Annotated in this window: 49 protein-coding genes and 1 pseudogene; 23 read left to right on the top strand and 27 right to left on the bottom strand. The window is 59.7% G+C overall.

Translation table 11 applies throughout. The annotated features are described in order from the left end of the window. Positions 1-84: 84 nt before the first annotated feature. The 8 genes from pcaG to AC3WP4_RS25185 form a co-directional block, all read right to left on the bottom strand. Positions 85-651 carry a protocatechuate 3,4-dioxygenase subunit alpha gene (pcaG, locus tag AC3WP4_RS25220; protein WP_102616307.1) on the bottom strand — a complete coding sequence of 189 codons (567 nt, stop codon included), beginning with the start codon at positions 649-651 and terminating at the stop codon, positions 85-87. 1 nt (position 652) lies between these two features. Beyond that, positions 653-1357, bottom strand: coding sequence for a protocatechuate 3,4-dioxygenase subunit beta (pcaH, locus tag AC3WP4_RS25215; protein WP_074874186.1), 705 nt, complete (start codon positions 1355-1357; stop codon positions 653-655). 36 nt (positions 1358-1393) lie between these two features. Then, the gene (gene pcaF / locus AC3WP4_RS25210) at positions 1394-2599 is read right to left on the bottom strand and encodes a 3-oxoadipyl-CoA thiolase (RefSeq protein ID WP_173860494.1); all 1206 of its coding nucleotides are present in this window, start codon (positions 2597-2599) and stop codon (positions 1394-1396) included. Continuing rightward, positions 2596-3375: a CoA-transferase subunit beta gene (locus AC3WP4_RS25205; RefSeq protein WP_102616305.1), complete on the bottom strand. Its 780-nt coding sequence runs from the start codon at positions 3373-3375 to the stop codon at positions 2596-2598. Before AC3WP4_RS25205 ends, pcaF begins: the two co-directional genes overlap by 4 nt. Beyond that, the gene (locus AC3WP4_RS25200; protein ID WP_074874180.1) at positions 3375-4232 is read right to left on the bottom strand and encodes a CoA transferase subunit A; all 858 of its coding nucleotides are present in this window, start codon (positions 4230-4232) and stop codon (positions 3375-3377) included. Before AC3WP4_RS25200 ends, AC3WP4_RS25205 begins: the two co-directional genes overlap by 1 nt. Positions 4233-4515: 283 nt before the next feature. Then, on the bottom strand, positions 4516-5862 hold the full coding sequence (pcaK, locus tag AC3WP4_RS25195) for a 4-hydroxybenzoate transporter PcaK (RefSeq protein ID WP_074874177.1): 1347 nt from the start codon (positions 5860-5862) through the stop codon (positions 4516-4518). Between the two features lie 128 nt (positions 5863-5990). After that, on the bottom strand, positions 5991-6833 hold the full coding sequence (gene pcaR, locus AC3WP4_RS25190; protein WP_074874175.1) for a pca regulon transcriptional regulator PcaR: 843 nt from the start codon (positions 6831-6833) through the stop codon (positions 5991-5993). 296 nt (positions 6834-7129) lie between these two features. After that, positions 7130-7276, bottom strand: coding sequence for a hypothetical protein (locus AC3WP4_RS25185; protein WP_156886730.1), 147 nt, complete (start codon positions 7274-7276; stop codon positions 7130-7132). Between the two features lie 228 nt (positions 7277-7504). On the opposite strand from AC3WP4_RS25185, the gene AC3WP4_RS25180 reads away from it, so the two are divergent. Both AC3WP4_RS25180 and AC3WP4_RS25175 read left to right on the top strand, forming a co-directional pair. Then, positions 7505-7705, top strand: coding sequence for a hypothetical protein (locus AC3WP4_RS25180; protein ID WP_007935837.1), 201 nt, complete (start codon positions 7505-7507; stop codon positions 7703-7705). 376 nt (positions 7706-8081) lie between these two features. After that, positions 8082-9557 carry an inorganic phosphate transporter gene (locus AC3WP4_RS25175; protein ID WP_074874173.1) on the top strand — a complete coding sequence of 492 codons (1476 nt, stop codon included), beginning with the start codon at positions 8082-8084 and terminating at the stop codon, positions 9555-9557. Positions 9558-9822: 265 nt separating this feature from the next. Here the strand turns inward: AC3WP4_RS25175 and ccoM are convergent, their stop codons facing one another. From ccoM to AC3WP4_RS25160, 3 genes are all read right to left on the bottom strand, one after another. Next, entirely contained in the window at positions 9823-9936 is a 114-nt protein-coding gene (ccoM, locus tag AC3WP4_RS25170) for a cytochrome c oxidase subunit CcoM (protein ID WP_010462558.1), read from the bottom strand. Between the two features lie 144 nt (positions 9937-10080). Next, positions 10081-10242, bottom strand: coding sequence for a hypothetical protein (locus AC3WP4_RS25165; RefSeq protein WP_095128014.1), 162 nt, complete (start codon positions 10240-10242; stop codon positions 10081-10083). 100 nt (positions 10243-10342) lie between these two features. Further along, positions 10343-10684 (bottom strand): aspartate-semialdehyde dehydrogenase, encoded by a 342-nt coding sequence (locus AC3WP4_RS25160; RefSeq protein ID WP_074874171.1) that lies wholly within the window; start codon positions 10682-10684, stop codon positions 10343-10345. Between the two features lie 218 nt (positions 10685-10902). Here AC3WP4_RS25160 and rapA point away from each other — a divergent pair, with 218 nt between their 5' ends. After that, on the top strand, positions 10903-13749 hold the full coding sequence (gene rapA, locus AC3WP4_RS25155) for an RNA polymerase-associated protein RapA (protein ID WP_102616304.1): 2847 nt from the start codon (positions 10903-10905) through the stop codon (positions 13747-13749). A 181-nt stretch (positions 13750-13930) separates the two neighbouring features. Here rapA and AC3WP4_RS25150 read toward each other — a convergent pair whose 3' ends face one another. After that, positions 13931-15280 (bottom strand): spinster family MFS transporter, encoded by a 1350-nt coding sequence (locus AC3WP4_RS25150; RefSeq protein ID WP_074874166.1) that lies wholly within the window; start codon positions 15278-15280, stop codon positions 13931-13933. A gap of 288 nt (positions 15281-15568) precedes the next feature. On the opposite strand from AC3WP4_RS25150, the gene AC3WP4_RS25145 reads away from it, so the two are divergent. Next, complete coding sequence (locus AC3WP4_RS25145) at positions 15569-17851, top strand: putative bifunctional diguanylate cyclase/phosphodiesterase (RefSeq protein ID WP_102616303.1); 2283 nt, start codon at positions 15569-15571, stop codon at positions 17849-17851. Here AC3WP4_RS25145 and AC3WP4_RS25140 read toward each other — a convergent pair. Then, positions 17742-18638 carry an NAD(P)-dependent oxidoreductase gene (locus AC3WP4_RS25140; protein WP_102616302.1) on the bottom strand — a complete coding sequence of 299 codons (897 nt, stop codon included), beginning with the start codon at positions 18636-18638 and terminating at the stop codon, positions 17742-17744. The two genes, AC3WP4_RS25145 and AC3WP4_RS25140, sit on opposite strands and share 110 nt — an antisense overlap. A 195-nt stretch (positions 18639-18833) precedes the next feature. Between AC3WP4_RS25140 and AC3WP4_RS25135 the strand changes: the two genes are divergently transcribed. Beyond that, positions 18834-21029 (top strand): hypothetical protein, encoded by a 2196-nt coding sequence (locus AC3WP4_RS25135; RefSeq protein WP_074874160.1) that lies wholly within the window; start codon positions 18834-18836, stop codon positions 21027-21029. Between the two features lie 291 nt (positions 21030-21320). Here AC3WP4_RS25135 and AC3WP4_RS25130 read toward each other — a convergent pair whose 3' ends face one another. After that, the gene (locus tag AC3WP4_RS25130) at positions 21321-21626 is read right to left on the bottom strand and encodes a DUF2288 domain-containing protein (protein ID WP_102616301.1); all 306 of its coding nucleotides are present in this window, start codon (positions 21624-21626) and stop codon (positions 21321-21323) included. 338 nt (positions 21627-21964) lie between these two features. Here AC3WP4_RS25130 and AC3WP4_RS25125 point away from each other — a divergent pair, with 338 nt between their 5' ends. The 5 genes from AC3WP4_RS25125 to AC3WP4_RS25105 all read left to right on the top strand — a co-directional run bounded on the left by AC3WP4_RS25125 (position 21965) and on the right by AC3WP4_RS25105 (position 26967). Further along, positions 21965-23092 carry a branched-chain amino acid ABC transporter substrate-binding protein gene (locus AC3WP4_RS25125; protein WP_074874154.1) on the top strand — a complete coding sequence of 376 codons (1128 nt, stop codon included), beginning with the start codon at positions 21965-21967 and terminating at the stop codon, positions 23090-23092. Between the two features lie 232 nt (positions 23093-23324). Then, complete coding sequence (livH, locus tag AC3WP4_RS25120) at positions 23325-24248, top strand: high-affinity branched-chain amino acid ABC transporter permease LivH (RefSeq protein WP_074874152.1); 924 nt, start codon at positions 23325-23327, stop codon at positions 24246-24248. Next, positions 24245-25501, top strand: coding sequence for a high-affinity branched-chain amino acid ABC transporter permease LivM (locus AC3WP4_RS25115; protein ID WP_074874150.1), 1257 nt, complete (start codon positions 24245-24247; stop codon positions 25499-25501). The genes livH and AC3WP4_RS25115 overlap by 4 nt, the downstream gene beginning before the upstream one ends. Continuing rightward, positions 25498-26265, top strand: a complete 768-nt coding sequence (gene livG / locus AC3WP4_RS25110) for a high-affinity branched-chain amino acid ABC transporter ATP-binding protein LivG (protein ID WP_046046222.1) — start codon at positions 25498-25500, stop codon at positions 26263-26265. Before AC3WP4_RS25115 ends, livG begins: the two co-directional genes overlap by 4 nt. After that, positions 26266-26967 (top strand): ABC transporter ATP-binding protein, encoded by a 702-nt coding sequence (locus AC3WP4_RS25105; RefSeq protein WP_074874148.1) that lies wholly within the window; start codon positions 26266-26268, stop codon positions 26965-26967. 176 nt (positions 26968-27143) lie between these two features. On the opposite strand, the pseudogene AC3WP4_RS25100 reads toward AC3WP4_RS25105, so the two are convergent. Then, positions 27144-28054 (bottom strand): annotated as a pseudogene (locus tag AC3WP4_RS25100) (LysR family transcriptional regulator). 104 nt (positions 28055-28158) lie between these two features. Here AC3WP4_RS25100 and AC3WP4_RS25095 point away from each other — a divergent pair. The 3 genes from AC3WP4_RS25095 (at position 28159) to AC3WP4_RS25085 (ending at position 31233) form a co-directional block, all read left to right on the top strand. Beyond that, positions 28159-28758 carry a short chain dehydrogenase gene (locus tag AC3WP4_RS25095; RefSeq protein WP_102616300.1) on the top strand — a complete coding sequence of 200 codons (600 nt, stop codon included), beginning with the start codon at positions 28159-28161 and terminating at the stop codon, positions 28756-28758. 112 nt (positions 28759-28870) lie between these two features. Further along, the gene (locus AC3WP4_RS25090; RefSeq protein WP_102616299.1) at positions 28871-29524 is read left to right on the top strand and encodes a COG3650 family protein; all 654 of its coding nucleotides are present in this window, start codon (positions 28871-28873) and stop codon (positions 29522-29524) included. 95 nt (positions 29525-29619) lie between these two features. Next, on the top strand, positions 29620-31233 hold the full coding sequence (locus AC3WP4_RS25085; protein ID WP_074874140.1) for an NAD(P)/FAD-dependent oxidoreductase: 1614 nt from the start codon (positions 29620-29622) through the stop codon (positions 31231-31233). A gap of 115 nt (positions 31234-31348) precedes the next feature. Here the strand turns inward: AC3WP4_RS25085 and AC3WP4_RS25080 are convergent, their stop codons facing one another. After that, complete coding sequence (locus AC3WP4_RS25080; protein ID WP_074874138.1) at positions 31349-32443, bottom strand: PLP-dependent cysteine synthase family protein; 1095 nt, start codon at positions 32441-32443, stop codon at positions 31349-31351. Between the two features lie 239 nt (positions 32444-32682). Here AC3WP4_RS25080 and nhaA point away from each other — a divergent pair, with 239 nt between their 5' ends. From nhaA to AC3WP4_RS25065, 3 genes are all read left to right on the top strand, one after another. Further along, on the top strand, positions 32683-33870 hold the full coding sequence (nhaA, locus tag AC3WP4_RS25075) for a Na+/H+ antiporter NhaA (protein ID WP_102616298.1): 1188 nt from the start codon (positions 32683-32685) through the stop codon (positions 33868-33870). A 121-nt stretch (positions 33871-33991) separates the two neighbouring features. Next, a complete protein-coding gene (locus AC3WP4_RS25070) occupies positions 33992-35164 on the top strand; it encodes an S-type pyocin domain-containing protein (RefSeq protein WP_102616297.1) in 1173 nt (390 codons plus the stop codon). 17 nt (positions 35165-35181) lie between these two features. Then, the gene (locus AC3WP4_RS25065; protein WP_074874133.1) at positions 35182-35427 is read left to right on the top strand and encodes a pyocin S6 family toxin immunity protein; all 246 of its coding nucleotides are present in this window, start codon (positions 35182-35184) and stop codon (positions 35425-35427) included. Between the two features lie 89 nt (positions 35428-35516). Here the strand turns inward: AC3WP4_RS25065 and AC3WP4_RS25060 are convergent, their stop codons facing one another. Next, the gene (locus AC3WP4_RS25060; protein WP_074874131.1) at positions 35517-35981 is read right to left on the bottom strand and encodes an outer membrane lipoprotein; all 465 of its coding nucleotides are present in this window, start codon (positions 35979-35981) and stop codon (positions 35517-35519) included. A 168-nt stretch (positions 35982-36149) separates the two neighbouring features. Here AC3WP4_RS25060 and AC3WP4_RS25055 point away from each other — a divergent pair, with 168 nt between their 5' ends. Next, positions 36150-36386: a hypothetical protein gene (locus AC3WP4_RS25055; protein ID WP_102616296.1), complete on the top strand. Its 237-nt coding sequence runs from the start codon at positions 36150-36152 to the stop codon at positions 36384-36386. A gap of 5 nt (positions 36387-36391) precedes the next feature. Here AC3WP4_RS25055 and pdxH read toward each other — a convergent pair whose 3' ends face one another. From pdxH to dinG, 5 genes are all read right to left on the bottom strand, one after another. After that, the gene (gene pdxH, locus AC3WP4_RS25050) at positions 36392-37039 is read right to left on the bottom strand and encodes a pyridoxamine 5'-phosphate oxidase (protein WP_102616295.1); all 648 of its coding nucleotides are present in this window, start codon (positions 37037-37039) and stop codon (positions 36392-36394) included. Positions 37040-37063: 24 nt separating this feature from the next. Beyond that, positions 37064-38182 carry an OmpA family protein gene (locus AC3WP4_RS25045; protein ID WP_074874127.1) on the bottom strand — a complete coding sequence of 373 codons (1119 nt, stop codon included), beginning with the start codon at positions 38180-38182 and terminating at the stop codon, positions 37064-37066. A gap of 113 nt (positions 38183-38295) precedes the next feature. Continuing rightward, positions 38296-39441 (bottom strand): serine hydrolase domain-containing protein, encoded by a 1146-nt coding sequence (locus tag AC3WP4_RS25040; RefSeq protein ID WP_102616294.1) that lies wholly within the window; start codon positions 39439-39441, stop codon positions 38296-38298. A 227-nt stretch (positions 39442-39668) separates the two neighbouring features. Continuing rightward, complete coding sequence (locus AC3WP4_RS25035; protein WP_102616293.1) at positions 39669-42191, bottom strand: beta-galactosidase; 2523 nt, start codon at positions 42189-42191, stop codon at positions 39669-39671. 95 nt (positions 42192-42286) lie between these two features. Further along, positions 42287-44431: an ATP-dependent DNA helicase DinG gene (gene dinG / locus AC3WP4_RS25030; protein WP_074874121.1), complete on the bottom strand. Its 2145-nt coding sequence runs from the start codon at positions 44429-44431 to the stop codon at positions 42287-42289. A 99-nt stretch (positions 44432-44530) separates the two neighbouring features. On the opposite strand from dinG, the gene AC3WP4_RS25025 reads away from it, so the two are divergent. Further along, positions 44531-44989, top strand: a complete 459-nt coding sequence (locus AC3WP4_RS25025) for a CopD family protein (protein WP_076029974.1) — start codon at positions 44531-44533, stop codon at positions 44987-44989. Between the two features lie 115 nt (positions 44990-45104). Here AC3WP4_RS25025 and AC3WP4_RS25020 read toward each other — a convergent pair whose 3' ends face one another. From AC3WP4_RS25020 to AC3WP4_RS25005, 4 genes are all read right to left on the bottom strand, one after another. Beyond that, positions 45105-45863 carry a collagen-like triple helix repeat-containing protein gene (locus AC3WP4_RS25020; RefSeq protein ID WP_076029973.1) on the bottom strand — a complete coding sequence of 253 codons (759 nt, stop codon included), beginning with the start codon at positions 45861-45863 and terminating at the stop codon, positions 45105-45107. Then, positions 45856-46134 carry a DUF1145 domain-containing protein gene (locus AC3WP4_RS25015; RefSeq protein WP_074874116.1) on the bottom strand — a complete coding sequence of 93 codons (279 nt, stop codon included), beginning with the start codon at positions 46132-46134 and terminating at the stop codon, positions 45856-45858. The genes AC3WP4_RS25020 and AC3WP4_RS25015 overlap by 8 nt, the downstream gene beginning before the upstream one ends. Positions 46135-46281: 147 nt before the next feature. Then, entirely contained in the window at positions 46282-46998 is a 717-nt protein-coding gene (locus tag AC3WP4_RS25010; RefSeq protein ID WP_102616292.1) for a PA1041 family peptidoglycan-binding anchor lipoprotein, read from the bottom strand. A gap of 90 nt (positions 46999-47088) precedes the next feature. Further along, positions 47089-47784, bottom strand: coding sequence for a PA1041 family peptidoglycan-binding anchor lipoprotein (locus AC3WP4_RS25005; RefSeq protein ID WP_074874112.1), 696 nt, complete (start codon positions 47782-47784; stop codon positions 47089-47091). A 191-nt stretch (positions 47785-47975) separates the two neighbouring features. On the opposite strand from AC3WP4_RS25005, the gene AC3WP4_RS25000 reads away from it, so the two are divergent. Genes AC3WP4_RS25000 through AC3WP4_RS24985 form a run of 4 tightly spaced genes read left to right on the top strand, consistent with a single transcriptional unit; the run spans position 47976 to position 49706 of the window. After that, positions 47976-48473: a DUF6231 family protein gene (locus AC3WP4_RS25000; RefSeq protein WP_074874110.1), complete on the top strand. Its 498-nt coding sequence runs from the start codon at positions 47976-47978 to the stop codon at positions 48471-48473. 4 nt (positions 48474-48477) lie between these two features. Further along, a complete protein-coding gene (locus tag AC3WP4_RS24995) occupies positions 48478-48954 on the top strand; it encodes a YchJ family protein (protein ID WP_074874108.1) in 477 nt (158 codons plus the stop codon). A 51-nt stretch (positions 48955-49005) separates the two neighbouring features. Beyond that, entirely contained in the window at positions 49006-49500 is a 495-nt protein-coding gene (locus AC3WP4_RS24990; protein WP_102616291.1) for an LEA/WHy family protein, read from the top strand. Then, complete coding sequence (locus AC3WP4_RS24985; protein ID WP_007906737.1) at positions 49497-49706, top strand: SEC-C metal-binding domain-containing protein; 210 nt, start codon at positions 49497-49499, stop codon at positions 49704-49706. Before AC3WP4_RS24990 ends, AC3WP4_RS24985 begins: the two co-directional genes overlap by 4 nt. 183 nt (positions 49707-49889) lie before the next feature. Here the strand turns inward: AC3WP4_RS24985 and AC3WP4_RS24980 are convergent, their stop codons facing one another. Further along, entirely contained in the window at positions 49890-50447 is a 558-nt protein-coding gene (locus AC3WP4_RS24980; RefSeq protein WP_074874105.1) for a cysteine hydrolase family protein, read from the bottom strand. A gap of 146 nt (positions 50448-50593) precedes the next feature. Here AC3WP4_RS24980 and AC3WP4_RS24975 point away from each other — a divergent pair, with 146 nt between their 5' ends. Beyond that, the gene (locus tag AC3WP4_RS24975; RefSeq protein WP_074874103.1) at positions 50594-51238 is read left to right on the top strand and encodes a glutathione S-transferase N-terminal domain-containing protein; all 645 of its coding nucleotides are present in this window, start codon (positions 50594-50596) and stop codon (positions 51236-51238) included. The last annotated feature ends 88 nt before the right edge of the window (positions 51239-51326 follow it).

Here is a 51326-nt window from a genome sequence, read left to right as displayed (position 1 = left end):
CGCCATGGACGCTCTGCGTCCACTGTGACGCGGAGCGTCACGGGATGCATTCCCACGCAGAGCGTGGGAACGATCAGGTTGGAATCAATAATCGAAGAACACCGTCTCAGCGTCGGTGCCCTGCAGGATCACATTCCACTGGTACACACCGGACGCATCCTGCTTCGCCAGCAAGGTGCTGCGACGTTCAGCCGGCACACATTCCAGCAGCGGATCCGCCACGTTGGCCGGTTCGCCGTCAAAGTAAATCCGCGTCAGCAAGTGCTTCACCAGCCCGCGAGCAAACACCAGCACCACCAGATGCGGCGCCTGAGTCGTGCCTTTCAGGCCTTCCACCTTGCCCGGCTTGATCGTGGTGAAACGGAAGCGCCCTTCGGCATCCACCGGCACCCGGCCAAACCCTTCGAAGTGCGGGTCCAGGGGTTTGTCCTGATCGTCTTCGGGATGGTCATACTTGCCGGCGGCGTTGGCCTGCCAGACTTCCAGCATTGCGTCGTTGACGATGTCGCCGTTGCCATCAATCACTTGCCCGGTGATCGCCACGCGCTCGCCGAGGGTTTGCTCGACGGTCAGGTCTTCGCGGTTCAGCCAGGTCAAACCGATGTGGTAATACGGTCCGACGGTGTGGGATGTGGTCGCGTTCAGCGTCATCTTATTTCTCCATCGGCGTGGCTTCGCGGCCGCGCAAGACGATGTCCCAGCGATAACCGAGGGCATAGGAAGGGATGGTTTTTTCCAGGTCGAAACTGGCGATCAAACGCTCTTTGGCGCTGGTATCCGGTACGCAGTTGTAGATCGGGTCATACGCCAGCAGTGGGTCGCCCGGGAAATACATCTGCGTGACCAGCCGCGTCAGAATGCTCGGCCCGAACAGTGAGAAATGGATGTGTGCCGGGCGCCATGCGTTGTGGTGGTTGCCCCACGGATAGGCGCCGGGCTTGATGGTCTGGAATTGATACCAGCCATCGGCGTCGGTCACGGTGCGGCCAGTGCCGGTGAAATTCGGGTCCAGCGGTGCGTCGTGCAGATCGCGATCATGGTTGTAGCGACCGGCGGCGTTGGCCTGCCAGATTTCCACCAGAATCCCCGGCACCGGCAAACCATCTTCATCCAGCACGCGGCCATGAATGATGATGCGCTCGCCCAGTGGCTCGCCCTTGTGCTGGGCGGTCAGGTCGTTGTCCTGCGCTTGAATGCGCTCGGCACCGATGGTCGGACCGGTAATTTCCGACAGCGAATGGGGCAAAAACACCAACGGCTTGGACGGCGAGCGACGGTTGGTGGATTGATAGGCCGGGTGCAGGTACTCCGGCTGGGTGCCCTCTTGCGGGCGGCGGTAACCAGGCTTGTCAGTCATGAAGCACTCCTCAGTTCTTATTAGTCACGCTACGCGTCAGACCCGTTCGATCGCCAAGGCCAGACCCTGGCCGACGCCGACGCACATGGTCGCCAGACCTTTCTTGCCACCGGTCTTTTCCAGCTGATGCAGCGCGGTCAATACCAGGCGCGCGCCGCTCATGCCCAACGGATGGCCCAAGGCAATGGCGCCACCGTTGGGGTTGACCTGGGCCGCATCGTCCGCCAGCCCCAGTTCGCGCAGCACCGCCAACCCCTGGCTGGCGAAGGCTTCGTTGAGTTCGATCACGTCGAAATCGCTGACGGCCAGGCCGAGACGCTCGGTCAATTTGCGCACCGCCGGCACCGGGCCGATGCCCATCACCCGGGGTGCGACACCGGCACTCGACATGCCCAGCACTTTGGCGCGGGCAGTCAGGCCGTGCTTTTTCACGGCGTCGGCCGAGGCCAGGATCAACGCCGCTGCACCGTCGTTCACCCCGGAAGCATTGCCGGCGGTGACGGTTTTGTCAGGACCGTTGACCGGTTTGAGTTTGGCCAGGGTTTCCAAGGTGGTGTCGGCGCGCGGATGCTCATCCTGGCTGACGACACTTTCCCCTTTCTTGTGGGCAATCCGCACTTCAACGATTTCTTCGGCGAAAAATCCTGCGGCTTGCGCGGCGGCTGTCCGCTGCTGACTGCGCAGTGCGAAAGCGTCCTGATCCTCGCGGGAAATTTCGTAATCGTCAGCCACGTTGTCGGCGGTCTGCGGCATCGCATCCACGCCGTATTGGGCTTTCATCAACGGGTTGATGAAACGCCAACCGATGGTGGTGTCTTCCAGCTTCATGTTGCGCGAGAACGCCGCATCGGCCTTGCCCATCACGAACGGTGCGCGGGACATCGACTCGACGCCGCCAGCAATTGCCAGCTCCATCTCGCCACTGGCGATGGCGCGGAACGCCGTGCCGATGGCATCCATACCCGAGGCGCAGAGGCGATTGAGGGTCACGCCCGGAATGGTTTCCGGCAGGCCCGCCAGCAACAACGCCATGCGCGCTACGTTGCGGTTGTCTTCGCCGGCCTGGTTGGCGCAACCGAGGAACACCTCGTCCACTGCGCTCCAGTCCACCGACGGGTTGCGCTCCATCAGCGCCTTGATCGGCACGGCGGCCAGATCGTCGGCACGAACCGCCGACAAGCCACCGCCGAAACGGCCGATGGGGGTGCGAATCGCATCGCAGATATAAACGTCACGCATCAGGCTTCTCCCGGTGCTTGGCCGTGGGCGGCGGCGGTGCGGGCTTCCAGATCACGCAGCGCCTTCAGTTCGACTTCGGTCGGCTCGGCAGTGTTTTCAACATTTTCTGCAAAACGAACAGCCCAACCGGTTGCGGCGGTCACTTGCTCGCGGGTCACGCCCGGGTGCAGCGCAGTGACCACGAATTCATGGGTGCCGACTTCCGGTTCCATGATGCACAGGTCGGTAATGATGCCGACCGGACCGGCGCCCGGCAGGCCGAGACGCTTGCGCGAATCTCCGCCCTCGCCATGGCCGACCGAAGTAATGAAATCGAGTTTGTCGACAAAGGAACGCGCCGACTGCTTGAGGATGATCAACACGCTTTTCGCCGAACCAGCGATCTCTGGCGCACCGCCGGCACCCGGCAGGCGGACTTTTGGTTGATGGTAATCGCCGACCACGGTGGTGTTGATGTTGCCGAAGCGGTCGACTTGCGCGGCGCCGAGGAAACCGACGTCGATACGCCCGCCCTGCAACCAATAGCGAAAAATCTCACCGGTCGGGACGACAGTGTCAGCGGTTTCCGCCAACTCGCCGTCACCGATCGACAGCGGCAGTACGCTTGGCTTGGCACCAATCGGACCCGATTCATAGATAAGGACTACATCCGGCGAGGAAGTCAGACGCGCCAGGTTGGCGGCTTTCGACGGCAGGCCGATGCCGACGAAACACACCGAACCGTTTTTCAAACGACGGGCAGCAGCGACGGTCATCATTTCATTGGTGGTGTAAGTCATTACTTGGCCTCCGAAGCAGCGGCCAGCTTGGCCTGGAACTCGCTGAAGTCAGCGCAGCCGTGGATGTACTCGTTGATCCACGCAGTGAAGGTTTCACGGTCGCGGGCAATCGGGTCCCAAGCCTGGTAGAAACGGTTATCGCGCTCGTTGTAGCCGTGAGCGTAGGACGGATGCGCGCCGCCAGGGACGTGGCAGACCGCGCTCAACGCCCAGGTCGGCAGAACGCAGGCGTTCATCGGTGCATTAAGGTCGTCAACGATTTCTTCGACGGTAACGATGCAGCGCTTGGCGGCCAGTGCGGCTTCTTTCTGCACACCGAGAATGCCCCACAGCAGCACGTTGCCTTTGCGGTCGGCTTTCTGCGCGTGAATCACAGTGATGTCCGGGCGCACCGAAGGCACGGCCGCCAATACCTCACCGGTGAATGGGCACGTGACAGTTTTGATCAGCGGGTTGACCTTCGGCAGGTCGGAGCCGGCGTAGGCACGCAGCACCGCGAACGGTAGGCCGGAAGCGCCAGCGACGTAGGCGTTTGCCAGGTCAGCATGGCTGTGCTCTTCGATTTCCAGCGCGTGCGGCCACTGTTTCTCGACGGCGTCACGCAGTCGATGCAGCGAACCGACGCCCGGGTTGCCCCCCCAGGAGAAAATCAGCTTGCGAGCACAACCGGCGCCGATCAACTGGTCGTAGATCAGGTCAGGCGTCATCCGCACCAGGGTCAGGTCTTTCTTGCCCTGGCGAATGATTTCGTGACCCGCCGCCGTAGGGATCAGGTGAGTGAAGCCTTCGAGCGCGACGGTATCGCCGTCGTTGACGAATTGCTTCACCGCGTCGTGCAGCGAAAGGATTTCAGCCATGGGGCAGGCTCCCGTTTTGTTATGAACCGACAGTGGAAGAAAAAGGGCGCGATGCGCAGCGCCGGAGTGACTGAAGAGTAAGCCCCTGAAAAACGCCAAACAATCCGATAATCGACTGAGTGTTCGTTTATCGAACACATTGTTGTCTGCCTACCGATCTCCACACTGATCGATCAAAAGCATCGCGAGCAGGCTCACTCCCACAATTGACCGCGTTCTCCTGTGGGAGCGAGCCTGCTCGCGATGAGGGCCGCAGGCTCAACGAAAAATCAGACGCCTCTCCTCAAGTCGCATCCGCATGGCTGACCATGCCCTTGATCACCACCGCCGTGGTCGCCAATGCCGCTGGAATCACCAACGCCGTGAGTACTTGCTCGAAGTTCCAGCCCAGCCCCAGCAGCGTTGCGCCCATCCACGCACCGAGAATCGCGCCGAAACGGCCAATCCCGAGCATCCACGACACCCCGGTCGCCCGCCCCTGCGTCGGATAAAACCGCGCCGCCAGTGAAGGCATCGCCGATTGCGCGCCGTTGACGCACATCCCGGCCACGAGCACCAACGTCGCCAACAGCGTGATGTTGCCCAGGCTCTGCCCTACCGCGTAGGCAAACACCCCGGCGAACAGGTAGAAAATGCCGATAACCTTGTGCGGATTGAACCGGTCCATCGCCCAGCCCACGCCCACCGCGCTCAATACCCCGCCAAACTGGAACAACGCACCGATGAATGCCGACTGCTCCATGCTCGCGCCACTGTCACGCATCAGCGTCGGCAGCCAACTGGTCAGCAGATAAACGATCACCAGCCCCATGAAGTAGGTCAGCCACAGCAACAAGGTGCCCGTGCTGTAGGTGCCGGAGAAGATCACCGCGAACACGTTGCGAGCCTTCACGGTCTTCTGTTCCGGCACGCTGAAGCTGGAAGCCTGGGCGACGACGATTGGATCGATGGGCGCCAGGGTCTTGCGCACTTTGTCAGTGCCGCGATTGCGGACGACGAGGTAGCGCGCCGATTCCGGCAGCCAGAACAGCAATACGACGGCGAGGATCAGCGGCAAGATCCCGCCGATCAACAGCAGGCTGTGCCAGCCAAAGGCCGGAATCAGTTTCGCGGAAATGAAACCGCCGCCCGCCATGCCCAGGTTGAAGCCGCAGAACATGCTGGTCACCAGCAGGGATTTCTTGCGCTCCGGGGTGTATTCGGACAGTAGCGTCGTGGCGTTCGGCATGCCGGCACCCAGGCCCAGGCCTGTGAGGAAGCGCAGCACCAGCAACTGATCGACGTTGGTGCTGTAAGCCGAAGCCAGGCTGAATGCGCCGAACAACAGCACCGCGCCCACCAGTACGATTTTTCGCCCGAAACGGTCAGCCAATGGGCCAGAACCCAGTGCGCCGAAGACCATGCCGATCAGCGCCGCGCTCATCACCGGGCCGAGACTGGCGCGGTCGATGCCCCAATCCTGAGACAGGGCTGGGGCGATGAAACCCATGGCCGCCGTGTCGAGGCCATCGAGGAAAACAATCAGGAAACACAGGATCACCACTCGCCATTGGTAGCGCGAAATGGGTTGAGCATTGATGAAGGACTGCACGTCGAGGCAGTTTCCTACAGCAGACTGGGGCTGGTTCATTATTTTTATTCCACGCAAAGAACGCAGTCGGATAGGAGCCAGCCAAGGCTGGCGCTGCCGCGACATTAGTGATCTTGGGGAAAGAGCGTCAATTCGATAAACACGACTCTGTGCGTTTATCGAACAGCTTAGGCGAAGAGTTGCGCGCTGAGGTCGCGGCTCGCGCTCAGAAGGCCGGGCAGGAAACGTTGTTCCAGCTCATTGCGGCTGACTCGGCCGGCGTGAGTACTGACATTGAGCGCCGCGACCACTTGGCCGGAAGCGTCGTACACCGGAACGGCAATCGAGCGCAAACCTTGTTCCAGTTCCTGATCGACGATGCACCAACCTTGCTGCCGCACCTCTTGCAGGCATTCGAGCAACGCCTCGGGGGTGTGCAAGGTTCGGCTGGTCTTGGCTTGCAGCTCGGCATGGTCGAGGTACTCGCCCAGTGAAGTATCATCCAGCGCCGCGAGTAGAATCCGCCCCATCGAAGTGCAATAGGCGGGCAGACGTCCACCGACCGACAGATCGACGGAAATCAGTCGCTGGGTGGTAGCCGAACGAGCAATGTACAAGATGTCATCGCCTTCCAGAGTGGCCATGTTGCAGGCTTCATGAAGTTGCTCGCTCATCCGATCCAGGTAGGGCTGGGCAGAAACCGCCAAGGGCGTCGAGGACACGTAGGCATGGCCAAGGGTCAGCACTTTAGGCAGCAGCGAATAGGTTCGACCGTCGGTGGTGGCGTAGCCGAGTTTGATCAGCGTGTGCAGGCAACGTCGCACAGCGGCGCGGGGAATTTCCGTACGGTGGCTGATCTGGGCGATGGTGAGGTGACGTTTACGCTCCTGGAACGCTTGCACCACGGCCAGGCCTCGAGCCAGGGATGTCATGAAATCCGGGTCGCCGGTCATTGCCTGGATCCGCTTGGCGGGCGAGGCAACGATCGGCGGCGCCACTGAAGCGAAGGAATTGCGCATTTGATCGTTCATATAAGGTCCTTTTCCCACACGGTTCAGCGGCTATTACAAGCGGCAGCCGGTCCCTCACACAACCCCGGACAGGCAAGACTGTTCGATTATCGAACCGTCGACCGATAATCGCAATCGGATCAGCCCGAATAGTGAACGGGCTTGCACCTGTTTTTACACTGGCTGTGACGCTGACTAGAAGGCTCGATGTAATTGTCCTAACTTGTTCGACTTCATGGCGCCAGAAAAGACATCACTGTAACGCCGGGCGGCAGAGCCACCTAGTTAGCCGCATAAAGTTGTGAGTAACAAAACAATCACACATCAAGACCTACTTTTAACTCCTTGGCGATAGTGTTCTTCAGATCGACCGCTATAATGAAATTCAGTGGTAACCGGTTTTTACTTGCCGATTCCGCCACCCGGTAGCGCGATGTTCCATCGCCGTTGCCCTCAGCAACCACCTGATACTCATTTCAAATGCGTCGCCAGGTGTTCGCTGAAACAGGAAACTGATGCTACGTCAGCTGTTTATCTCTGGTGCCGTGGCCGCCTGCAACATGGAAGTAATTGATCGCAACGCCGTAAAAAAATGATGCCTTCACGGGCCTTGTTCCATTCGACGAGCGTGGTCAACTACATTTGATGCAGTCGTTTCACCAGAATTTATCTCAACTCAATCAGGTAGCACTGTGACGAAAGACGAACTGCGCGCGGAACTTGAGCGCCAGGAACAACGTTACAAGGAAGTTTACGGCGGGGAAGTCACCACCTACGCCGCTCAGCCCGAACCGGAACGCAAACCCTGGCGTAAACGCGCCACCGTTCAGGATCAGGCTTTCACTCAAGAATTGCAGAAAATGGAAAAGGAACTCAAAGCCGAGGAGCCATGAGCCCTCGGCCTGAATCCTTTCAAGGGTCTGCATCTGCACCCGTTAAAAGCGGGATGTATCGATGACGCCTTTCGCGCCCGCTACCAGCGGGCAGCGGCCACCTCACCCACCGGATGAGGTAAATGGCGCATGTCTGGCCCTCTTTTCAGAAATTTCACACAAGCGTTAAAACCTCGTGCTCTTACGAGAGAACGCCGTGTGGCTGCGGTCTTTTCAAAGAAATTCAATGACTTGCAAAACCCAGTAAAAACCTGGGGCTTGGGCTGTTGCCGCAAATTAATTCGTTGAAGAATGTTACCGATGAGCACCTAGTGCATCGATTAGCAGTCTTTTCTGGCATAATCGCGCCCCCTTACGACCGGGTCAGAAAACCTTCATGATCGATTTATTCAGCGGACTAGATGCTTGGGTGCTTGTGAGCCTCTTGCTCGCCCTGGCCTTTGTCCTCGCCTTCGAGTTCATCAACGGCTTTCATGACACCGCTAACGCGGTGGCCACTGTTATCTACACCAAAGCCATGCCGCCCCATCTGGCGGTGTTCTTTTCCGGTGTGTTCAACTTTCTCGGCGTGCTGCTGGGCGGTGTCGGCGTGGCGTATGCCATCGTCCACCTGCTACCGGTAGAACTGCTGATCAATGTGAACACCGGTCACGGGCTGGCCATGGTGTTCTCGCTGCTCGCCGCCGCTATCACCTGGAACCTGGGCACCTGGTACTTCGGTATCCCGGCTTCCAGCTCCCATACGCTGATCGGGTCGATCCTCGGTGTCGGCCTTGCCAACGCCTTGATCAACGAGATTCCGTTGGCTGATGGCGTGAACTGGCAGAAGGCAATTGATATCGGAGCGTCCCTGGTATTCTCGCCAATGGCGGGCTTCCTGGTCGCAGCTCTGATATTGATCGGCCTTAAATGGTGGCGTCCGCTGTCGAAGATGCACAAGACACCGGAGCAGCGCCGCAAGATCGATGACAAGAAGCACCCGCCGTTCTGGAACCGCCTGGTACTGGTTATCTCGGCCATGGCCGTGAGCTTCGTGCACGGTTCCAATGATGGCCAGAAAGGTATCGGCCTGATCATGCTGGTGCTGATCGGTATCGTGCCGGCGCAGTTCGTACTCGACCTGGGTAGCACGACTTACCAGATCGAGCGGACTCGCGACGCGACCCTGCACCTGAGCCAGTTCTACAAGCGCAATGCCGATACGCTGGGTGAGTTCCTGGCCCTGGGCAAAAGCGTGGAAGGCGATCTGCCGGAGAAATTCCGTTGCAACCCGCAACAGACCGAACCGACCATCACCGCCCTGCTCGGCACCCTTAAAGGTGTAGCGGACTACCACTCGCTGCCGTCGGAAAGCCGCATCGAAGTGCGTCGCTACCTGCTCTGCCTGGACGACACGGCGAAGAAAGTCAGCAAGTTGCCTGGTCTCGCTGCCCGTGAAAAGGCCGACCTGGACAAGCTGCGCAAAGACCTGACCACTACCACCGAATACGCCCCGTTCTGGGTGATCCTGGCGGTCGCCCTGGCCCTCGGCCTGGGTACCATGGTGGGCTGGAAGCGCGTGGTTCTGACCATCGGCGAGAAGATCGGCAAGCAGGGCATGACTTACTCCCAAGGCATGTCGGCACAGATCACTACGGCGAGCCTGATCGGCATGGCGAACATCTTCAGCCTGCCGGTTTCCACCACCCACGTGCTGTCCTCGGGCGTGGCCGGCACCATGGTCGCCAATAAAAGCGGCCTGCAAGGTGGCACCGTCAAAACCATCCTGCTGGCCTGGGTCCTGACCCTGCCAGCCACAGTGGCGCTGTCGGCCGGCCTGTTCTGGATGGCGTCGAAGGCACTGGGCAGCTGATACATCGCTGCAACGAAAAAGGCGCGTTCCGTGAGGTTCGCGCCTTTTTATTGCCCACCGAAAACTCAAAACACCACATCGATCGTTCCCACGCTCTGCGTGGAAAAGCCTCAAGGGACGCTCCGCGTTCCAGCTCTCGAAAGGGACGCGGAGCGTCCCGGGCTGCATTCCTACGCTGAGCGTGGGAATCAATAAATCGCAGACAAAAAAAAGGGCAACCGAAGTTGCCCAAAATGCCTTGCGTGCTCATTGCTTCCAGAAAGACCTACGGCTTGCGCTTATGCGAATCCTTCCAGATAAAAAATCCAAACCCTGCAAAAAACAGAACCATGAGGCCGACTGTCAGCACTCCGGCGATCACCACGTTGTCGAAAAACATGACTGGCCTCCTGCAATTGCCTTGTTGCGATGGGGCTAAGTTAACCAATCAGGCAGGAGAAGAAATTGACCGGGATCAATGTCGCCCGAGACTGGGCGTAAAGGAGGGGAAATAACTGACCTGCATCAATCAATGCAGGGTGTTTCAACGCTTTTTCGGTTTGTTCTTCGGCTTTTTCTTCGCTTTACCCAACGGCATGGCGTGCTCGAAGGCCTGGCGCACTTCGTTCAGGCGCTTTTCATTAAGGTCATGAACCCGCTTGGCGCGTTCGGCGTTGAGGTCGATCAGCTTGTCGTCTTGGCTCATGGTGTTCAGTGCATCGCCTGGAATGAAATTCAGTTGCCGTATGTGCAGGCATGGATGTGCCAATAATGCGGTCTGATGGCAGCGCTGACCAGCCGTGAGCTCAAATCTGGATATCGACCCACAACCCCTGCCGTGGCTGATCTTCCATCAATGGCGCCACCGGCACGGTGTTGTCGGCGTTGAGTTCATCACCGGGAATCGCCAGGTGTTCTTCAGGATCTTCATCGGCTTCACGGCGACGCCTTTGTTGTTCCTGCTTGCGGCGCTGTTCCTCGCGCAGCTGAAACGCCGCCTCCTGCGGATCGCGCTGTTGCAGGTCGATGGTGCTTTCGTTGGAGCTTTCCTGCACCGGCACCACGGGTGGAATATCCGGCCGCTGGCGAATCGGATCCTGCTGTGAGGTGATTGGCACGGCACTCAAGGGGAGTATCGGTGGCAGCATAATTATTAGTCTCCTGTCAGCAGGCTGTCGGCTGCGGGGATGGCGACTTGAGCCATCGGTCGCAAACTGTGACCCGTTTGGCACGAATAGGTGCCCCGACCTGCAAGCGTTGCATCGTTGGACTAACGTAAGACTGCGAGTTTTTATGAGAGTCCTTTGGCCCTGAAGCCCTCATTCCGTTAAGATAGCCCGCTTTTTCAAGGTGGGAGTCAGGCAGCATGGCGCAGCAGTATCAACCGGGGCAACGCTGGATCAGTGACAGCGAAGCCGAGCTGGGTTTAGGCACCGTTCTGGCACAGGACGGCCGCTTGTTGACCGTGCTCTACCCGGCCACTGGCGAGACTCGCCAGTACGCGCTACGGAATGCGCCCCTCACCCGCGTGCGGTTTTCGCCGGGTGACTCGATCACTCACTTCGAAGGCTGGAAACTGACCGTACAAGAAGTCGACGACGTCGACGGCCTGCTGGTTTACCACGGCCTCAACGGGCACAACGAAGTGGTTACCCTGCCGGAAACCCAACTGTCGAACTTCATTCAGTTCCGTCTGGCCAGCGATCGTTTGTTCGCCGGGCAGATTGACCCGCTGGCCTGGTTTTCCCTGCGATACAACACCCTGGAACACACCAGCCGCCAATTGCAATCCGCACTTTGGGGCCTCGGTGGCGTGCGTGCGCAACCGATCGCGCACCAGCTGCACATCGCCCGTGAAGTCGCCGACCGCATTGCACCGCGGGTTTTGCTGGCAGACGAAGTGGGCCTGGGTAAAACCATCGAAGCCGGTCTGGTGATCCATCGCCAACTGCTCTCGGGCCGCGCCAACCGCGTGCTGATCCTGGTTCCGGAGAACTTGCAGCACCAGTGGCTGGTCGAGATGCGCCGCCGCTTCAACCTGCAAGTTGCGCTGTTCGACGAAGAACGCTTTATCGAAAGCGATGCCGCCAACCCGTTCGAAGACACCCAGCTCGCGCTGGTTGCACTCGAATGGCTGGTGGAAGACGAGAAGGCCCAGGACGCGCTGTTCGCCGCCGGTTGGGACCTGATGGTCGTCGACGAAGCGCACCACCTGGTATGGCACGAAGACAAGGCCAGCCCTGAATACTCGCTGGTCGAGCAATTGGCCGAAGTCATTCCCGGCGTCCTGCTGTTGACCGCGACCCCGGAACAACTGGGTCAGGACAGCCACTTTGCGCGTCTGCGCCTGCTCGATCCGAACCGTTTCCATGACCTGCACGCCTTCCGCGCCGAGAGCGAAAACTATCGCCCGGTGGCCGAAGCCGTCCAGGAGCTGCTGGACAAGGGCCGCCTGTCGCCTGAAGCGCACAAGACCATTCACGGTTTCCTCGGCAACGAAGGCGAAGCGCTGCTGACCGCCGTCAACGATGGCGACATCGAAGCCAGCGCCCGCCTGGTCCGCGAACTGCTCGATCGCCACGGCACCGGCCGCGTGCTGTTCCGCAACACCCGCGCCGCCGTGCAGGGATTCCCGGAGCGCAAGCTGCATCCGTATCCGCTGCCTTGCCCTGACGAATACCTCGAACTGCCGCTGGGCGATCACGCCGAGCTGTACCCGGAAGTCAGTTTCCAGGCCCAGCCGGACGCCAATGAAGAAGAACGCTGGTGGAAATTCGACCCGCGCGTCGAATGGCTGATCGACACACTGAAGATGCTCAAGCGCACCAAAGTGCTGGTGATCTGCGCCCACGCCGAAACCGCCATGGACCTGGAAGACGCCCTGCGCGTGCGCTCCGGCATCCCGGCCACGGTCTTCCACGAAGGCATGAACATCCTCGAGCGTGACCGCGCCGCCGCCTACTTCGCCGACGAAGAATTTGGCGCGCAAGTGCTGATCTGCTCGGAAATCGGCAGTGAAGGTCGTAACTTCCAGTTCTCGCACCACTTGGTGCTGTTCGACCTGCCGTCGCACCCGGACCTGCTGGAGCAGCGTATCGGTCGTCTGGACCGGATCGGCCAGAAGCACATCATCGAACTGCACGTGCCGTACCTGGAAACCAGCCCGCAACAGCGCCTGTTCCAGTGGTACCACGAGGCGCTGAACGCGTTCCTCAATACCTGCCCGACTGGCAACGCCCTGCAGCATCAGTTCGGCCCGCGCCTGCTGCCGCTGCTGGAAAATGCCGACGACGGCGAGTGGCAAGCGCTGATCGACGAAGCCCGCGCCGAGCGCGAGCGCCTGGAAGCCGAGCTGCACACCGGCCGTGACCGCTTGCTGGAACTCAACTCCGGCGGCGCTGGTGAAGGTGATGCACTGGTCGAGGACATCCTTGAGCAAGACGACCAGTTCGCCCTGCCGATCTACATGGAAACCCTGTTCGACGCCTTTGGCATCGACAGCGAAGACCATTCGGAAAACGCGCTGATCCTCAAGCCGAGCGAAAAAATGCTCGACGCCAGCTTCCCGCTGGGCGACGACGAAGGCGTGACCATCACTTACGACCGCAACCAGGCGCTGTCTCGCGAAGACATGCAGTTCATTACCTGGGAACACCCGATGGTTCAGGGCGGCATGGACCTGGTCTTGTCCGGCTCCATGGGTAACACCGCCGTGGCGCTGATCAAGAACAAGGCGCTGAAGCCAGGCACTGTGTTGCTGGAACTGCTCTACGTCAGCGAAGTGGTTGCCCCGCGCTCGCTGCAACTGGGCCGTTACCTGCCGCCGGCCGCCCTGCGTTGCCTGCTCGATGCCAATGGCAACGACCTGTCGGCCCGGGTGTCGTTCGAAACCCTAAACGATCAGCTGGAAAGCGTGCCGCGCGCCAGTGCCAACAAGTTCATCCAGGCCCAGCGCGATCAGCTGACGCCACGGATCAACGCCGGTGAAGAGAAGATCTTCCCGCGTCACGCCGAGCGCGTGGCTGAGGCGCAGCGTCGCCTGGCCGCTGACACCGACGAAGAACTGGCGCGCCTGACCGCGTTGCAAGCAGTCAACCCGACGGTGCGCGACAGCGAACTGGTCGCCTTGCGCAAGCAACGCGAGCAAGGCCTGGCCATGCTCGACAAGGCTGCGCTGCGACTGGAAGCGATTCGGGTGTTGGTGGCGGGCTAAGTCCCCTGCTCAGCCCCGCTAAAACAAAGAAGGCCCGCAGCGATGCGGGCCTTTTTTTGGTTCTTCTGATCGTTCCCACGCTCTGCGTGGGAATGCAGCCCGGGACGCTCTGCGTCCCTTTCGAGAGCTGGAACGCGGAGCGTCCCTTGAGGCATTCCCACGCGGAGCGTGGGAACGATCATTACGCCGTGACCGCAGAACCCGCTGGCTCAACCACCGCCACCAATCCTTCCTTCATCCGCTTGGCATCGCGCACAAAACACCGCGAAGCCAGGAACAGAAACACCATGGTGAAAAACAGTGCTACCGGGATCAAATACATCGCGTCATGCAAGCCGACAGCCTTGAACGCCTCGGTCATCTGCTCAGCACCGGCCGAGAGCATCGCCGTCTGCGCAAAGTGGTCGGACAATGCGCCCACCACCACCGGCCCCAAACCACCACCCAGCAAATACAACCCGGCAAAAAACAGCGCCATGGCCGTAGCCCGCAAGCGCGGCTCGACGACGTCCTGAATGGCGGTGTAAACGCAGGTGTAGAAGTTGTAGGCAAACAACCAGCCCACACTGAACACCGCCACAAACACGCCGATCTCGATTCGCCCGGAATGCAGCGCCCAAGCCGTGCATACCGTCGAGATGATCAAGCTGAACGCGGCAAACAGCAGTCGCCCATTGGCCACCCGCTGGTGAATCTTGTCCGCCACCCAACCACCCAGTGTCAGGCCGAACAACCCGGTCACGCCGACGATCACCCCGGTCGCCACCGCCGCTTCCTGTAACGGCATCAGGAAATAGCGCTGCAGCATCGGCACCAGAAACGAGTTGCAGGCATACGTGGCGAAGTTGAAGCACAGCCCCGCCATTACCAGCCACAGGAAAGTCGGCACCGCCAGCACCCGGCGGATCGGCCGGTCTACGCGCTCCTGCGAGACTTTCACACTCTCTGCGGCGCCGCGTTTCGGTTCTTTGATGTAGAACATGAAGATCGCCAGGATCAACCCCGGCACTGCCGCAATAAAGAACGGCGCGCGCCAGCTGTCGAAGGCCTTGACCATCGCGCCGATGGTGAAGAACGCCAGCAGCAACCCCAGCGGCAAGCCGAGCATGAAAATGCCCATCGCCCGTGCCCGACGGTGGGCCGGGAACAGGTCGCCGATCAAGGAATTGGCGGCCGGTGCATAACTGGCTTCGCCGATGCCGACGCCCATCCGCACGATCAGGAAAGCCCAGAAACTCCCCACCAGTCCGTTGACCGCCGTCAGCCCGCTCCACGCCGCCAGGCCCCAGCCCATCAATTTGCTGCGTGAACCGGTATCGGCCATCCGTCCCAGAGGCAGGCCGGCAATCGCATACACGAGAGTGAATGCCGTGCCGATGATCCCCAGCTGAAAGTCGCTGAGATGCCATTCCATACGGATCGGTTCGATGATGATGGCCGGAATGGTGCGATCGAAGAAGTTGAACAGGTTGGCCAGGAACAGCAGGAACAGAATGCGCCAGGCATTCGCCGCTTGGGTCGAGTTCTGCATGGGTCCGTCTCTTTATTGTTATTGGGGCTTCTGTCAGCGCATCCGAGCCCGGAACCTGCAATCTAGTCAGGCCCGCGAGAGCTGTCTGTCATTATTTGTAAAGCTGATATCCGCCCATGGAAGATGTCGCAGCTGATCCACCATTTATGTCCAAACGCTCTAACGCTCATTCCAAAATGGTTAGGGCCAATTTGCCACTATCGTTTGCACTCTAAACATGCCTTCTATACTCCAAAGCATTCGCCAGCGTTCATGGCGTAAGCCAGGATGACAACGACGGGGCATGCTATGGAGTGGCTTGGCTTGCATTTCATCACCGAGCTGACGGCGAGCGGCCAGGTAATACTCAACGGCACACTTGACCCTATTCTGGTACTGCTGGCCTATCTGGTCGCCTGTGTCGGCAGTTTTGCCACATTAAACATGGCCGAACGGGTCGGTCACGCGGAAAAACCCGCCTCGCAGCGGCTCTGGCGCTGGGTCGGCGCCGGTTGCCTGGCGGGCGGGACCTGGGCCATGCACTTTATCGGCATGCTGGCGTTTCAGGCGCCAATCGACATTCAATATGAATTACCCATCACTCTCCTTTCCCTGTTGATCGCTCTGCTCGCCTCATGGCTGGCGATACACGCTCTCAGTCACCCGCGCCTGAGTTTTTGGCAATACCTCCAGGCTTCGATCTGCATTGGCCTGGGCATCGCCACCATGCATTACGTGGGCATGACTGCCATGCGTTCGAGTGCGATGGCCTATTACCAACCCACGCTGTTCGCCCTCTCCATTGTGTTCGCCATCGGTGCCAGCCTTGCAGCCCTGCTGATATCAAGTCATCTGCGCGACAGCACCGGACTGTTCCATCAACTGCTCAAATACAGCGCCAGCCTGGTGCTCGGCGCAGGCATCATCAGCATGCACGTCACCGCCATGGCCGCCTTCAATCTGGTGCTGCCCGCCGACAGCCTCCAGCCGCTGCCCGGCGCAAACAATCATCTGCAACTGGGTCTGACGGTGGCGGTCATGACGCTGCTGATCATCGGCAGCAGCATCAGCGCGGCACTGGCGGACAAGAAGCTGCAAAACAAGGAGCGCGATCTGCAACGGGTCAACGCCCTGCTCAGTCAACTGGACCAGGCGCGGATGTCGTTACAACAGGTGGCGCACTATGACGCCCTGACCAACCTGATCAACCGCCGTGGTTTCAACCAGATCTTCGCCGAGAAGCTCATGGAGAAAACCAATGAAGGCGGCATGCTGGCGGTCATGTTTCTGGACATCGACCACTTCAAGCGAATCAATGACAGCCTGGGCCATGACGCCGGGGACGAATTGCTCAAAGTCCTGGCGAACCACATAAAGGTTTCAGTGCGCAGCCACGATGATGTAGTCGCGCGCTTCGGAGGCGACGAGTTTTGCATCCTCATCGGCCTGCATGATCGTGAAGAAGCACGGCACATGGCCCAGCGCATCATGGCGAAAATGAAGGAACCCATCGAGCTGTCCGGACGGCGCATGGTCATGACCACCAGTATCGGCATCAGCGTGTTTCCGGAAGATGGCAAGACTTGCGAAGAGTTGCTGAAAAACGCGGACCTGGCGCTGTATCAGTCCAAGGACAGCGGGCGCAATGGCCTGAATTTCTTCAGCGAAAACCTGAAGACCCGCGCGACGCTGGAACTGCAACTGGAAGAAGAGCTGCGCCACGCCCTGCGCGAAAACACCGGCCTGATGCTCTATTACCAACCGATCTACGACCTGAAAAATGCTCAGGTCAGCAAGCTTGAAGCGCTGATCCGCTGGCAACATCCGGTTCACGGACTGCTGACGCCGGACCGGTTCATTGCCATCGCCGAGGCCAACGGCCTGATCGCCGAACTGGACAACTGGGTCCTGCGCAAGGCCTGTGAGGATCTGGGCGAGTTGTCGCTTCAGGGCTGCGAAGCACTCCACATCGCCGTGAATTGCTCGCCCCTGAACCTGGCGCGCGAAGAGTTGGCCAATGAAATCGAGCACGCTCTGCGGGTCTCCGGAGTGGCGCCGCAGCGGCTGGAACTGGAAGTGACGGAAAATGCGCTGATGGGCAACATCGCCAATACGCTCGTATTGCTACGCCAGATTCGTGCCCTCGGCGTGTCGCTGTCGATTGATGACTTCGGCACCGGTTATTCATCACTGGCCTATCTCAAACGGCTGCCACTCAATACGCTGAAGATCGACCGCTCGTTCATCCAGGACATTCCCAAGGCCACCCAGGACATGGAAATCGTGCAAGCGATCCTCGTCATGGCCCACACGCTGCATTTGCAGGTGGTGACCGAAGGCGTCGAAACCCTTGAGCAATACGAGTTCCTGGAACGTAACGGCTGCGATTTCGTGCAGGGCTACCTGCTCAGCCGCCCGGTACCGCTGGCGCAGTTGCGTCACGTACTGAGCGAAATCAACCAGCGCAAGCACTCGCACACGGTCAGCCCTTTGAGTCTGGCTCGCGGTACAACTGCACAAGCGTCGACGGATCTTTTTCCAGGAATCCCTGGCCCCCATGCAGTCGCATCAATTGTGCGGCCAATCCACTGATCGGCGTGGCCGAGCCTTGCTCCCGGGAAAACTTCACCGCGGTATCGAGGTCCTTGAGCAGCGTGCGCACATGCCACTTCACCGGTTCGAAACGGCTTTCGGCCATTTGCGGACCGAGGATTTGCAAGGGCTTTGAATCGGCAAATCCGCCTGCCAGAGCTTCGGCGATCAGACCGGCCCGAACCCCGGAACGTTCGGCCAACGCCACGACTTCAGCAATCACCAGCGCGTTGCAGGCGACGATCATCTGATTGCACGCCTTGGTCACCTGCCCCGCTCCGACGGCGCCCATGTGGGTCACGCGCTGGCCAAGGCTCGACAGCACAGGCCTGACGCGCTCAAGGTCCGCCGTTTCACCGCCCACCATGATCGCCAGGCTGCCGGCCTCGGCACCGACCACTCCGCCGGACACGGGTGCATCCAGCCAGCTCATGCCGGTTTGGCCGACCAGCGCTGTCGCCATTTCCCGCGTCGCGGCAGGTTCCAGGCTGGAAAAATCCACCAGCAATTGACCGCTTTTCGCACCTTGCGCAATCCCTGCCGCGCCAAACACCACCTCACGAACCACCGACGTGTCCGCCAGGCACAACATCACCACGTCGGCGTGCTGACACAGTTCTGCCGGCGTGGCGACCTGTCGTGCACCGGCCTCGACCAGTGGCGCGCACTTGGCTGGATTGCGATTCCACACGGTCAATGGATAACCCGCTGCCAGAAGGCGCTGACACATCGGCAACCCCATCAAGCCGACCCCGGCAAACCCGAGCGAAGGTAACGTTGCCATCATTTGGCCTCCTTTTGATTAAAGATCATCGAATATTGGCCGATTCATCATGACTTAGGAAAGGATTCCCCCGAGCGATGCTCAGGCCAAGGCCCTGATGCTTGGGCCAAATACGCGCTGAAAAAACGCGAGACCCCATCCGTGATGGTTCGACGACAGCTTGTCGCCCAACCAACCAGTCCAGGCACATGGCGCACAATGACTTCTAAAAACAATCCGGCCGCTGCGATATCCGATCTGACGCTGAGCCCGGCGGCAAACAGCCCCGCACCGTCAAAGCCATTGACGCCATCGCGCCCGTTGGCGACTCAGCAATACCTGTACTTCACCGAAACCAATACCGACCGCATCCTCGATAATCTCGATGGTCTGCGCGACATGGTGTTCCCGCGCCCGCCGCATCTGGAAGGCGACAGCGAACATCACAGCGATCAGGAATTCCCGTCGGTGTGCCTGATCGGCCTCGGTCGCTGTGGTTCGAACATCGCGCTGGACGTGGCGGAACTGGTGTACAACGCCCGCAAGTTCTACCTCAACGAATTCAACAACGAAGATCGCCTGTCCCCGGACAAACGCTTCGCCGAAAAAGGCTACAGCCCGGCGCAGTGGATTCGTAACAACCTGCGCCTGGGATCGAACAAGGCCAGCAAACCGGTGTTCCTGGTCGAACCGCTGGTGATGCTCGGCGACCTGGACAAGGACATCGCCGGCCGCATCCGTTTCTCGCGCAAGGGCGAAAAAAGCGGTTTCCTGCGCGACTACAGCAAAATGAAGATCATGGACTTGTCGGAAGTCCACGCCGGTGGCGCCGGTAATGCGCCGATCCTCGGTCAGTACCTGGCCAAGATCATCCTGAACAAGGACACCCAGCGTTTCTCCAGCCCTGACTGGAAGATGATCCACTCGTACCTGATCGACAGCTGCGGGATCAAGGCCAACCAGTCGCGCCTGTACTTCTCGATCTTCAGTGCCGGTGGCGGTACCGGTTCGGGCATGGCCTCGGAGTTCGGCCTGGCCCAGCAGCACTCGTACATGAACAAGACGTTCGACACCAAGCCGATGGACGAGCACGACAGCAAGAGCGGCCACTCCTTCGTCTTCGAGCCGATCTTCACCAGCGGCATTTGCGTACTGCCCAATATTTCCGATCACCGCAGCGAAATGTCCGAGGCGCTGCACATCAACGCCGGTCGCCTGCTGTGCAAATACCTGTCGGAAGAATGGGACTTCTCCTACAACTTCGCCAACGAAGACAGCAGCGAAGCCAGTGTCATGGGCCGTATCCGCCCATGGAACGCGATGATGTTGATCTCCAACGACATCATGCGTTATGCCGAAGAAAGCGATGACGGCAACATTCAGAACATCGACGTCAACGCGATGGAAAAACACGCAAATCAATACATCTCACAGCAGATCTTCAACATTCTGACGGCGCAGGCGGTTACTACCGACTACGACCAGAACTATTTCCGTCGGGCCGGCATCGACATTGGCGAAACCATTCGCCTCGACGCCAACGACCTGTTCATGAGCCTGGCCGGCCCTGTAGCCATTGCCTACGCCGAGTCCGTGGTGCCGGAAACTCCGCCGCCGAGCAACGACAAGTTCAAGGTGTTCGAGAAAGAACCGCAGCGCCTGAACATCGACGACCTGTTCTTCCGCTCCATCGACTTGCCGCACTTCAACAAAGTGACCCAGGCGATCGAAGGCATCAGCTTGTTGCCAATCGAATCCAAGCGCTATCGCGCCTCGCTGGAGCAGTACAAGAATTCGGGCTATGACGCGGCCGCGTTGCACGACCTGCACTTCTTCAAGAACTGCTCTTCGGTGGTCTCGATTGTTTCGCTGCCAAAAGACTACAAGCTGTCCTACATGGACCTGAACCGGTTGAAGACCCACCTCAACAGCCTGTTCCCGAACACCACGCTCAAGCGCTATGCATTGGTCATCGGCGCCTCGGCCAACCTGTCGCTGACCACGTTGATCGCCAAGAGCCCGTGCCTGTCGGACGACTTCCTGACGCTGATCGTGGCCTTCATCAAACGTTGCTTCGCGAAAAACCCGTACCGCTTTGACGAGACGCTGGATAACTCGATCCTCGACTTCATCATTAATGAAGAGTTCGACGAAGACCGGATCGACGAGCTGCTCAATGAGTTCGAGAACCCGGCGAAGATTCTCGACACCAACTGGTACGCGATCAAACCGATGTACGAGAAGAAGTACCGCGAGCTGATCAACGACAAAGACAAGTTCGTCTCGATCAATGACATTCGTCTGTCCCGGGACTGCGTGAAGAAGTCGATCAAGTACTTGCGCGAAATTTATCGTCACCGGATTGGCAAGACCAAGGTTATTTCGCTGAATAACCATACTGGCAAGACGGCTTAACTCACCTACTGTCGATCGTTCCCACGCTCTGCGTGGGAATGCCTCAATGGACGCTCTGCGTCCGCTTTGGAACGCAGAGCGTCCCGGGCTGCATTCCCACGCAGAGCGTGGGAACGATCACATCCAGAAACAATTAAGCAACCAATCGGCTGCTCGATAAACTGTTCCCGTTACGTTTACGTCACCGTGATGCTGGCCCGCCTGTGGCCTTTCTCTACGGCAACATGCCATCACGCTACTCGGCTACACACTTTTGCCCGACAAAGTCGCGCACCAATGGAGTGCAAATCCTCAGTTCGTCGCCCTTTCCTGGATCAGGATCCACGGCGAAACGACCACTGCCCACAGCTCCGGATCACGTTCAAAAAGATCCAGCGCCCGCGTTTCAGACAGCTTGGCGACCTTGTCGGCGGCCAGCCAGGCAGCCACTTTCTGGCCTTCGTCGGTCGCGACTGCCTCCGCTGCAGCAATCAAATCCAGACCGGGGTCGACCCACAATAGGGCACCCCTGGCGAAGAACGGCTCCAGCTCCTTCCAGGTAATAGATGCGGTTTCACCAAGCAGCTTGGCATAGAGGGTGCTAGGTTCTTGAGTCATGGGTCCTGTCCGGAAAAGAAATCGACGTAATCATAACGTTGGTGCTCTGGCAGAAAAACCCGGCTGCAATTGAGTTACCGATTGAAAACAGCAGGAAAGCCAAGGATTGCTGATATTTCAGCTATAACCCCCGCCGCCATTCTGTCTTTTTCTTTCAATAAAGCGACACCCTCTGGTTTTGCCCCCTGGCGCCAGCTTCCCAGGCTAACAATTGGCGCTCTACACTGTACCGGTACAGTTGCCGGGGGCATTTTCCGGAGGATATCGAAGATATCTGACCCGGTTCTGCTGCTACGGCGCCAGGACTATAAAAACTACAACAGTAAGAGTGGAGCACTATGACTAAGGCTACTAAGCAGATTTCCAAACTGTTTGCCGCTATGGTTCTGGCCGGGGTTGCCAGCCATTCGTTCGCAGCTGACACCATCAAGATCGGCATCGCCGGCCCTAAAACCGGCCCTGTAGCCCAATACGGCGACATGCAGTTCAGTGGCGCCAAAATGGCCATCGAACAGATCAACGCCAAAGGCGGCGTAGACGGCAAGAAACTCGAAGCCGTGGAATACGATGACGCCTGTGATCCAAAACAAGCGGTAGCGGTCGCGAACAAAGTCGTCAACGACGGCGTCAAGTTCGTGGTCGGTCACCTGTGCTCCAGCTCCACTCAACCGGCTTCGGACATTTACGAAGACGAAGGCGTGATCATGATTACCCCGGCTGCCACCAGCCCGGACATCACTTCCCGTGGTTACAAAATGGTGTTCCGCACCATCGGTCTGGACAGCGCCCAGGGCCCTGCCGCCGGTAACTACATTGCCGACTTCGTAAAACCGAAAATCGTTGCTGTCCTGCACGACAAACAGCAATACGGTGAAGGCATCGCCACCGCCGTGAAGAAAACCCTGGAAGGCAAAAACGTCAAGGTTGCCGTGTTCGAAGGCATCAACGCCGGCGACAAAGACTTCTCTTCGATGATCTCCAAGCTCAAGCAGGCCAACGTCGACTTCGTCTACTACGGCGGCTACCACCCGGAGCTGGGCCTGATCCTGCGTCAAGCCCAGGAAAAAGGCCTGAAAGCCAAGTTCATGGGTCCGGAAGGCGTGGGTAACGACTCCATTTCGCAGATCGCCAAAGACGCTTCCGAAGGTTTGCTGGTGACCCTGCCGAAATCCTTCGACCAGGATCCGGCCAACATCGCCCTGGCTGACGCGTTCAAAGCCAAGAAAGAAGACCCGAGCGGTCCGTTCGTGTTCCCGTCCTACTCGGCGGTGACCGTGATTGCCGACGGTATCAAGGCAGCCAAGAGCGAAGACACTGCCAAAGTGGCTGAAGCCATCCACGCAGGCACCTTCAAGACGCCGACTGGCGACCTGAGCTTCGACGATAAGGGCGACCTGAAAGACTTCAAATTTGTGGTTTACGAGTGGCACTTCGGCAAACCTAAAACTGAAGCCAAGCCTCAGTAAGGCATTGCCTGACTGACTGCCAACAAAGCCCACGGCGTGCCGTGGGCTTTGTTTTACGAACGTATTGGGCCGCGCTGGCGTGATCCGCCAGTCTCCCCACCTGAAAATCTCAAAACCGTCATCAGCGGTTCGCTGGCAAACCTCGCGTTCGAAGTGGATGCAGATCCACGGGGCTCGAGCGGGAAAATGACTCCACCAGTGAAATGCGTATCAGGTTTTTAGGAGCGCTGTAATGCCTGACATCTATCACTTCTTCCAACAGCTGGTTAATGGTCTGACCATTGGCAGCACGTATGCCCTGATCGCCATCGGCTATACGATGGTTTACGGCATCATTGGAATGATCAACTTCGCCCACGGCGAGGTGTACATGATCGGCTCCTACGTGGCGTTTATCGCCATCGCCGGGCTGGCCATGCTGGGACTCGACAGTGTTCCACTGTTGATGACCGCCGCTTTCCTCGCGACCATTGTCGTGACCAGTGCCTACGGTTACAGCATCGAACGGATCGCCTACCGCCCCCTGCGCGGCAGCAACCGTCTGATCCCGCTGATTTCCGCCATCGGCATGTCGATCTTCCTGCAGAACACGGTTCTGCTGGCGCAAGACTCCAAGGACAAATCCATCCCCAACCTGATCCCCGGCAACTTCTCCATCGGGCCAGGTGGCGCACATGAAGTGCTGATTTCCTACATGCAAATCGTGGTGTTCGTGGTGACCCTGGTCGCCATGCTCGGCCTGACGCTGTTCATCTCCCGCTCTCGCCTGGGTCGCGCCTGCCGCGCCTGTGCCGAAGACATCAAGATGGCCAACCTCTTGGGTATCAACACCAACAACATCATCGCCCTGACCTTCGTCATCGGTGCCGCACTGGCCGCCATCGCGGCGGTGTTGCTGAGCATGCAATATGGCGTGATCAACCCGAACGCCGGTTTCCTCGTTGGCCTCAAGGCCTTCACCGCAGCGGTACTGGGCGGTATCGGCAGCATCCCCGGCGCCATGCTCGGCGGGATCGTGCTGGGGGTGGCGGAAGCCTTTGGTGCCGATATCTTCGGCGACCAGTACAAGGACGTCGTGGCGTTCGGCCTATTGGTTCTGGTGTTGTTGTTCCGGCCAACCGGCCTGTTGGGCCGTCCGGAGGTTGAGAAAGTATGACTAGGAATCTTAAACAGGCGTTGTTCAGCGCCTTGCTGGTGTGGGCGGTTGCCTACCCGGTACTCGGTCTGAAACTGACCATCGTCGGCATCAACCTCGAAGTCCATGGCACCAGCGATGCAATCCTGATCACCATCGCCGTGTGCTCGGTGCTGATGTTCCTGCGGGTGCTCTTCGACCAACAGATCAGCTCGGCCTGGCGGTCTTCGCCAAGCATGCCGCTGATTCCGGCCAAGGCCAGCAACTTCCTGACCCTGCCGACCACCCAGCGCTGGATCATCATTGCGTTGATCGCCGGCGCACTGGTGTGGCCGTTCTTCGGCTCTCGCGGGGCGGTGGATATCGCCACCCTGGTGCTGATCTACGTGATGCTGGGCCTGGGCCTGAACATCGTGGTCGGCCTGGCCGGTCTGCTTGACCTCGGGTATGTCGGCTTCTATGCCGTCGGTGCCTACAGTTATGCGTTGCTGTCGCATTACTACGGCTTGAGCTTCTGGATCTGCCTGCCGATCGCCGGCCTGATGGCGGCCACCTTCGGCTTCCTGCTGGGTTTCCCGGTCCTGCGTTTGCGTGGTGACTACCTGGCGATCGTGACCCTGGGCTTCGGTGAAATCATCCGACTGTTCCTGCGTAACCTGACGGGACTCACCGGTGGCCCGAACGGCATCAGCAACATCGAGAAACCGACGTTCTTCGGCTTGACCTTCGAACGTAAAGCCGCTGAGGGCATGCAGACCTTCCACGAATACTTCGGCCTGGCCTACAACTCGATCAACAAGGTGATTTTCCTTTACCTGGTTGCATTGTTCCTGGCACTGGCTGCGCTGTTCGTCATCAACCGCCTGCTGCGCATGCCGCTGGGCCGCGCGTGGGAAGCGCTGCGTGAAGACGAAATCGCCTGCCGTGCATTGGGTCTCAATCCTACTGTCATCAAGCTGTCGGCCTTCACCCTGGGCGCCAGCTTCGCCGGTTTTGCCGGCAGCTTCTTCGCTGCGCGTCAGGGCCTGGTGACGCCGGAGTCCTTCACCTTCATCGAGTCGGCGATCATTCTCGCCATCGTGGTATTGGGTGGCATGGGCTCGCAACTGGGCGTGATCCTGGCTGCCGTGGTGATGATCCTGTTGCCTGAAATGATGCGTGAGTTCAGTGAGTACCGCATGTTGATGTTCGGCGCCTTGATGGTGCTGATGATGATCTGGCGTCCTCAAGGCCTGCTGCCCATGCAACGTCCTCACATGGAGCTGCGCAAATGAGCCGCGAGATCCTTAAAGTCGAAAATCTGAGCATGCGCTTCGGCGGCTTGCTGGCGGTCAACGGCGTAGCCTTGAGCGTGAAGGAAAAACAGGTGGTGGCACTGATCGGCCCCAACGGCGCCGGCAAGACCACCGTGTTCAACTGCCTGACCGGTTTCTACCAGCCAAGTGGCGGCAGCATCCTGCTGGACGGCGAGCCGATCCAGGGCCTGCCCGGCCACAAGATCGCCCTCAAAGGCGTGGTGCGGACTTTCCAGAACGTGCGGTTGTTCAAGGACATGACCGCGGTCGAGAACCTCTTGATCGCCCAGCACCGTCACCTGAACACCAACTTCCTGGCCGGTCTGTTCAAGACCCCGGCGTTCCGCAAGAGCGAACGCGAGGCCATGGAGTTCGCCGAGTTCTGGCTGGACAAGGTCAACCTCAAGGCATTCGCCAACCGTCCGGCCGGCACCCTGGCCTACGGTCAGCAACGGCGTCTGGAAATCGCTCGCTGCATGATGACCCGCCCGCGGATCCTCATGCTCGACGAACCGGCCGCCGGCCTGAACCCGAAGGAAACCGAAGACCTGAAGGCGCTGATCAGCATGTTGCGTGAAGAGCACAACGTCACCGTGCTGCTGATCGAACACGACATGAAACTGGTCATGAGCATTTCCGACCACATCGTCGTGATCAACCAGGGCACGCCTCTGGCCGACGGCACGCCGGAACAGATCCGCGACAATCCCGAAGTGATCAAAGCCTACCTGGGGGAAGCGTAAATGCTGCAATTCGAAAACGTTTCCACCTTCTACGGCAAGATCCAGGCCCTGCACAGCGTCAACGTCGAAGTCCGCCAGGGCGAGATCGTGACCCTGATCGGCGCCAACGGTGCCGGCAAGTCGACCCTGCTGATGACGCTCTGCGGTTCGCCGCAAGCCCACAGCGGCAGCATCCGCTACATGGGTGAGGAATTGGTCGGTCAGAGTTCCTCGCAGATCATGCGCAAGAGCATCGCTGTCGTGCCGGAAGGTCGCCGGGTGTTTGCCCGTCTGACCGTGGAAGAAAACCTCGCCATGGGCGGGTTCTTCACCGACAAGGGCGACTACCAGGAACAGATGGACAAAGTCCTCGAACTTTTCCCACGCCTGAAAGAACGCTTCGCCCAACGCGGCGGCACCATGTCCGGCGGCGAACAGCAAATGCTCGCCATCGGCCGTGCGCTGATGAGCAAACCCAAGCTGTTGCTGCTCGACGAACCTTCACTGGGCCTGGCGCCGATCATCATCCAGCAGATCTTCGACATCATCGAACAGCTGCGCAAGGATGGCGTGACGGTGTTTTTGGTGGAACAGAACGCCAACCAGGCGCTGAAAATCGCCGACCGTGCGTACGTTCTGGAGAACGGCCGGGTGGTGATGACAGGCACTGGGGAAGCACTACTGACTGATCCGAAAGTGCGCGAAGCGTACCTGGGTGGTTGAGTCTTTGCGGTAAACAAAAAACGGCCTTCGGGCCGTTTTTCGTTTTTACATTCACCGACGATGACCGATCGTTCCCACGCTCTGCGTGGGAATGCCTCACTGGACGCTCTGCGTCCGCTTGGGACGCGGAGCGTCCCGGGCTGCATTCCCACGCAGAGCGTGGGACCGATCATCGACTAGCGCAGTCGATCCAGCGCTTCACCGCTGCGCTTGAACCAGTCAATCAAATAGTCCGCCAACACCTGCGTACGCTTTGGCAAACCGCCCTGATACGGATGCACCAGGTACATCGGCATGCGGCGGGTCTGATAGTCACGAAGGAGCCAGCGCAAACGGCCGTCAGCCAATTCGCTTGCAGCAGGTAGGACGGCAACCGCGCAATGCCGGCGCTGGCCAGTGCGGCTTTTTTCAGCAGGCTGTAATGGTTGCTGGCGAACGGTCCCGACACGCGCACCCGCAACAATTCATGTTGCTGGTGATAAAGCCACTCTTCGCGACCGCTGTAGTGACTGTTGAGCAGACAGCGATGGTCAGCGAGTGCCTGCGGTGTCATCGGTTCGCCGTATTGTTCAAGATAAGCCGGGCTGGCGCAGGTCATTTCGTGCCAGGCCAATAGTGGTCGGGCCACCAGGCGCTCGTCATTACCCACCTCGGAACGAACCGCCAGATCAAACCCGTCGCGAGTCAAATCGCGGTAGTTGTTGCTCAGGTCCAGCTCGATCTGCACCTCGGGGTACTTGCCAGAAAACTCCAGTAACAAGCCATCGAAGAAGGTTTCCCCCAGCGATACCGGAACCGTCATACGTACCGGCCCGGCCATGTCGTCCTTCAGCCGCGCCAATGCCTGACGCGCCCTCTCGACCTGGACGACGAGCGCCTGGGCTTGCGGCAACAGCGCCGCCCCGGCAGCGGTCAGGCTCAAACGGCGGGTGGTGCGTTGCAGCAGCACCACTGAAAACCGCGATTCCAGTTGGCTGATGCGCTTGGACAACTGACCTTTGCTGCACCCCAACTGCTGCGCCGCCAAGGTGAAACTCCCTGCTTCAATCAATATCGCGAACGCCGCCAGATCATCCATTTCGCTCATGGATTGTTTCCATTTGAAAACCAAAGGTTGCCTATTAGCGCGCTTATCGATGGAAAAAACCACTCTAGACTGAAGCCTCTTTCAATCCACTCAGGAACAGCAGCATGAAAATTCTTTTGATAGGCGCAGGCGGCACCATCGGTTCGGCGGTCGACAAGGAGCTGTCCGAGCGTCACAAGATCATCCGCATCGGCCGCAACAGCGGTGATTTCCATGTGGATATCAGCGACAGCGCTTCGATTCGCAAACTGTTCGAGCAAACCGGCAAATTCGATGCTCTGATCTGCGCCGCCGGCAACGTGACCTTCGCCTCCCTCGGTGAAATGACCGAAGAAAGCTTCGCGCTGGGCCTGAAAGACAAGTTGATGGGCCAGGTCAATCTGCTGTTGATTGGCCGCGAGTATGCCAATGACGGTGCCTCGTTCACCTTCACCACCGGCGTGCTCAGCCACGACCCGATTCGCAGCGGCGCCTCGGCAGCGCTGGTCAATGGCGCCCTGGACAGCTTCGTCCGCGCCGCTGCGATCGAACTGCCTCGCGGCCTGCGCGTCAATTCGGTGAGCCCGAACGTACTGGTCGAAGCCATGGGCAAATACGCGCCGTATTTCCGTGGTTACAAACCGGTTCTGGCGGCCGATGTGGCATTGGCCTACGCCAAAAGTGTGGAAGGCCTGCAAACAGGCCAGACCTTTCACGTGGGCTAAACCGCCACAACCGTGCTCCTACAAGTGATGAGCGAATCGAATTCAAAAGTAGCGGGGTTGTGATGAACGGTCAGGCTGAGTAACGTGGCGGCACTTGTCTGGAGACTCAAAGATGCGCGTTGCCCGTTCCTTAGTCCTTGTTGCCCTGCTTCCGTTGTTCGCCGCTTGCCAGTTGCTCGACGGCCCGCGTGAGAGTGCCTCCCACGTGGGCCAGACCCGCATGCAGGGCCAGTTGCTGGCGGCCGACGGCAAGCTGCTGTTCCAGCCGTGCAACGAACAGCGCAGTTATGTGGTCAACGACACCGGCGGCACCAGCGTCCTGCAAGAGGCCGCGACACTGGCCGATGACCAGGGCAAGCTGTTTGCTGACGTACGCGGACAGGTCGTCGATAGTCGCCTCGATCTTGCGCAGCTGTACCGCGTCGAGCGCTCGGGCACCGCGTGCAACGATCCGAATTTCAAATTGCTTATCCTGCGCGCCGCCGGCCATGGGCCTGAGTGGAACGTGAAAGTCAGCGGCAAAGGCATGGTCATCGAGCGCGCCGGTCAGCCGCCATTGGCCGTGCCCTACGTTGAAGAACAATTGGGCGATGGCCGCTTCAACCTCAGTACCGAAGCCAATAACCAGCACATCGAATTGTGGGTCGCGCCGCAACGTTGCGTCGACAGCACCACCGGCAGCGTCCAGCACATGAGCGCCGAACTGCGCGTCGACGGCCAGGTTCAGCGTGGTTGCGGGTATTTCGGCGGATCGCGTAACGACTGATCGTTTTAGCCTCACGGGAATCATTCTTTGAGGCTTATAATCGCGGGCTTCAAACGCCTTGGCGCAGTTGTGCGCCCCGCGAACCGGATCCTGTCATGTTACGAATCACCGAACTCAAGCTGCCGATCGACCATCCCGAAGAAGACCTGCGCCCTGCCATCGTGCAGCGCCTGGGCATCACCAGTGATGACCTGCTCGATTTCACCTTGTTCAAGCGCAGCTACGATGCGCGCAAAAAGTCCTCCGAACTGTGCTTCATCTACACCATCGACCTCAACGTTCGCGATGAGGCAACGGTGCTGCACACGTTCGCCGATGACCGTAACGTCAACGTGGCGCCGGATGTCAGCTACAAAGTGGTCGGCCAGGCGCCGGCTGATCTTGAGCAACGTCCCGTCGTCGTGGGCTTCGGTCCGTGCGGGATTTTCGCCGGGCTGCTGCTGGCGCAAATGGGCTTCAAGCCGATCATCCTCGAGCGCGGCACCGAAGTGCGTCAGCGCACCAAGGACACTTGGGGTCTGTGGCGTAAAAGCGTGCTTAACCCGGAATCCAACGTGCAATTCGGCGAAGGTGGTGCGGGGACGTTCTCTGACGGCAAGCTTTACAGCCAGATCAAGGACCCGAAATTCATCGGTCGCAAGGTCCTGCACGAGTTCGTAAAAGCAGGCGCGCCGGAAGAAATCCTCTACGTCAGCAAACCGCACATTGGTACGTTCCGTCTGACCGGTGTTGTGGAAAACATGCGTGAGCAAATTCGCGCGTTGGGCGGCGAAGTGCGCTTCCAGCAGCGCGTTACCGACGTCTTGATCGAGGACGGCCAACTGGTCGGCGTCGAGCTCAATGGCGGCGAGCAGATCCACTCGAAACACGTGATCCTGGCCCTCGGCCACAGTGCCCGCGATACCTTCCGCATGCTGCATGGCCGTGGCGTGTTCATGGAAGCCAAGCCGTTTTCGGTAGGTTTCCGCATCGAGCATCCGCAATCGCTGATCGACCGCGCCCGCTTGGGCAAATACGCCGGGCACCCGAAACTCGGCGCTGCGGACTACAAACTGGTGCACCACGCCAGCAACGGCCGTTCGGTCTACAGCTTCTGCATGTGCCCGGGCGGCACCGTGGTGGCGGCGACGTCCGAGCCGGGCCGCGTGGTCACCAACGGCATGAGCCAATACTCGCGTAACGAGCGCAACGCCAACTCCGGGATCGTCGTCGGGATCACCCCGGAAGTCGATTACCCGGGCGGCCCGCTGGCGGGTATCGAGTTGCAGGAACGCCTGGAATCCCACGCCTTTGTGCTGGGCGGCAGCAACTACGAAGCGCCGGCGCAACTGGTCGGCGACTTCATTGCCGGCAAGCCTTCCACCGAACTGGGCAGCGTTGAACCGTCCTACAAACCAGGCGTTGCCTTGGGTGATCTGGCGTTGGCCTTGCCGGCGTTCGCCATCGAAGCCATTCGCGAAGCCTTGCCGGCGTTCGAGAAGCAGATTCGCGGTTACTCGCTGCACGACGCGGTGTTGACCGGGATCGAGACCCGTACGTCGTCGCCGCTGCGGATTACCCGTGACGAGTCGATGCAGAGCCTGAACGTGAAAGGCTTGTTCCCGGCGGGTGAAGGCGCGGGTTATGCGGGCGGGATTCTGTCGGCGGGCGTCGACGGGATTCGGATTGCAGAAGCCGTGGCCCGCGACATCCTCGGCCTCGAGGCCTGACCCAAATCCTCTGAGGGAGCGAGCCTGCTCGCGATGGCGGCATAACATTCAATAGAGATGTTGACTGATCTACCGCTATCGCGAGCAGGCTTGCTCCCACATTGGTTTCAGCCTGTCAGATATTGGCGCGCAGCACGCTGGCCGGCAGCGGCTCGCCGCGCTCAACACTCCCCGCCACCGCATCCATCAAACCGCTCAACTCATACCCCTGGGCCTTGAGCCAGGCCTGATCGTAATAAGTGGTGGCATAGCGCTCGCCGCCATCACACAAAATCGCCACGATCGACCCCGACTCCCCCGCCGCCGCCATCTGCTGGGCTGCCATCAACGCGCCGATCAAATTGGTCCCGCTCGACCCGCCGACTCGACGTCCCAAACGCTGCGCCAGGTAATGCATGGCCGCCAGGGACAACGCGTCCGGCACCTTGACCATCGCATCAATTACCTTGGGCAGGAACGACGCTTCTACCCGAGGCCGGCCAATGCCTTCAATCCGCGAACCACAATCCAGGCGCAGACTGGCGTCGCCGGTCTGGTAGTAATCGAAGAACACCGAACGTTCGGCATCGGCGCAGAGCACGCGAGTGCAATGCTGGCGGTAACGCACGTACCGGCCCAGCGTCGCGGTGGTGCCGCCGGTGCCGGGGCTGGAGATCAGCCAGCTCGGCTCGGGGTGCAGTTCGAAGCGCATTTGCTGGAAGATCGACTCGGCGATGTTGTTGTTCGCCCGCCAGTCAGTAGCGCGCTCGGCATAGGTGAACTGGTCGATGAAATGCCCATCATGTTCGCGGGCCAGGCGTTCGGATTCGGCATAGATCTGCGTCGGGTCGTCGACCAAATGACTCTTGCCACCGTAGAAAGCGATCTGCGCAATCTTCTCTTTGGAGGTGCTCGCCGGCATCACCGCAATAAATGGCAAGCCCAGCAAACTGGCGAAGTACGCCTCGGAAATCGCCGTCGAACCGCTGGACGCTTCAATCACCGGTGCTCCGGGTTTGAGCCAGCCATTACACAGCGCATACAGAAACAGCGAGCGCGCCAACCGGTGCTTCAGGCTGCCGGTGGGATGGCTGGACTCATCCTTGAAATACAACTCGATGCCCGGAAAACCCGGCAGCGGCAAGGGGATCAGGTGAGTGTCGGCGCTACGCTGGAAGTCGGCCTCGATGATCCGGATGGCTTCGCGGGCCCACTGTCGATTGTCGCTCATGGTGGTTTTCTCGTTGAGTCGGCCTTGTTGCAAGGCTCAGCTAACAAGCTTAGGAAAAAACCTACAGCGCGCACAGGTACAGCTGACGTTCAATACGCCCGGCAACTGCTAGGCTCAGGTCCCTGCTGATCGTTCACGTTGTAACGGCATATAACAAAAAAGAATATAACTTTTGTTTTAACAACTAACGGTACGGGTTAGGGTGTGCCACCTTTTGAATTCATCGATGGAGAGCGACCTTGCCTCTGCGTAGCACTTTCACGCGTTTCTTCCAGTTGGAAGCTGCCAGCGGACTGTTATTGATCGCCGCTGCGGCCCTGGCCTTGATCATCAACAATTCCCCGCTGTCGTGGCTTTACAGCAGTTTTCTCGACACTCCGGTCGTGGCGCAAATAGGCGCGTTGCAAATCGCCAAACCGGCGCTGTTGTGGATCAACGACGGCCTGATGGCCCTGTTCTTCCTGCTGATCGGCCTGGAAGTGAAGCGCGAAGTCCTTGACGGTCAACTGTCGAAACCGTCGCAAATCGTCCTGCCCGGCGCAGCGGCGATTGGCGGCATGGTGGTGCCGGCGCTGCTCTACTGGTTTCTGAACCGAGATGACCCGACAGCCCTTGGTGGCTGGGCCATCCCGATGGCCACCGATATTGCCTTCGCCCTCGGTGTACTGGCCCTGCTGGGTAAGCGGGTACCGGTGTCGCTTAAGCTTTTCCTGATGACGTTGGCGATCATTGACGACCTCGGCGCAATCATCGTCATTGCGATCTTCTACTCGGGCACGCTCTCGACCCTTTCGCTGTCTCTGGCCGCGACGTGCATCGTGGCACTGATCGCAATGAACCGGCTCGGAGTGGTCAAGCTCGGGCCGTACATGATCATCGGCCTGATCCTTTGGGTTTGCGTACTCAAGAGCGGTGTCCACGCGACACTGGCCGGTGTGACCCTGGCTTTCTGCATCCCCCTGCGCACGAAAAACGCCGAACCTTCTCCGCTGCTGACCCTCGAACACGCCCTCCATCCATGGGTGGCCTACGGCATCCTGCCGCTGTTCGCCTTCGCCAACGCCGGCCTGTCCCTGAGTGGCGTGACCGTCGAAAGCTTCACCCACCAGGTGCCGATGGGCATCGCGGTCGGTTTGCTGCTGGGCAAGACCCTCGGCGTCTTCGGCCTGACCTGGCTGGCGGTGAAAATCGGCATCGCCGCCCTGCCCCAAGGCGCTAACTGGGGCCAGGTATTGGGTGTGGCAATCCTCTGCGGCATCGGCTTCACCATGAGCCTGTTTGTCGGCTCCCTGGCGTTTGTGCCGGGTGCCAGTGAATACGCAGGGATGGACCGGATGGGGATTTTGACCGGTTCGATACTGGCGGCATTGATTGGTTATGCGGTGACGGCAGCGGCAAGTCGCAAGAGCGCCGCGCTGCAATCCTGATAAACAGAGACAACTCCTAGAGTCATTCGAGACTCGTCCTACAGCCACGATCAGCCTCGTTCGTTAACGTCGCACAGCCCCTTTTTTGGGGGTTGTCGACGTACGAACGCAAGGACGATCAGTGGCTGGTAACAAGGACATTCCCCGGGTCAAGAACCCTCCGTCAGGCGACGGTCATCACATCACTTACCGCTTTATGACGGCTACCGAACTGGCCGCGCGGGAGGCCCGACAAAACGCTTACGACGCCATGCTCGCGAGACAAGACGCCTTCGAACGGAGTCGTGAGGTCGTGGCGAAAAAGCAGGAAACCGTTCGTGCGGGGTGTGTCTTCGCCAAGTCCTGCAATCTGCCGGACGCCATCATCGACTACTCGAATCCTTCGGGAATGGTGCCCACCGACAGCCTCAAGGACTACGGAGAAGTCGCCTGGCTCGGGGCTCGCGAGGCAGACGATGCCGGGCTGCTCAATCTTCAAACCATCAGCGGCAGTACCGTCTCGCTTGGTATCGGCCGCATGGCTCTTCGCGCCCCGGCTATCGCTGCTCCCACCGCAGCACTCGGTACTGCTGGAACCACCCTATTGGCCGGCCTGGTCGCGTTCTTCTGGACGCCGAGCCTCGGCGACAGCGCGCTCTATACCGAAGGTCAGTTACGCGCCCTGAAACAGGCTCGAACTCGTGTTCGGCTAAGGGTCGAGCAACAGGCTGACGGCAGTCTCAAGGGATACGGTTTCTACACCGGCAAGAACCGTGATTGGGAAATGGTCGATGTCGTGCAGTTCAGCTTGCGCGGGAGTCAGCAGGTGGCGGATCTGGGAGATGGTATCGAGCTGATCTGGACACCGGCTGTAGATGGTTCAGACATCCTCGGTATTCCAGCGCTGGAGGCTGCGCCGCAAGCGCCGCATATTTGGGTTTATCCGCCGACGAAAGCGGCGGATAGCATCATCGTGAACCCGGTTTATCCGCCTGAGTACAAGGATTTCATTCTTGTGTTTCCGGCGAACTCTGGTGTGCAGCCGTTATACGTGGTGGTGGCAAGACCTATCAGTGGTGACCACAGCTATCATCCTCCGCCAAAATTTCTGCCAGCGTTCCCCGATGCCTTCCCTGTTCAGACTAAAGGGAATCGAAAACGCTGGGAAAGTAAGAAGCGCATTTATGAATGGGATTACCAACATGGCGCCGTCGAAGTGTACAACTGGGCGGGAGATCACTTAGGAGAGTTTGATGCAAAAACAGGTGAACAGACCGGAAAAGTAAGGCCTGAAAGACGTACTACAACAAAATAGCGATCGAGAATTCAAGAATGATATTTATAGCTCTCTCTGGATTTTTCCCCGAGCCAAATCCTGACAATTCATTGCAGTATGAAATGGATGTCCCGCAAGCCTTAGAGGCGGCAGTGCTTAATGTCATGGGCTGGAAAACTTTGAAGGATGTGCCCATGGGCGAGCATGTGTTATCTCCCAATCAAGCCAGTGCGATTATGGAACTTGTTGGCAACCCCTTCAGAGCCAACTTGGTGTACTACATGGGGCTCTGCCAAGACTAACGTTTCGGATCAGACAAAACTGAAAGCCACAGACACAAAAAACCCCGACCAGTCACCTGATCGGGGTTTTCTTTTACCCGTATTCCCGCTTAGTGGGAAACGCGGCTAGTCCCATCTACAGTAGCAATCCGCACCCGCTCGCCAACACGGAACACTTCATTTTCCTGAACCTGTTGCACGTAGGCGCGCATGCTGCCGTCGTCTTCGCGAACGGTGATTTCCACGCCTTGGGCGCGAGTCAGGCCTTCTTCTGTGGCCGAGCCGATCAGGCCGCCAGCGACGGCACCGATAACCGCAGCAACGATGCTGCCACGACCGCCACCGATAGCGCTGCCGCCGACACCGCCCACGACGGCACCAGCCGCGCCGCCGATCGGGGTTTTGGTGCCTTCGATTTTGACCGGCCGCAGGGATTCGATGGTGCCCATGCGAACGGTCTGCACGCGACGCGCTTCGTCACGGGAGTAGGAGTCACCGGTCAGGCTCGATTGGCAGCCAGTGAGCAACATCGCCATCGTGGAAAAGGAAGCAACCAGCAGAACAGACTTACGCATAGCATCAACTCCAAAGGACAGGTATTCATTAAACTCCGCAGCTTGACGCCTGTCACGGCCTCGCCCGGATAATTTTGGTTTGATTCAGGCCCGGTACAGGCACTTCCACGAACTCACCACACAGTAGCGGCAAATTCCGGTAGCTGCGCCGCTGCCCCAAGGATTGTCATGGATTACTTCATCATTGTCGTCACTACCGTTGCCGGTTTGTATTTCCACTGGTGGCTATACGTGCGGATCAAACGCTGGATGGACCGCGATCTGGCGTTGGCACTGGCGGGTAAGGACGAGCAGAAAAAGGCGTTCATGCTCCAGCAACTGGCGAACGCTCAAGCGCAGAAGATCAAGCGCCGAGACCTGCCACAGTGGCTTGAAGCCGCTGCGGCAGAGTATCCCGATCGGTAGACGGCTTAAGGTGCCAGACGTTCAAGAATCCAGTCGGCGCCCTGAACGCGGTAGTTGAGGCGATCGTGCAGGCGGCTCGGACGGCCTTGCCAGAACTCGATGCGCTCCGGTAACAAACGGTAACCACCCCAGTGCTCAGGGCAATGAGGTTGCGTGTCGCTGAAACGTTGCTCGGTGTTCTTGAGCAGCGCTTCCAGCTCGGCACGGTCGGCGATCACCCGGCTCTGGGGCGAAGCCCAGGCGCCGAGACGACTGCCCAGCGGCCGAACCTGAAAGTAGGCGTCGGACTCTTCAGGCGTAACCTTCACCACCCGCCCTTCGATGCGCACCTGACGCTCCAGGGCCGGCCAGAAGAAGGTCATGGCCGCGTACGGGTTCGCGGCCAGGTGCTGGCCCTTGGCGCTGTCGTAGTTGGTGAAGAAGGTGAAACCCTGCTCGTCCAGCCCCTTGAGCAGCAGAATGCGGCAATGCGGCCGACCGTCCTGATCGACGGTGGCCAGGGTCATGGCGTTGGCTTCCACCGGCGCCTGTTCGGTTTTCACCGCGTCGGCAAACCACTGATGGAACAGCGCGAATGGCTCGGCCGGGGCTTGCGCCTCGGTCAGGCCATCACGGGTGTAATCGCGACGCATATCAGCCAGGCCCTGGGTCATGGCGCATTCCTTTTGGTTAACGAATCACTTTTTAACAGTATCGGTGGCGTCGGCGACTTTTTTCGTGTCGGCAGCGGCTTTGGCCGGGGCAGTCTTCTTCGCTGGCGTTGCAGTTTTAGCCGGTGCCTTCTTGGCGGCGGCTTTCTTGGCCGGGGCTTTTTTTGCAGCAGGCACAGCGGCTTTCTTCGCGGCTGGCGCAGGGGTGACCGGTTTGACCACTGGCTTGACGTCCTGGGCAGCGACCAGCTTCACTGGCGCCGGGGCCGGCATGTTGTACTTGCTCAGCAACGCGACCATGGTGTTTTGCGGGGTCACCAGCAGTTCGACGCGACGGTTCAAGGCACGACCTTCATTGCTGTCGTTAGCAGCACGCGGGGCTTCGCCACCCATGCCGCGCAGCATCAGGCGATCACGCTGCAGACCGCTGAGGCGGAAAATCGCTGCCACGGACTGGGCACGCTCCTGACTCAGTTTCACGTTGGCCGGTGCGGCGCCCGACGTATCACTGTGGCCGAGTACCAGCACGGCAGTCTTTGGATCGACTTCGAGGATTTTCGCGACGCGAGTGAACGGGCCGAGGGTCACCGGCAGCAGCATGGCCGGACGGTCAGGGTTGAACGAGCCGTCTACCGGCGCGGAGACTACCAGCACGTTTTCACGGCGCTCAAGTTGCAGGTGGCTGCCCTTGATCGCTTCGCGCAGGCGCGGTTCATAGTCGTCGAGCCAGGCCTGGGTGACTTTAGGATCAGGCATCGGCACGACTTTGGCAGTAGTGCTTTGCTCTTTACCACCGAACGGCCACCACCAGTTGCCACCGGCTTCGGCCTCAGCCTTAGTCTTGGCCACCTCGACTGGTTTAACTTCAGGTTTGGCTTCAGCTTTCACCTCTGGCTTCTTGTCGAGAACCTCATCGGAACCGAACGGCCAGTACCAAGGGCTGGAGCTTTCAGCCTTGGCAACCGGAGCGGTCGCGGCAGGTTTCAAAGGTGCCGGGGCTGGGGTCGGAGCCGGGCCTTTAGCCGCGACTTTGTCGGAAGAACCGAACGGCCACCAGCTGCTGCCATCCGAGTCATTTTGTGGAGTTTGTGCGCAACCGGTAATTGCGAAGCACAGGGCCAAAGCGAGAGTTTTATTGGATGACATTGGATATCCACAAAATGAAGTAATGAAAAATCAGGCCGGGTTGACCCGGATAAACAGACGCTTGGAAACCATAAAGGCCTTGGGGTTCCGGCCCTGGAACCCCTGAGCGCGTTTTACAGACAAGTGGCCAGGGCCCGCACGAGCGTTTGCGCGCGCGGATCCATCAAGACGTACGGTCCCAGGGTATTTGTCACAAAGCCGAAGGCCACATCGTGTTCCGGGTCGGCAAAACCGGTGGAACCGCCCGCCCCCGGATGACCGAACGCACGAGGGCCGAGGCCGTAGGTGGCGTTGGGGACGTCCGGTTGATCGAGCATGCAACCCAGGCCGAAACGGGTCCGGGTCAGTAACGTCTTGTCCTCGCCGCGGCTGTGCTCGCGCGTCAGTTCCTCGAGCATTTCGCTTTCCAGCAAACTGCCATCGAGCAGACCGGCATAGAACCCGGCCAGGCTGCGGGCATTGCCGTGGCCATTGGCGGCCGGTTGCTGCATGCGTCGCCACTCGGGTTTGTTGGTGCTGGTCATGATCGACGGCGGGTTAGTGAACGCCCTCGTGGTCATGGCCGTCGGCTCGCGCATGGTCACTTGGAGCAAGCGCTGGGCGGCGGCATCGCCGACATTGCCTTTGCCTCGAGCAATGTGCGCCACGCGGTGGAACTCCTGGTCCGCCAGGCCGACGTGGAAATCCAGGCCCAAAGGCTTTGCAACCCGCGCCACGATGGCCTCACCCGGCCCACGACCGTCGGCACGACGCAGCAACTCACCGACCAGCCAGCCGTAGGTGATCGCGGCGTAACCGTGACCGCTCCCTGGCGTCCACCACGGTTCTTCAGCGGCCAGGGCGTCAACCATGGTCTGCCAGTCGTAAAGGGCTTCCGGGGCCAACAGCTCACGCAGCGCCGGCAGACCGGCCTGATGGCAGAGTAATTGACGCAGGGTCACGGACTCTTTGCCGGCGGCGGCGAACTCGGGCCAGTAGCGGGCAACCGGTGCATCCAGTTGCAGCTTGCCTTCGGCCACCAGTTGCAGGGCGGTGACCGCGGTAAAGGTCTTGGTGCAGGAGAACAGATTGGCGATGGTGTCGCTGTGCCAGGCTTCGGTGCCATCCTTGTCAGCGCTACCGGCCCAAAGGTCGACCACGGTTTCACCGCCGATCTTGATGCACAACGCTGCACCGCGTTCCTGAGAATCGTCGAACAGCGCCGCGAAAGCCTCACGCACCGCTTCGAACTTCAGCTCGTAAAAACCCTGAATCTGCACCCGCAACTCCCCGGATATAAAGCTCTACAAAGTGCCCGCATTGTTCCAGCCCTGGAGGGTTTTGGGAACAGTTGCGGGCCGGGCGGTCGGTTGCCCATGGATTGGATCAGAAATTTATGGTGCCTTGGCGGGCGCCATCGCGAGCAGGCTCACTCCCACAGGGTTCACGCTGGACCATTGTGGGCGTGAGCCTGCTCGCGAAGAACGATAACGCGGTTTAACAGGACTCAGTGGCCATTGCCGGAATGCCCACCCACATGGCCAGCGCCCTGCCCTGCACCTTTGCCAGCATCGCCTTTTCTGCCGCCCTCAGCTTCTTGATCGGCTTTATCCGCCTCAGCCTTGGCCTTCTCGGCTTCTTTACCGAGCTGATCGACGGTCTGCCAATTGCTCTTGCGCACGCTATCGACGAAGCCCTGGAACGGCAGATCGGTAATGCCCACCAGCCCGAAGTGCCCGTTCTCGCCATCCAGCAGACGACCGGTAACCGGTTGATCAAGGTATTGGAACCAGTGCACGCCGACGATCGACGGCTCGCTCATCGCCTGTTTGAGGAAGTTGGCGTAAGCGGGCCCACGGTCTTCTTCCTTGGCCAATTGCGTCACGCCGCCCCAGAACGGGCCGCGATCCGCGGAGCCGAAGTTGAACTCGGTGACCAGCACCGGTTTGTCCAGGCTGCGCAGTATGGCGAAGTCGTAACTGTCCTGCGGTTGCAGGGTGTACATGTTGAAACTCAATACGTCGCAATACTTCGCACAGGACTCAACCGCTTCCGGGGTGCTGTTGGCGAAGCGGCCGCCCAGCAACAGCTGGTTCGGCGCGTGCCACTTGAGCGAATCGGAGAGGGTCTTGAAGTACGTGTCGGCGAAGACCTTCTGGAAGTATTTGAAGTCTGCCTCGATTTCCGGAAATTCGGCGCTTGGCAGCGGCGGCACGAAGCCCGGGTCTTCCATCAATTCCCATGCCGGCAAATCAATGCCCCACGCTTTTGAAAGACCCGCCTGATTGCGGTACTTATCCCGCAATTGCTTGAGGAACGCGCGTTTGGCCGGCACGTCGGTGGTCATCTTCAAGGTGCCGTAGACCAAGGCGTAACGGGCTTTCGGGTCATCGCCGGGACCGGCCCAGGCCAGTTCGTTATCGGCGAAGTAGCCGATCAGCCAAGGATCGTCGCGATGGTCCCGCGCGGCGATGGCCACGGCACGTTCGGTAGCCATGGCGAAACGCGGGTCAAACGGGTCGGGCATGCCGCCCCACCAGTCAGTGCCGGTGCTGATGCTGGCGTAATCGCCGACGATCGACAGCGGCAAGGTGTACGGCAGGCGATCAGCGTTGGCCAGCACCGGGGCGCTCCAGTTGCCGATAGTGTTGAAGCCCCAGGCTTGCAGGCGATCCAGGGTGTGGCTGGCCCAGCGCTGTTCATCAACCACCGCTTTGCAGGGTTCGGCAGGTGTTTGCTCAGCGGCTTTCGCCGCAGTCGCGTCAGCGGCGCCGGTTTTGGCGGCTTCGGCAACACCAGCTTCGGCCGTCGCAGGAACGACCGGTTGCTCGGCAGCCTTCTCTACCGTAGCCGCAACCGCGTCAGCCTTGGCTGCTTCGGCGACACCGGCCTTGGTGTCGCTGGTCACCACACATGGCGAGCCATACAAACGCTGCAAGTTGGCGCCATAGAAGTCGTACCAGCGACCGGCATTGTAGCCACGGCCCTTATCGACGCCGTTGCCACCGCGGTTATCGCCTTCGCCATAGTGGCTGGCCAGCGGCTCGTCGGGTTTGGGCAGCGATTCAAACATCCACTCGCGGCCGGCGACGTAGGTCTGGTTGACATCCGGGGTGACGGTGTTGACGCCGAGCGAATAGAACGGATGGCCTTCCGGGGTCACCAGGTACCAGCGACCGTCGCGTTTTTCGGTACGGAAAAAACCGCTGGCCTTAAATGCCGGGCCTTTGGTCCAGCCGCCAAACTTGTCCAGGGACGACTTCTCGCGCTCGGCCAGCCAGGTTTTCAGTTGCTGCTGTTCCTTGGCGGCGGCGCTTTTCAGTTGCTCGTCGCTGCTGACTTTCTCTGGCCATTTGGCTCGGGTCGACTGGCCGTAAGCGTCTACCAGGCCGCCAAAAGCCGCTTGGGTAACCGCATCGCCGTCCTGCACGCCAAAGCGTTCCAGCAAGATGCTCTGGGCGACTTTCGGCTGATCCATCGACAAGGTCACCGACACCACCTGGCTGCGCTCCAGCTCACCGGCGCTGCTGGCCAGCAATACACGTTGGCCATTGAACATCATCGGCATCGGCGGGCCGGCTTTCAGGCCCAGGCTCAATGGCGTAAAGGGCGTTAGCGGCACCAATAGGGTTTGCGCAGGGCCGGCCGGCAAATCGACGCGGCTGATCAGCGTCTTGCCGTCGTTGCTCTGGATTTTCACATACAGGGTCACAGCCCAATTCATTGCGCTCTGAATCCGCAAACTCATGAAGCCCGACTGCGACCAGTCCCAGGCGCCCGTCTGTGGGGTCAGACGCAAGGTCGGTTGTGCCGCAGGGTTGAACGTCACCCGACGCAGCACTTCGCCTTCGGCCGTTTGCTCGGCGTTGGATTGCGGCAGGCTGGCGTCCTGAGTCGCCACCTGGACCACATCGGCGGGGCGCACAAAGTTGAACAGCGTCTGTTGGCCGGCAGGAGCCGCCAGCAATGGGGCCGCGAACATCAGAGCGAAAACGGCAGGTAACGAATGGCGCAGCGAACGGCGAATCATGAGAACGAAATTCTCCCTAACGACCCAAATGGGCCAGTGGAAAAGCGATGGCAGAGAGATAGACAACGCGGTGGGCACATTTGCCCACCGGTGTATCAGGAAATTTCACGCCGGAAGGGAGGCAACGCATTGAGGATTGCCTTGCCATAACGCTGGGTGACCAAGCGTCGATCGAGCAAGGTGATGGTGCCGCGATCTTCTTCGGTGCGCAGCAAGCGACCGCAGGCCTGGACCAGCTTCAGCGAAGCATCCGGCACGGAGATTTCCATGAACGGATTGCCACCCCGAGCCTCGATCCATTCGGCCAGGGCCGCTTCGACCGGATCATCGGGCACCGAAAATGGAATCTTCGCGATCACCACGTGCTCGCAGTACGCACCGGGCAAATCGACCCCTTCGGCGAAACTCGCCAGGCCGAACAACACACTGGAATCGCCGCCATCGACCCGCGCCTTGTGCTTGTTCAGGGTTTCCTGTTTCGACAGGTTGCCTTGAATGAACACTTGCTTGCGCCAGTCGCGGTCGAGGCCGTCGAACACGTCCTGCATCTGTTTGCGCGAGGAGAACAGCACCAGGGTGCCGCGCGAACCTTCCACCAAGGCCGGCAAGTCGCGGATGATCGCTGCGGTGTGGGCCGGCGCATCACGCGGATCGGCCTTCAGGTCCGGCACCCGCAACACGCCAGCGTCGGCGTGATGAAACGGGCTTGGAACCACTGCGGTCACGGCTTTTTTCGGCAGGCCGGCGCGCATGCGGAAGCGATCGAAGGTGCCGAGCGCGGTCAATGTCGCGGAGGTCACCAGAGCGCCGTAAGCCACGTTCCACAAGTTGCGACGGAGCATTTCCGCCGCGAGGATCGGGCTGGCGTTGACCTCGATGTCGAACAGCGAGCCGCTTTCGGCCAGGGTCAGCCAGCGGGCCATCGGCGGGTTGTCTTCCGGGTCTTCAGCGGTGAACGCGACCCACAACTCCCAGTTGCCCGAAGAACGCGACAACAGGCTGCCGAACAGCGGGTACCACTCCTCTGCCTGGTTGCTGGCGATGCCGATATTGACCTCGCCATCCATGCCTTCCTTGAGCAGTTCGGTGAGACGGGTAAACAGATCGGTCAGACGGGCGAAACCCTTCTTAAGCTCGACGCCCATTTCGCGCATGTGCTCGGGAATCACCCCGCCGACGAAGCGATGACGCGGCCGCTCACGGCCTTCGACGTCTTCGCCCGGTTTGAAATCGGCGACCTGCTCGCAGGCGCTGAACATGAATTGCTGCTGGGTCTTGATCTCCCGCGCGAGTTCCGGCACTTGTTCGATCAACTTGCCCAGGTCGCCCGGCAGCGGATGCTGGGCCAGCAATTTGGTGAGGTTCTTGGCGGTGGTTTCCAACCAGTCGGCGGTGGAACGCAGGCGCGTGTAATGGGCGAAATGGCCGATGGCCTTGTCCGGCAGGTGATGGCCTTCGTCGAACACGTAGATGGTGTCGCGCGGGTCCGGCAACACGGCGCCGCCGCCCAGTGCCAGGTCGGCCAGGACCATGTCGTGGTTGGTGACGATCACATCGACCTTGCCCATGCCTTCGCGGGCCTTGTAGAAGGCGCACTGGCCGAAGTTCGGGCAATGGCGATTGGTGCACTGGCTGTGATCGGTGGTCAGGCGCGCCCAGTCGGCATCTTCCAGGGCGGTGGACCAACTGTCGCGGTCGCCGTCCCACTTATTGCCGGCGAGTTTCTCGATCATGCTGGTGAACAGCTTCTGACTGGCTTCGTCGACCTCGATCTTGAAGCCTTCTTCTTCAAACAGCTGCGCCGTGGCGGTTTGTGCGTGACCTTCCTGGAGCAACATGTCGAGCTTGGACAGGCACATGTAGCGCCCGCGTCCCTTGGCCAGGGCGAAGCTGAAACTCAGCCCGCTGTTGCGCATCAGGTCGGGCAAATCCTTGTAGACGATCTGCTCTTGCAGGGCCACGGTGGCCGTGGCGATCACCAGGCGTTTGCCCGCAGCCTTGGCCGTGGGGATGGCGGCCAGGCTGTAGGCCACGGTTTTGCCGGTGCCGGTGCCGGCTTCCACCGCGACAATCGCAGGGTCGCCACTGCGCCGGCCTTCGTCATCGGTGTCGATGTCACCGAGGACCTTGGCAATTTCGGCGATCATCAGGCGTTGGCCGTAGCGCGGCTTGAGGCTCTTGGCTTCGAGAAAACGCGAGTAGGCGCCCTGGATCGTGGTTTTGAGTTCAGTGCTGATCATGGATTGTCGGGCGCAAAAAACGCTGGATAAATTTTCAGTGGTTCGGTTCGGCGGCTATCATACCGCGCTAATTAATCCCGCGCAGAACGGAGTACCTCAATGACACCTTTTGGCATCGTTTACACCCTGCATGTCCTGTCAGCCCTGGTCTGGGTCGGCGGCATGTTTTTCGCGTGGATGGTCTTGCGGCCCGCGGCGATGAAGGCACTTGAAGGCCCTGCCCGACTGAAGCTGTGGGTAGAAGTGTTTCAAGGCTTTTTCCGCTGGGTCTGGGTTGCGGTGGTGCTTTTGCCGATCAGCGGTGTGGGCATGATTCATTTGCAGTACAGCGGTTTTGAAGCGGCGCCGCGGTATGTGCAGGTGATGATGGGGTTGTACGTGGTGATGACGGCGCTGTTTATCCGGATTCAGGCCTTGTTATTGCCAGAGTTGCGCACGGCAGTGGCGGCGCAGGACTGGCCGACCGGCGCGGCGACGCTTGGGAAAATTCGCAAGTTGGTGGGGATTAATCTGCTTGTCGGGTTGGTGCTGGTGGCGATTGCTGCGGCACGGCCGTGATCGTTCCCACGCTCTGCGTGGGAATGCCTCAAGGGACGCTCCGCGTCCAGTGACGCGGAGCGTCACGGGCTGTATTCCCACGCAGAGCGTGGGAACAATCAAAACTCGGTCGCTTTTACAACCGCTGCACGGTCACCGCCCCCTCCGCTCCGGCAGGCCCCGGCTGACCATCAGCGCCAGGACGACCATTTTTTCCGCCATCGGCCTTGTAAACAAAGCAGCCCTTGGCCTTGCCACCCGCACCCGGCTTACCGCCAGGCCCGGCCACGCCACCGTCACCGCCGGCCACCTGGACCTTGATCAGTTCCGCCGGGTAATCGCGCGGCACTTCCAGGCGAACCAGTGCACCCGGCGCGCCTGGCTGGCCGTCACTCCCGTCACTGCCATCGGCACCACGACCGGCCTGACCCCAGGTACAACCCGGCGCCTGGCCGTTGGCCCCATCGAGACCGACGAAACCCGGCGCGCCCGCGCCGCCGCGAGCGTCTACCAACAGTTGCGGCGCACTCAGTGACTTGATCTGCAAGTTCAGGTTACGCCCGGAGCGGGCGGCCTTGAGGTAAGTCCCCGGCGCGCCGCGAGCCGTGATCTGGCTGCCTTCCGACAACTGCGCTCGACTGACCTTCAGCTCAAGCGGCTGTTCGCCGGGGACGATGGCGATCCGCGCTTCACGCCCCAGACGCAATTCACCGACGGATACCTCGGTCACATTCGAGGGAATCAACAACGTGCCGTAGTCGGCCACTTCCAGGCGTTCCAGTTGCAAGGTGCTGGCGGTGTTGGGCAAACGCATCAGCGAGTTGGTTTCGACGCTCACCACCTGGGCGCAGGCCAACGGGCTGATGAGTGCAGCGAGCAAACAGAGTTTACGCATGGGAAGCCTTAGACGCGGTCGGAGCCGGGATGGTTTGCAGGTGGAAAACGCCGAAAAACAGGATCTTCAGGCGATCTCGCCAAGGATGAGCACGACCTCTGAGGCTACGGAAACAGAACACTGCCTCAAGAAGATGAAGGCAGGCCAGCAGGCCGCCAGCCAGATTGACCAGCAGATGCAGAGGATTGACAAACGGCATGAGCTGATTGGTCAACACCACCAGCCAGAAAAGCAGGGTCAACAACTTCCCCAGCCCCCAAAACACGTTCATACGCTCCCCCGTTGAGAATTATTCTTTGACGCACAGTACCGGCTTCCACGCGGGATAAGCCAGAGGGCAACGGAAAATTCTTCATGAAGGCTGCCGAATGGCCGCCGGAGCGACCTTATTTGTCACCCGACGGCTCTATCACGGGGCTCAGCGATTGACGTGCAGTTCCACCCGACGGTTTTTCGCTCGCCCTTCTTCTGTTTCGTTATCGGCCACCGGCTGACTTTGGCCCTTGCCCTCGCTGGTGAGCTTGTTCGGCGTCAGGCCCTGGCTCAACAGGTAGGCCGCCACGCTACTGGCGCGACGTTCCGACAGCGCCTGGTTATAGGTGTCCGAGCCGACGCTGTCGGTATGTCCGATCACCTTGATGCTCATCACCTCGGCGCTTTGCAGTTTGGGCATCAACGAATCCAGCTTGCTCTGCGCGGCTGGCGTCAGTTCGGATTGGTTGAAAGCAAACAGTACGTCGTCCGCGTCGCTCAGGGTGATGACCTCCGATTGCACAGGTTCGGGTGTCACGCTGACCGGGTACTGCGGCAATGGGCAACCATGATGTTCCACGGGGGTATTGGCCGGCGTATCAGGACAGCGATCGCGTCGATCGAAAACCCCATCGTCGTCTTCGTCGCCGTCCTGGGCGTAACATATCAAGCCACCGGTCAAGATACCAAGCGCCGCCCCACCGGCCGCCCAAGCGCTACTTTGCAGAGCGCCCAGACCGCCACCGGCCAGACCGCCGATAACGCTGCAGATTGGCCAGGTTCGTTGATTGAGGGGGGCGGTGCCATCGCTGTGAGTAGCGCAACCGGTCAACAGGCTGCCCAGCAGCACAACCGGCAAGACGGTCCGTGTAAGAACACTCATGGTGAAAGCTCCTGTGTTACCGGCCAATGCCGGTCACACAGGAGTAAAGACCCGCATCCGCGACTGCACAAGCCGCGGAGCATAAGGGGTTTAGCGGTTGATTTGGATTTCCGTGCGACGGTTCATCGAGCGGCCGTCAGCGGTTTTGTTATCGGCAACCGGCTGGCTTTCCCCGGCACCGGTGACAGAGACGAAGCTGCTGCGTGGCACACCTTGGGTAATCAGGTATTCAACGACCGAGTGCGCGCGACGATCCGACAGTTTCTGGTTATAGGCATCGCTGCCCACGCTGTCGGTGTGACCGGTTACAGTCAGTCGAGCGTCAGGCGCTTCCGCTTTCAAGCGAGTGGCGATTTTATCGAGGACCACTTTGTCGGCAGAGGTCAGTTTGGCCTTGTCAAACTCGAAGTGAACATCGCGAATGACGATGACTTCTTCTTTAACCACGGCGGTTTCTTCGACCACTGGCGCAGGCACCGGTGGAGGGCAACCGTCGGCATCGACCCGCACGCCTTTAGGTGTTCCCGGGCACTTGTCGCGGCTGTCCGGTACGCCGTCGCCGTCTTCGTCGCCATCACCGTGAACCCAGCAATAGGCCGCAGCCGTGCCGCCGACGAGCAGCGCGCCATACCCCGCCCATGCCGAGCTCTCGGTCGCGCCGAGACCTGCACCCACGACACCACCGACCGCCGCACAGGTCGGCCAGTCGGTTTTCTGCAAACCTGCACAACCAGTCAACACACTGGTTAGCAGAACCAAGGGTAATGCTGTGCGAACTATGCTCATCTAGTTTTCTCCTGAGGGGATCGGCTTAGAACCGATTCAGGTAGTAAAGACCCGAGTTTTAATCTCCGCCAGCAATAGGCCATTCCCGTTTTGCCCCGTGTTCACGGTAGATCGACGCTTTTACGCCAAACCAGCTCTAGGCCCGGCTCTTTGAGCAGGCTAGTCTTGGCAGCTCTGATTGAGGATTTTCGATGATTGCAGGTATTTCTTCGCGCACGCCCCAGCAGGCGTTGGCCGCTTTGCTTGATCGTTACGCCCCCGCGCGCCTGTTGCTGATTGGCGCCAGCGAATTCCCCGCACTAGAGGCCTTCAAACTGGCACACCCGGACAGTTGTGTGGCCCATGCGGCACCTGGCCCGTTGCCTGCTGAACTGGCGGCGCGCCGGTTTGACCTGGCGCTGGTGGTCGATTGTCTCGAACACTTGCCCAAACGCGATGGCCTGAACCTGCTTGGCGGGATCCGCAACCTCAACGCCAGCCGCATCGCGGTGCTGGCGGACTTGCCGGCCAGCGGCTGGCAGGAGACCGATTTTTTCTCCCTGGCGCTGCAAGCCAGCGAACGCTTCCAGCGCGACGAGCAAGTGCTGACCCTGTTTACCTATGATCTGCTTGACTATAAACAAGTCCCCGACTGGCTTAACTCACGGTTCTGGGCCAATCCGGAAAACTTCGGGAAATATTGGTGGTAACGCAATGAGTACATCCATTTGCCCCTGCGGTAGCGGCACCCCGCTCGATGCCTGCTGCGGTCATTACCATGCCGGTCATCCGGCGCCGTGTGCCGAAGCCTTGATGCGTTCGCGCTACAGCGCCTACGTACTGGGGCTGATCGATTATCTGGTGGCGACTACCCTGCCCGCTCAACAGGCGGGCCTGGATCGACAATCCATCAGCGACTGGAGCGCCCAAAGCACCTGGCTGGGCCTTGAAGTGGAAAGCTCCGAGGTCTTGGGCGGTCAGCCGGAACATGCCTTCGTGACCTTTACCGCGCGCTGGCACGACGGCAGCGGTGAGCACAGCCACCGCGAACGCTCGTCGTTCGTACAGAACGCCGGCCGCTGGTATTTCATCGATCCCACCGTGCAACTCAAGGCCGGACGCAATGATGCGTGCCCTTGCGCCAGCGGACAGAAATTCAAGAAGTGTTGTGCGGGTTTTTTCAGCAGTTGAGTTGAGGTAACGATCAAAAGCTAGACTGGGGTTCAAGGGAGAAGAATTACCATGACCACCCAGCGGCGCGTCCTACAGATGCTCACCCTGCTCCTGTTTCTGGAGCTCGGCGGCTGTGCGTCCTGGTTCGGTAACGATGAACCCGAACCGCAGGTGCATCTGGCCAAGGTCGAAGTGATCCAGGCGAAATTGATGCAGCAAAAATTCTTGCTGCACTTTCGTGTCGACAACCCCAACGACAGCGATCTGACGGTGCGAGGCATCGAGTACCGCATTCACTTGGGCGACATGCTGCTGACCGAAGGCGAGCACGAACACTGGTTCACTGTCGGCCCCAAACGCAGTGCCTACTTTAAAGTACCGATCCGCACCAACCTGTGGCCCAAGGTGCGGGACCTGGTGAAACTGCTGAAAAAACCCGACCAGCCCATTCCCTATCGTCTGGAAGGTGAACTGGAAACCGGTTTATTCATCGCGCACTACGTGCACCTGGCGCGCAATGGCGTGATAATCCCCGCCGATTTAATTCCGGAGCAAAACCGATGACCCAGCAACCCCATGTCCATGGCCCTGACTGCAACCACGATCATGACCATCACGACCACCATGATCACGACCATGGCCATGTCCACGGCCCGAACTGCGGCCACGCTCACCAGGAACCGGTGCGCAATGCCCTGAAAGACGTCGGCCGCAACGACCCATGCCCTTGCGGCAACGGCAAGAAATTCAAGAAGTGCCACGGCGCTTGATGCTTCGGGCGAAGATTTTCTTCGCCTGTTGAATCGCCTTCGCGAGCAAGCCCGCTCCCCCAAGGATCTACGTCGTTCATAGAACCCATGTGGGAGCGAGCCTGCTCGCGATGACTGCGGCACATCCACCATCAATGTGTCAGTTACACCGCTTTCGCGAGCAGGCTCGCTCCCCCAGGGATTTCAGCCAGGCTGCAAAATATGTGCGGTACTCACGACCGTCGCATACTCCCCGTGCAAATTGCCCAACGACATCGCATGCACTTCCTCGGCTGAATGGGCGTTACCGAAGTAGTCAGCCTTGTCGAAGGTAAAACACGCATCCTCCGCCACCCACGTATCAAACCCCAGGTTCCCGGCCGTTCGCGCCGTGGACTCCACCGAGTTGTTGGTCGCCACGCCGACAATGACCAACTGATCGATCCCCGCCGTTCGCAAACTCGTCTCGAGCCCCGTCGCACAAAACGCATCCGGCACCTGCTTTTGAATAAGCTGCTCACCGGTCTGTGGCTGGAACCGTTCCTGAAATTCCACCCCCGATTGCTGCGGCCAGAACACTGATTCCGGCGACCGGGACACGTGCTGCACATGAATCACCGGTCGCCCGGTTCGACGCCAATGCCCTAGCAAATCGAGGATTCGCTGCTCCGCCTGAAGATTGTTTCGGCGACCGAGCCTGGGATGCAGGATGCCTTTTTGTTGATCGATGATGATCAGCGCCGCGTTGGTTTTGAGCTCCATGCCGGTTTTTCTCATGCGGGGTCATTGAATTTCCCGCACTTCAGCATCACCTGTTGCTACAGGCAAGCTATCGAACGCAAACGGGACGACCTGATGCCGGCGTTTGCTGTGCGCAAGTAACGACATCTTTTGATTTGGAGTACTCCATGATCGACCTGTATTACTGGACCACCCCCAACGGTCACAAAATCTCGATATTCCTGGAAGAAGCCGGCCTGCCCTACAACGTGCACCCGATCAACATCAGCCAGAACGACCAGTTCAAACCCCAATTCCTGAAAATTTCCCCGAACAACAAGATTCCAGCCATCGTCGATCCCGAACCGGCCGATGGCGGTGAGCCGTTGGCATTGTTCGAGTCCGGGGCGATTCTGCTGTACCTGGCAGAGAAAACCGGCAAGTTCCTGCCCAAAGACTTGCGCGGGCGCCAGCAAGCGCTGCAATGGTTGTTCTGGCAAATGGGCGGCCTGGGGCCGATGGCCGGGCAGAATCATCACTTCAGCCAATTCGCGCCGGAGAAAATCCCCTACGCCATCAAGCGCTACATCGACGAAACCGCCCGCCTCTACGGGGTACTCGACAAGCAACTGGCCGATAAAGACTTCGTCGCCGGCAGCGAATACAGCATTGCCGACATGGCGATCTACCCGTGGATCGTTTCCCACAAGTGGCAGAGCCAGAACCTGGAAGACTTCCCCAACGTGCTGCGCTGGTTCAACCACATCCAGAGCCGTCCGGCGACGGTGAAGGCGTATGCCCTGGTGGCCAAAATCAACCCGCCTAAATCCTGACCTTCATTGAAGATCGTTCCCACGCTCTGCGTGGGAATGCAGCCCGGGACGCTCCGCGTCCCATCAAGAGCCGAACGCGGAGCGTCCG

Source organism: Pseudomonas sp. FW305-20 (assembly GCF_058788075.1).
This window is presented reverse-complemented; position numbering and strand designations above follow the sequence as displayed.

Coding starts and splice junctions, on each gene's coding strand:
- AC3WP4_RS25000 (WP_074874110.1), top strand. CDS start 47,976: ATGATTGCAGGTATTTCTTCGCGCACGCCCCAGCAGGCGTTGGCCGCT.
- AC3WP4_RS25035 (WP_102616293.1), bottom strand. CDS start 42,191: ATGATTCGCCGTTCGCTGCGCCATTCGTTACCTGCCGTTTTCGCTCTG.
- AC3WP4_RS25015 (WP_074874116.1), bottom strand. CDS start 46,134: ATGAACGTGTTTTGGGGGCTGGGGAAGTTGTTGACCCTGCTTTTCTGG.
- AC3WP4_RS25150 (WP_074874166.1), bottom strand. CDS start 15,280: ATGCAGAACTCGACCCAAGCGGCGAATGCCTGGCGCATTCTGTTCCTG.
- AC3WP4_RS25020 (WP_076029973.1), bottom strand. CDS start 45,863: ATGCGTAAACTCTGTTTGCTCGCTGCACTCATCAGCCCGTTGGCCTGC.
- AC3WP4_RS25005 (WP_074874112.1), bottom strand. CDS start 47,784: ATGAGCATAGTTCGCACAGCATTACCCTTGGTTCTGCTAACCAGTGTG.
- AC3WP4_RS25065 (WP_074874133.1), top strand. CDS start 35,182: ATGATATTTATAGCTCTCTCTGGATTTTTCCCCGAGCCAAATCCTGAC.
- AC3WP4_RS24990 (WP_102616291.1), top strand. CDS start 49,006: ATGACCACCCAGCGGCGCGTCCTACAGATGCTCACCCTGCTCCTGTTT.
- AC3WP4_RS24985 (WP_007906737.1), top strand. CDS start 49,497: ATGACCCAGCAACCCCATGTCCATGGCCCTGACTGCAACCACGATCAT.
- pcaG (WP_102616307.1), bottom strand. CDS start 651: ATGACGCTGAACGCGACCACATCCCACACCGTCGGACCGTATTACCAC.
- pcaK (WP_074874177.1), bottom strand. CDS start 5,862: ATGAACCAGCCCCAGTCTGCTGTAGGAAACTGCCTCGACGTGCAGTCC.
- rapA (WP_102616304.1), top strand. CDS start 10,903: ATGGCGCAGCAGTATCAACCGGGGCAACGCTGGATCAGTGACAGCGAA.
- AC3WP4_RS25145 (WP_102616303.1), top strand. CDS start 15,569: ATGGAGTGGCTTGGCTTGCATTTCATCACCGAGCTGACGGCGAGCGGC.
- AC3WP4_RS25055 (WP_102616296.1), top strand. CDS start 36,150: ATGGATTACTTCATCATTGTCGTCACTACCGTTGCCGGTTTGTATTTC.
- AC3WP4_RS25160 (WP_074874171.1), bottom strand. CDS start 10,684: ATGCTGCCACCGATACTCCCCTTGAGTGCCGTGCCAATCACCTCACAG.
- AC3WP4_RS25090 (WP_102616299.1), top strand. CDS start 28,871: ATGCGCGTTGCCCGTTCCTTAGTCCTTGTTGCCCTGCTTCCGTTGTTC.
- livG (WP_046046222.1), top strand. CDS start 25,498: ATGAGCCGCGAGATCCTTAAAGTCGAAAATCTGAGCATGCGCTTCGGC.
- AC3WP4_RS25045 (WP_074874127.1), bottom strand. CDS start 38,182: ATGTCATCCAATAAAACTCTCGCTTTGGCCCTGTGCTTCGCAATTACC.
- AC3WP4_RS24995 (WP_074874108.1), top strand. CDS start 48,478: ATGAGTACATCCATTTGCCCCTGCGGTAGCGGCACCCCGCTCGATGCC.
- AC3WP4_RS25025 (WP_076029974.1), top strand. CDS start 44,531: ATGACACCTTTTGGCATCGTTTACACCCTGCATGTCCTGTCAGCCCTG.
- AC3WP4_RS25060 (WP_074874131.1), bottom strand. CDS start 35,981: ATGCGTAAGTCTGTTCTGCTGGTTGCTTCCTTTTCCACGATGGCGATG.
- AC3WP4_RS25010 (WP_102616292.1), bottom strand. CDS start 46,998: ATGAGTGTTCTTACACGGACCGTCTTGCCGGTTGTGCTGCTGGGCAGC.
- AC3WP4_RS25095 (WP_102616300.1), top strand. CDS start 28,159: ATGAAAATTCTTTTGATAGGCGCAGGCGGCACCATCGGTTCGGCGGTC.
- ccoM (WP_010462558.1), bottom strand. CDS start 9,936: ATGTTTTTCGACAACGTGGTGATCGCCGGAGTGCTGACAGTCGGCCTC.
- AC3WP4_RS25130 (WP_102616301.1), bottom strand. CDS start 21,626: ATGACTCAAGAACCTAGCACCCTCTATGCCAAGCTGCTTGGTGAAACC.
- AC3WP4_RS24980 (WP_074874105.1), bottom strand. CDS start 50,447: ATGGAGCTCAAAACCAACGCGGCGCTGATCATCATCGATCAACAAAAA.
- AC3WP4_RS25105 (WP_074874148.1), top strand. CDS start 26,266: ATGCTGCAATTCGAAAACGTTTCCACCTTCTACGGCAAGATCCAGGCC.
- AC3WP4_RS25115 (WP_074874150.1), top strand. CDS start 24,245: ATGACTAGGAATCTTAAACAGGCGTTGTTCAGCGCCTTGCTGGTGTGG.
- AC3WP4_RS25175 (WP_074874173.1), top strand. CDS start 8,082: ATGATCGATTTATTCAGCGGACTAGATGCTTGGGTGCTTGTGAGCCTC.
- AC3WP4_RS24975 (WP_074874103.1), top strand. CDS start 50,594: ATGATCGACCTGTATTACTGGACCACCCCCAACGGTCACAAAATCTCG.
- AC3WP4_RS25135 (WP_074874160.1), top strand. CDS start 18,834: ATGACTTCTAAAAACAATCCGGCCGCTGCGATATCCGATCTGACGCTG.
- pdxH (WP_102616295.1), bottom strand. CDS start 37,039: ATGACCCAGGGCCTGGCTGATATGCGTCGCGATTACACCCGTGATGGC.
- AC3WP4_RS25085 (WP_074874140.1), top strand. CDS start 29,620: ATGTTACGAATCACCGAACTCAAGCTGCCGATCGACCATCCCGAAGAA.
- livH (WP_074874152.1), top strand. CDS start 23,325: ATGCCTGACATCTATCACTTCTTCCAACAGCTGGTTAATGGTCTGACC.
- pcaR (WP_074874175.1), bottom strand. CDS start 6,833: ATGAACGATCAAATGCGCAATTCCTTCGCTTCAGTGGCGCCGCCGATC.
- pcaH (WP_074874186.1), bottom strand. CDS start 1,357: ATGACTGACAAGCCTGGTTACCGCCGCCCGCAAGAGGGCACCCAGCCG.
- AC3WP4_RS25140 (WP_102616302.1), bottom strand. CDS start 18,638: ATGATGGCAACGTTACCTTCGCTCGGGTTTGCCGGGGTCGGCTTGATG.
- dinG (WP_074874121.1), bottom strand. CDS start 44,431: ATGATCAGCACTGAACTCAAAACCACGATCCAGGGCGCCTACTCGCGT.
- AC3WP4_RS25125 (WP_074874154.1), top strand. CDS start 21,965: ATGACTAAGGCTACTAAGCAGATTTCCAAACTGTTTGCCGCTATGGTT.
- AC3WP4_RS25205 (WP_102616305.1), bottom strand. CDS start 3,375: ATGACTTACACCACCAATGAAATGATGACCGTCGCTGCTGCCCGTCGT.
- AC3WP4_RS25200 (WP_074874180.1), bottom strand. CDS start 4,232: ATGGCTGAAATCCTTTCGCTGCACGACGCGGTGAAGCAATTCGTCAAC.
- AC3WP4_RS25165 (WP_095128014.1), bottom strand. CDS start 10,242: ATGAGCCAAGACGACAAGCTGATCGACCTCAACGCCGAACGCGCCAAG.
- AC3WP4_RS25080 (WP_074874138.1), bottom strand. CDS start 32,443: ATGAGCGACAATCGACAGTGGGCCCGCGAAGCCATCCGGATCATCGAG.